This is a genomic window from Paenibacillus sp. P5_B5 (genome assembly GCF_056400365.1).
This window is the reverse complement of sequence record NZ_JBFULK010000015.1, coordinates 115343-164347: the sequence shown is the minus strand read 5'-3', so window position 1 is coordinate 164347 and position 49005 is coordinate 115343. Positions and strand designations below refer to the sequence as shown.

42 protein-coding genes and 2 pseudogenes (1 of these 44 running past the window's edge) are annotated in these 49005 nt (G+C 42.7%); 8 read left to right on the top strand and 36 right to left on the bottom strand.

Annotated elements, in window-relative coordinates:
- Positions 1 to 329: 329 nt before the first annotated feature.
- From AC1DOK_RS19155 to AC1DOK_RS19090, 14 genes are all read right to left on the bottom strand, one after another.
- Positions 330 to 701, bottom strand: coding sequence for a hypothetical protein (locus AC1DOK_RS19155; protein ID WP_477555919.1), 372 nt, complete (start codon positions 699 to 701; stop codon positions 330 to 332).
- A gap of 114 nt (positions 702 to 815) precedes the next feature.
- Positions 816 to 2036 (bottom strand): hypothetical protein, encoded by a 1221-nt coding sequence (locus AC1DOK_RS19150; RefSeq protein ID WP_477555918.1) that lies wholly within the window; start codon positions 2034 to 2036, stop codon positions 816 to 818.
- A 453-nt stretch (positions 2037 to 2489) separates the two neighbouring features.
- Complete coding sequence (locus AC1DOK_RS19145) at positions 2490 to 2933, bottom strand: SMI1/KNR4 family protein (protein WP_477555917.1); 444 nt, start codon at positions 2931 to 2933, stop codon at positions 2490 to 2492.
- Between the two features lie 196 nt (positions 2934 to 3129).
- The gene (locus AC1DOK_RS19140; RefSeq protein WP_477555916.1) at positions 3130 to 3681 is read right to left on the bottom strand and encodes an imm68 putative immunity domain-containing protein; all 552 of its coding nucleotides are present in this window, start codon (positions 3679 to 3681) and stop codon (positions 3130 to 3132) included.
- Between the two features lie 390 nt (positions 3682 to 4071).
- Complete coding sequence (locus AC1DOK_RS19135; RefSeq protein WP_477555915.1) at positions 4072 to 4422, bottom strand: VOC family protein; 351 nt, start codon at positions 4420 to 4422, stop codon at positions 4072 to 4074.
- Between the two features lie 262 nt (positions 4423 to 4684).
- Positions 4685 to 5314 (bottom strand): class I SAM-dependent methyltransferase, encoded by a 630-nt coding sequence (locus tag AC1DOK_RS19130; protein ID WP_477555914.1) that lies wholly within the window; start codon positions 5312 to 5314, stop codon positions 4685 to 4687.
- Between the two features lie 1117 nt (positions 5315 to 6431).
- A complete protein-coding gene (locus AC1DOK_RS19125; RefSeq protein WP_477555913.1) occupies positions 6432 to 7859 on the bottom strand; it encodes a PQQ-dependent sugar dehydrogenase in 1428 nt (475 codons plus the stop codon).
- Between the two features lie 301 nt (positions 7860 to 8160).
- Positions 8161 to 9369 (bottom strand): SGNH/GDSL hydrolase family protein, encoded by a 1209-nt coding sequence (locus AC1DOK_RS19120; protein ID WP_477555912.1) that lies wholly within the window; start codon positions 9367 to 9369, stop codon positions 8161 to 8163.
- Positions 9366 to 11603: an FAD-dependent oxidoreductase gene (locus tag AC1DOK_RS19115; protein ID WP_477555911.1), complete on the bottom strand. Its 2238-nt coding sequence runs from the start codon at positions 11601 to 11603 to the stop codon at positions 9366 to 9368. The genes AC1DOK_RS19120 and AC1DOK_RS19115 overlap by 4 nt, the downstream gene beginning before the upstream one ends.
- A 100-nt stretch (positions 11604 to 11703) precedes the next feature.
- Entirely contained in the window at positions 11704 to 13326 is a 1623-nt protein-coding gene (locus AC1DOK_RS19110) for a response regulator transcription factor (RefSeq protein ID WP_477555910.1), read from the bottom strand.
- Entirely contained in the window at positions 13326 to 14993 is a 1668-nt protein-coding gene (locus AC1DOK_RS19105; RefSeq protein WP_477555909.1) for a sensor histidine kinase, read from the bottom strand. Before AC1DOK_RS19105 ends, AC1DOK_RS19110 begins: the two co-directional genes overlap by 1 nt.
- Before the next feature lie 160 nt (positions 14994 to 15153).
- Positions 15154 to 16740, bottom strand: coding sequence for an extracellular solute-binding protein (locus tag AC1DOK_RS19100; RefSeq protein ID WP_477555908.1), 1587 nt, complete (start codon positions 16738 to 16740; stop codon positions 15154 to 15156).
- Positions 16741 to 16812: 72 nt separating this feature from the next.
- A complete protein-coding gene (locus AC1DOK_RS19095; RefSeq protein WP_477555907.1) occupies positions 16813 to 17682 on the bottom strand; it encodes a carbohydrate ABC transporter permease in 870 nt (289 codons plus the stop codon).
- A 13-nt stretch (positions 17683 to 17695) separates the two neighbouring features.
- Positions 17696 to 18643 (bottom strand): ABC transporter permease, encoded by a 948-nt coding sequence (locus AC1DOK_RS19090; RefSeq protein WP_477555906.1) that lies wholly within the window; start codon positions 18641 to 18643, stop codon positions 17696 to 17698.
- A 427-nt stretch (positions 18644 to 19070) separates the two neighbouring features.
- Between AC1DOK_RS19090 and cdr the strand changes: the two genes are divergently transcribed.
- Positions 19071 to 21548: a CoA-disulfide reductase gene (gene cdr / locus AC1DOK_RS19085; RefSeq protein ID WP_477555905.1), complete on the top strand. Its 2478-nt coding sequence runs from the start codon at positions 19071 to 19073 to the stop codon at positions 21546 to 21548.
- 255 nt (positions 21549 to 21803) lie between these two features.
- On the opposite strand, the gene AC1DOK_RS19080 is transcribed toward cdr, so the two are convergent.
- The 3 genes from AC1DOK_RS19080 to AC1DOK_RS19070 all read right to left on the bottom strand — a co-directional run bounded on the left by AC1DOK_RS19080 (position 21804) and on the right by AC1DOK_RS19070 (position 23944).
- Positions 21804 to 22688, bottom strand: coding sequence for a hypothetical protein (locus AC1DOK_RS19080; protein ID WP_477555904.1), 885 nt, complete (start codon positions 22686 to 22688; stop codon positions 21804 to 21806).
- Between the two features lie 108 nt (positions 22689 to 22796).
- Entirely contained in the window at positions 22797 to 22979 is a 183-nt protein-coding gene (locus AC1DOK_RS19075) for a hypothetical protein (protein ID WP_477555923.1), read from the bottom strand.
- Positions 22980 to 23062: 83 nt separating this feature from the next.
- Positions 23063 to 23944: a YwqG family protein gene (locus AC1DOK_RS19070; protein WP_477555903.1), complete on the bottom strand. Its 882-nt coding sequence runs from the start codon at positions 23942 to 23944 to the stop codon at positions 23063 to 23065.
- Between the two features lie 205 nt (positions 23945 to 24149).
- Here AC1DOK_RS19070 and AC1DOK_RS19065 point away from each other — a divergent pair, with 205 nt between their 5' ends.
- Positions 24150 to 24596, top strand: coding sequence for a hypothetical protein (locus AC1DOK_RS19065; RefSeq protein WP_477555902.1), 447 nt, complete (start codon positions 24150 to 24152; stop codon positions 24594 to 24596).
- A gap of 183 nt (positions 24597 to 24779) precedes the next feature.
- On the opposite strand, the gene AC1DOK_RS19060 is transcribed toward AC1DOK_RS19065, so the two are convergent.
- The 3 genes from AC1DOK_RS19060 to AC1DOK_RS19050 form a co-directional block, all read right to left on the bottom strand.
- On the bottom strand, positions 24780 to 26438 hold the full coding sequence (locus tag AC1DOK_RS19060; protein WP_477555901.1) for a DUF6138 family protein: 1659 nt from the start codon (positions 26436 to 26438) through the stop codon (positions 24780 to 24782).
- A 231-nt stretch (positions 26439 to 26669) separates the two neighbouring features.
- On the bottom strand, positions 26670 to 27800 hold the full coding sequence (locus AC1DOK_RS19055; protein WP_477555900.1) for an MFS transporter: 1131 nt from the start codon (positions 27798 to 27800) through the stop codon (positions 26670 to 26672).
- Positions 27801 to 27917: 117 nt separating this feature from the next.
- A complete protein-coding gene (locus AC1DOK_RS19050) occupies positions 27918 to 28544 on the bottom strand; it encodes an FMN-dependent NADH-azoreductase (protein WP_477555899.1) in 627 nt (208 codons plus the stop codon).
- A gap of 150 nt (positions 28545 to 28694) precedes the next feature.
- Here AC1DOK_RS19050 and AC1DOK_RS19045 point away from each other — a divergent pair, with 150 nt between their 5' ends.
- Positions 28695 to 29168 carry a MarR family winged helix-turn-helix transcriptional regulator gene (locus AC1DOK_RS19045; RefSeq protein WP_477555898.1) on the top strand — a complete coding sequence of 158 codons (474 nt, stop codon included), beginning with the start codon at positions 28695 to 28697 and terminating at the stop codon, positions 29166 to 29168.
- A 161-nt stretch (positions 29169 to 29329) separates the two neighbouring features.
- On the opposite strand, the gene thpR is transcribed toward AC1DOK_RS19045, so the two are convergent.
- The 7 genes from thpR to AC1DOK_RS19010 all read right to left on the bottom strand — a co-directional run bounded on the left by thpR (position 29330) and on the right by AC1DOK_RS19010 (position 35386).
- Complete coding sequence (gene thpR / locus AC1DOK_RS19040; RefSeq protein WP_477555897.1) at positions 29330 to 29908, bottom strand: RNA 2',3'-cyclic phosphodiesterase; 579 nt, start codon at positions 29906 to 29908, stop codon at positions 29330 to 29332.
- Between the two features lie 263 nt (positions 29909 to 30171).
- The gene (locus AC1DOK_RS19035) at positions 30172 to 32427 is read right to left on the bottom strand and encodes an ATP-binding cassette domain-containing protein (RefSeq protein WP_477555896.1); all 2256 of its coding nucleotides are present in this window, start codon (positions 32425 to 32427) and stop codon (positions 30172 to 30174) included.
- 314 nt (positions 32428 to 32741) lie between these two features.
- Positions 32742 to 33161, bottom strand: a complete 420-nt coding sequence (locus tag AC1DOK_RS19030; protein ID WP_477555895.1) for an SRPBCC family protein — start codon at positions 33159 to 33161, stop codon at positions 32742 to 32744.
- Entirely contained in the window at positions 33158 to 33487 is a 330-nt protein-coding gene (locus tag AC1DOK_RS19025) for an ArsR/SmtB family transcription factor (RefSeq protein WP_477555894.1), read from the bottom strand. The genes AC1DOK_RS19030 and AC1DOK_RS19025 overlap by 4 nt, the downstream gene beginning before the upstream one ends.
- Positions 33488 to 33911: 424 nt before the next feature.
- Positions 33912 to 34061 carry a ChbG/HpnK family deacetylase gene (locus AC1DOK_RS19020; protein WP_477555893.1) on the bottom strand — a complete coding sequence of 50 codons (150 nt, stop codon included), beginning with the start codon at positions 34059 to 34061 and terminating at the stop codon, positions 33912 to 33914.
- A gap of 250 nt (positions 34062 to 34311) precedes the next feature.
- Complete coding sequence (locus tag AC1DOK_RS19015) at positions 34312 to 35139, bottom strand: DUF817 domain-containing protein (protein ID WP_477555892.1); 828 nt, start codon at positions 35137 to 35139, stop codon at positions 34312 to 34314.
- Positions 35140 to 35164: 25 nt separating this feature from the next.
- Positions 35165 to 35386, bottom strand: coding sequence for a DUF3955 domain-containing protein (locus tag AC1DOK_RS19010; protein WP_477555891.1), 222 nt, complete (start codon positions 35384 to 35386; stop codon positions 35165 to 35167).
- A gap of 98 nt (positions 35387 to 35484) precedes the next feature.
- On the opposite strand from AC1DOK_RS19010, the pseudogene AC1DOK_RS19005 reads away from it, so the two are divergent.
- Positions 35485 to 35675 (top strand): annotated as a pseudogene (locus tag AC1DOK_RS19005) (transposase); the annotation flags it as partial.
- 108 nt (positions 35676 to 35783) lie between these two features.
- On the opposite strand, the gene AC1DOK_RS19000 reads toward AC1DOK_RS19005, so the two are convergent.
- Positions 35784 to 36662 carry a LysR family transcriptional regulator gene (locus AC1DOK_RS19000; protein ID WP_477555890.1) on the bottom strand — a complete coding sequence of 293 codons (879 nt, stop codon included), beginning with the start codon at positions 36660 to 36662 and terminating at the stop codon, positions 35784 to 35786.
- A 133-nt stretch (positions 36663 to 36795) separates the two neighbouring features.
- Here AC1DOK_RS19000 and AC1DOK_RS18995 point away from each other — a divergent pair, with 133 nt between their 5' ends.
- The 4 genes from AC1DOK_RS18995 (at position 36796) to AC1DOK_RS18980 (ending at position 39559) form a co-directional block, all read left to right on the top strand.
- A complete protein-coding gene (locus AC1DOK_RS18995) occupies positions 36796 to 38016 on the top strand; it encodes an MFS transporter (protein ID WP_477555889.1) in 1221 nt (406 codons plus the stop codon).
- 678 nt (positions 38017 to 38694) lie between these two features.
- A complete protein-coding gene (locus tag AC1DOK_RS18990; RefSeq protein ID WP_477555888.1) occupies positions 38695 to 39111 on the top strand; it encodes a DUF2178 domain-containing protein in 417 nt (138 codons plus the stop codon).
- Between the two features lie 14 nt (positions 39112 to 39125).
- Positions 39126 to 39329 (top strand): helix-turn-helix transcriptional regulator, encoded by a 204-nt coding sequence (locus AC1DOK_RS18985; protein WP_477555887.1) that lies wholly within the window; start codon positions 39126 to 39128, stop codon positions 39327 to 39329.
- 17 nt (positions 39330 to 39346) lie between these two features.
- Entirely contained in the window at positions 39347 to 39559 is a 213-nt protein-coding gene (locus AC1DOK_RS18980; protein WP_477555886.1) for a hypothetical protein, read from the top strand.
- Between the two features lie 56 nt (positions 39560 to 39615).
- Here the strand turns inward: AC1DOK_RS18980 and AC1DOK_RS18975 are convergent.
- The 8 genes and pseudogenes from AC1DOK_RS18975 to AC1DOK_RS18940 form a co-directional block, all read right to left on the bottom strand.
- Positions 39616 to 39798: pseudogene (locus AC1DOK_RS18975) on the bottom strand (aspartate-semialdehyde dehydrogenase); the annotation flags it as partial.
- Positions 39785 to 39934, bottom strand: a complete 150-nt coding sequence (locus tag AC1DOK_RS18970) for a hypothetical protein (RefSeq protein WP_477555885.1) — start codon at positions 39932 to 39934, stop codon at positions 39785 to 39787. The gene AC1DOK_RS18970 and the pseudogene AC1DOK_RS18975, both read right to left, overlap by 14 nt.
- 127 nt (positions 39935 to 40061) lie before the next feature.
- Positions 40062 to 42197 (bottom strand): DUF5054 domain-containing protein, encoded by a 2136-nt coding sequence (locus AC1DOK_RS18965; RefSeq protein ID WP_477555884.1) that lies wholly within the window; start codon positions 42195 to 42197, stop codon positions 40062 to 40064.
- 392 nt (positions 42198 to 42589) lie between these two features.
- Complete coding sequence (locus tag AC1DOK_RS18960; RefSeq protein ID WP_477555883.1) at positions 42590 to 42961, bottom strand: hypothetical protein; 372 nt, start codon at positions 42959 to 42961, stop codon at positions 42590 to 42592.
- A gap of 42 nt (positions 42962 to 43003) precedes the next feature.
- Entirely contained in the window at positions 43004 to 43924 is a 921-nt protein-coding gene (locus AC1DOK_RS18955) for an alpha/beta hydrolase (RefSeq protein ID WP_477555882.1), read from the bottom strand.
- 280 nt (positions 43925 to 44204) lie between these two features.
- Positions 44205 to 45593, bottom strand: a complete 1389-nt coding sequence (locus AC1DOK_RS18950; protein WP_477555881.1) for an MFS transporter — start codon at positions 45591 to 45593, stop codon at positions 44205 to 44207.
- 326 nt (positions 45594 to 45919) lie between these two features.
- Positions 45920 to 48382 (bottom strand): GH39 family glycosyl hydrolase, encoded by a 2463-nt coding sequence (locus AC1DOK_RS18945; protein ID WP_477555880.1) that lies wholly within the window; start codon positions 48380 to 48382, stop codon positions 45920 to 45922.
- 356 nt (positions 48383 to 48738) lie between these two features.
- On the bottom strand, positions 48739 to 49005 hold the 3' end of the coding sequence (locus tag AC1DOK_RS18940; RefSeq protein WP_477555879.1) for a LysR family transcriptional regulator. 621 nt of this gene lie beyond the right edge of the window; the window shows 267 of its 888 coding nt (coding positions 622–888); its start codon lies off the right edge, out of view; the stop codon is at positions 48739 to 48741.

The window sequence follows — 49005 nt, the reverse complement described above, 5'->3', positions numbered from 1 at the left end:
TTTGACCGCCTTCAGTTTGAATTCTTCTGTATATGTTTGAAATGATTGTCCTTTTTTAGCCATAAAAATATCCCCTCCAAGAGTCACTCCCAACCCTCATGATAACATGACGGTTTTTTTTGAGTGTCTACTTAAAGGGGATAATACCATTTATGCGGCTCTTAATGAGATTTTGTTCTTGTCACCCGGCATATATGGTGTCATACATTATATAGGTATTACTTTTCTATATAGAAAAATAAGTTGTTTACTTTCCCCCCCCCATAACAACAAATAACGAAGCACATTTGTGAGCTGCTTCGTTATTTGTTGTGTGTGTGATAAATCTTTTATTCTGAAGAAAATTTAATTAATCTATTTCCAACCAGTTTATTGCGCATCGCTTGGATGATGTCATACAGATCAGGAGTGTTTGCTCGTCCTGTAAGAGTTATGCTTAGAACTGTTGCGACATCTCCGACTTGTCCTTGATGATCTTCAGGGTTCCTCTTATAGAGTTTCATGTCACTGGCGAAACCATGCTTCTCCGAAATATCCTTTACTTTTCCAAACCATTGTTCTCGGTCATCATCTGAATCATAAACTTCTATGTAATCATTAATGAGCTGTTTTGCGATGTCGATAGGAACTGTTGTGGGGAGATTTTCTGTGCTATTTGGAGAATCGAACAATTCATCAAAAAAGTATGCGAAATTGCTCAAGTTATACCCAATAAAGATCAATCTGAAAGGCTAGTTCGCCTCACGTTAGAATTAATAAAGCGAAAATACGGAGACCTAAAGATCAGCTAGTACCCGTTCATTTTCTCACTTCAATCAGTAATCGCGCGCTGCATCGAACCAGCCTTGAGCCATCTCCTCTGTTATAGGCTGGCCGATCAGGTGGTCAGACTGGCTTAGTTGCCATACCGCTTCACCAAGGTCTTCTCGTTCAGTGGTTTCGATGCCTTTGAGGGTATTGAAGCGCACGGTGAAGTCAGTAATGGCTGCCTCGGCATCGGCAAAGCTGCGGGCCTGGGCCAAGGTTGCCTGTGCGACGTTGTAAGCTTCGTTAGCCAGTTTGGCCAGACGTTTAGGCCAGGACGAGAACGGGCGGCCGAACTCGGTCGTCCACCACTCAGGCTTTCGCAATTGGCTCACTGAAGCATGGCTGGTCCACGGGCGGGTGTTAGCGCGTGTTTTCATTTGCTGCTTTAGGCGTTTGCCCGCGATCTCTTCCACGTTGTAGGCGATAAATCTATCAAGCAACGGCCACGAGTTCAAGGGCGGCAAGTCACCCAGATCAGGCATGAAGCGCAGCTCCAGATTCGTTAACCGTGCATGACGAGCCAACAAGTCCACGTCGCAGAAGTTCCCCGACAAACTCAGTGAGTCAAGGTTTGGGAAGCGGTTCAGACACTCCAGCGAGATGGGCTGTCCCAGCGGCGCGTTTCGGAGCGTCAGGCTCGTCACCTGGTGCAACTCACCCAGGTCGGGTAGCAAGAAAGGAGCATCATTCTTGCGTCGGCTGGTGCGTGGCGCAAGTGTCAGAGAATATGGCATATCGCCAGTGGCCGAGAAGCGTGATAGATCGCCGGCCACACTCAGGCGGAAATATTCAAAGATCTGCCGCTTCGGAAGCTTCAGGTGCAACCGCCCCCCGGACTGGTCCAGCTCTATATGCAAGCCATGCAAATTGGACTGTCTGGCATCCGCCACCGTGTCTGCAGACAGGATTGGAGCCCACGTCATCTCTTCAATGGGACGTTTCTGCGCCCAGTCGAAGAAGCCTGCGTCACTGCCTGTGTAGTACAGAAATCGCGGCCAGGGCGAGCCCGCCGGCGTGGCAAAGGCGTCAAATACGGTCCAATCGATGTGCGCATCAGGCGCGACGTGAAGGTCTCTCTTCTTCCCCAATTGCGACGGTCCAATGGATAGGCTGCCCACACCGGGCTGAATGACAAGAGTGTGACTGCGAGGACCTGTCAGATCGATGGGATAACGACCAGCTTCTCTAATAGAATCAGCAGGAGGACGAGCTTGGCTATCATTTGGCATTTCTATCATCCTTTCTTCTAAAACATATCAAGTCATTTCGGCAAGTGCAGAAATTGGCCCATGCCATGCGTGGCCTCTTTGACGGCAGGGCTCCCAAATCCTTTAAATCACACTCCCACCGACACTACCCGCCCATGTCAACAACAGAATTTTTCGCCGTCACTTATGGTACGGTTCAACTTAACGGGTCTATCAGCGAAAAATCTGCCATAGCGCTTTACCGCCAGCCTTCTTGACTTATTACCGGAAACTCCGTGTGCAGATGGTATATTCCCCAAGACGAACAGAATACGATGTAAAGCCAAGAAAATCCATACAAATTGTCCGGTGCTTTGAAAGTTCGATGTTCATAAAACACTACGAGGTTCTTTATGAGGCCACCAAGGTAACGGGGTTGCCGCAATGCGGCTAGGTTCACAGGGTTGTCCACCTGAAAATACCAAATTGGACTACTCACCATTCATAAAAATTTTCCTCGATCAGCGCCTCGAATGAATCCGCTAATAACTTGAACTCCCCAGTATCGTGATAACAGATGAAAACCTTTCCTGCCTGATTGATTATAATCGGATCGCCAGACCCATCCATAGAAATGACATAACCGGTTCGTAAAACCTCTGCAAAGGGAAGCTCCTTGAATTGCTCTCGGAACCCCAGCGTCAAATCGACAACCGTTTCTTTTCCGAGACTAGAGCCATTAGAAAATGCATATACCGCAAGACCTGCATACGCTCCACCAAACGTCCGGATAAAATGCATGTAGCCCTCATGAAAGCTTACATTCAGCCGCTGCTGTGCCTCGGCAATTTCCTCTTGGCTCGCCGGAATGCCTATTAGTGTGCGATTATCCTCCCGATGAAGGAAAATCTTTAATCTCTCCATTAACGCATCTTTCATAGGTTAATCGCCCTCCCTGCCAATGCATTCAAATCGGCTGGTTCTCCTGACTCCAACCTGCCGCGATCCAAATATTGTAACGCTTTATGCAGTTCAATTTGCGCTTGGTTTATGAGCAGCACTTCATGGTCTTATTTCCGTATTAATGTCGCCCGCTCGATTTCTTCTAATGATATTTACAATTCTTGGCAAGGTGTCATCCAAATTCGGCACTTTCCATCATCCCATCTGAAAGTAACAGCTCATCTGCGATCATTTTTGCCTTTTCCGCAAGCTCCCTCATATCATCTGCCGGAACAAGCTCGGCTAAATCGTAAGCCAGCGGATTACGGGAAAACTTGTACAATTCATGCCGAAGCAGGTTTCTTTTTTCTTCGGAGGCATCAATATAAAGTTTGCACGGCTGCCTAGCCTCATCCAAATCATGCAAATCGATATAGCCTGATTTAAGAGACTCCAACACAATGGCTGAAAGATCGATTAGAGCACCGCAGGCAATATCAAGTTCTACCCGAAACATGCCGTTAGCACTTTTCATATCAAATCCAATACTTCCGCCGTTTTTCAAGTCTCCCTCGAAAAGCAGAACATCGAAACCCAAGTCCTTTAAAATCTGATTGAGCGTCACATCCGTTGAGTTCAATTGTTCAAAATAGTCTATTAATGCTAGCGAATCATCGGAACCGCCAATTAAATCTCCCCACCATTTGCTTATGTACAAGTTCTTCTCCCACTTTCTTTTAGGCATTGTAATTTTCTGAATATGATAGTTTCATTATACAAGAGGTTATAGGCTTTAACTACGCTTAATCCCCCAAAAGCATATTTATCAATGCCGTGTTCTTGTCACCCGACAGATGTGTTGTCGGATGACAACAATGTGTACTCATTGCCGTTATATTGTCTATACTTTCATTGATTCATCTTTCGTGGTGTCATTTGGTATCATCACTATATAGCCTTTATTTTTCGGTGATATAATAATAAGTTACTCTCATGACTGCCAGTTAACTGAGCAAAGGCTGCCGGAACGATCTGCCAGCAGCCTTTGCTTATCGTTTATTAAGCAATCATGTCCCGTTAGTGCAATACCTTGTAATATGTTTCACCACGTTATTTATAACAAAGTTAACGACTCTCAATCGGACGATTCAGCGATTTCATGCACGTTACCAAACGGATCAACGAAAGCAGCATATCGCCCTTGAGTAGGTTTATCATGCAAAAATTGAATACCCTTTTCCTTCATTTCCTTATAAGTTTGCTCAACAGATACGACCTCAAACACCAAAACTGTTCTAGCCTCGTTTGAATAATCTCCAATTTCTTTGGTCTTTTCACACTTAAAAGCTATAAGCTGACAGCCGTCAAGGGCAAATACAAGCTTATTTTCTTGCTCTATTAGTGTTTGCAAACCCAGCAATTCAGAATAAAACCATCTCGCCTTTGTCATGTCATTGACGAAAATCATTATATGTCCTAGTTTCACAAGGTTATGCCGCCCCTTCACTTTTTTTAGGATACCATTTTTTATGGTTCATCCAGAATCTTTGCAAATAAGGAGTTTCATGACGGTATTAGTCCATCCCGAATAATTTTCCTCTTATTGCTATATTAACATAGAAAAACCATGGGAATGCAATTGATTTCTATTGCGGTAACCTGCCCGTTAGGAGAGCAAAGGCTGCCGTTCATGCCGGCAGCCTTGTCCTGGATGTTTATTCAGCTATAGTTACCCGATATGATTATCTTTATAGTTTTTTCTTACATTTTACAATTATAAAGTTTATTGGAGGTGCATTTTTCATGTTCTTACTTGGCTCGTCAATCTCTGAAAACTCTACCAGTCCATATTTTTCAAATTCTTGTTTTATGGAGTCAGAATCATAAAAAAACATTTTTACGCCTTCCATTATCTCGAAATAGTCTTTATCCAATTGTTTGCCCTTTCCAAACATTGGGGCTTTTTTTGAAACAGTTGTAAAAATCATATATCCATTTGGCTTTAACTGATTATAGCAATCTTTAATAAACTTATCTCTCTCACGATTATTCAATAAGTGAATAAGTGCATAGCAAAATATACCGTCATAGAATTTGTTATCAAAAGGCATGTCAGCTACTGAACCATGAAAAATACTATTATCAAGCCCGTTTTGCCTCGCCAAATCAATCGCTGTTTTTGAAATCTCAATCCCTGTTACATTTATTCCATTGTCAATAAAAACTTTTGCATTTCTGCCATATCCAATACCTGGTACCAGTATGTCCTTAACATTCCTTTCAAGGAAAAAGTCCTTTGTCACGATTGCAGAGTCTGTAGGTTCAAATCCCCACATCGTTTGTTTTTCTATAAAACTTGATTCCCAGAATTCCGTCATATCACTATCTCCGTTATGTCTTATTTTAACTGCCTTCGCTTTTATTTGGATTCATGCGGGACCTGTTTCCGGCAACGATGGACTTCTTATTCTTTTTACGCAACACAAAAACACCTCATTCATTTGTTTAGGTAAATGAAAAAGGCGTACTACAAATAGACCCGATCCCGCTTTCAAAAAAACGGATGTGTCAACCTGTACCGCACCTCTATTTACCGTAAACGCATGTAAAATGGGTGATCAAATAAAGCACCTCCTAAAAACTATTGCCATTATAACAAATACGCCAACGAATTCAAAGGCTGCTGCTGGGCAGCCCTTCATAGAAAATAGAGCAGTCTACCGCCTGAACTGCTCCTCGCTTCGTCGAACTATCTTGTCCCGTTAGGTTAGTGAGGCTGCCGACAAAAGTTCTAAAGGCCTCAATCCTTCCCTTCATTCAAGAAAAATTTGAAGAAAAAAGGCGCTTTTTTCAGTGTCCCTTTAGCCTATAATTTTTAAAATGTCGCTTGGCATTCTGCCTGTGCGTTGAATGGTACGAATCTGAGAAGTTGTTAACCGGAATCCAACCAGAATAAACGACGAGGTTACATTGTTAAAGTTAAAAGCCCGTAAGTCTGAAATGTTCTGGCTACCACGGAAAATTCGAAAATTCCCTGTAAAGTTGCGGCCTGAAAACAGTACTAACGTAACTTGACTAGGAATTACAACATTTCTTAGCCGAAAACTGGAGATGATATTGTTAAAACCGAATAATCCCAGATTTGAAACTGCCACGCCTCGTCTAAACGTTAGACTTCTTCCAGTAAAGTTAAAACCCGAGAAAAAAGTAACTCTAACATTTCGATTAAATATTAATCCCATCCCATTCACTCTCCTAAACATAAGATAGTTACAGTGTATGAATAGGTTAATATATTGGCTTGGACTCATGCTATTAATCTGGAACTCTCCCGGATATCGTATCCTGCCCAATCGCAATCGGCTTCCAGTCCATGTCTGCCCTTAAGCATAGCAAAAGCGATGGATCCGCTCCATCGCTCGAATACTTTCCCAAGTTGTGCGCTAGCAGGATACATCCCGAATTCGTATATTGGAATCTAGACCCCGGAATGAATTATGGAACAATTTCAAAAATGGTACCTTGGTTAAAATCAGCCACTTTCATAGAGCCATAAACCCCTAAATAGAGTCTGGATTGATTCAGATTCGTTCCCAAACTAACATAATAAGCTGATTGAGACCCAAAATTATAATCGGTTTCAATAACACTAAAATCATTTAGATTACAATCCGTTCTTACCCTGGTATAAGCTAAAACCCCTCTAACCGGAGGCCCAGATCCTTCATTCCGGGCTAGATCAGTAAACACAACGTTCCCCCTTAAATCGGGGATTTCATTTCCCATATATGGCTGGACTCCTGTAAGTGCAGTTGCTCCAAACTTACCGGGTCTTTGATCTTGATGAAAATAACTCGTCAAAGGCTGAAGACGCCTTACTGAAGTTTTAACTGCTTCATCGTAATAAGCAATTGTTTTTTCATCCAAGGCCAGATTTGCAGAGCAGCCCCTCATAAACATAGTAGGAAAAGCGCCTTCCCACCCTCTCCAGCCAAAGTTAATAAATCCTTCTTGGTCAGCTTCAGAATTCGTCAAAGAAGCTTGAATAAGCTGAGTAACCAGTATTGGTTTATATTGAATAAATGAAAAAATCGACTCTACCAAATCCTGTCCGACATTTCCTACGTATTTGATATATTGATTATAAAACCTTTGAAATGAAATGCCTGGTATATTGCGAACTCCTTTGGCAATAACCGTAAGCGTTTCCTGAATAGGTACAGGCAGCTCATTAAAACGTGTAACTACAGGCGGATTATCGATAAATGTATTCTTAACGACATCAATTTCAATTATTTTACCTGCAATTTCCATATCATCTTGGCTTAAATTAAAGGGATCATAGCCTGATCCGCCATCTCCGGTTGTCAAAACAAGTTTTCCTGTTTCAGGTGAAAAGTTTAAGCTATTGACACCATTATGATTTAAAAATGGTCTTCTTATATTAAGCAATGTTCGTCGTTTTTGGGGTTGACCATTCGATTGTAAAATCCATTCTTCAACTGTATCAATATGATTATATTGCGTTTCTCTATTTATCCACCTTAGGTTTAAGGTTCCGGGATCGCACGGGTTAGGCTTAAAAGATTCACCAGGTGCGCTTGGAAGTGCACCTGAACCCTGGGTTCCAGCTACTGAATAATGGAGATAAAACAGACCATTATAATAAAATTCGGGATGAAACGCTAGCCCTAGCAATCCCCGTTCATCATATCCACCACTAGAGATGCCTAGTTTTATGATTCGTGGGCGAATATCCAAAAAAGTTCTTAAAACCCCGTTCCAAATATAATAGATCTCTCCTACCTGGGTTGCAATAAATAATCTTTCAATTGAGTCACCCGGAAGTATAGTTGTTTTCAAAACAGTGGGTAAGTTTATCTTACCTACAATGGGCCGTAAACTAACCTTAACTTTTATCAAATAACTGTACACTCCTTCTAATCATTTTCTTTTATAAGAATATGATTAGAACTGTTTTATTAGTATCAAATTAGTGCCTGGTTCCCATTCGCTGCATCGGCTTTTGAAGTAAAAACGGGCGTCTGCTCGGCCACGTATGTCAGTAGGCTTAAAATAAGCCGAATGGATCGTTCTCATCCACTCAGCTCTTAGGGTTATTTTACAATAATTTGTATAACATCACTTACCGTTGTTCCACTTTCATTCATAAACTCGCCGCGATATTGATAAATGACAGGAGCTTTAAAGTCGATTTTATCCATTATAATGGTGGCTGCACCAACAACAACTTCCCAAGCTGGATCACCGTTTGATCGTACCAATCCGGATGCTGCCGAACATGCTCCATACTTCGTTCATTGCCACTTACCTCAAACACTGCCGCTTTGTCTGTCATCTCGGCATCAATTTCGAAGCGAACGGTATGCTTCCCATTCGGAAGCTCCGGCAAGAAAACATATTGATTCCGATTATGATCATTGTACAGTGTAAATCGATCGACGAGGAAAGGTTCTCCGCCATCCACTGTCACCTTCAGTCTGCCGGAATCGGGTCCCCCGATATCGAACAGCCCTATGTGAGTGCCTGTAAACTGCACCGTGATAGCCTCCCCCGGATCAACAGCTCGCCATAGGCCGGGAAACAACCAATTGTACTCGCGGACCAAAGCTAAATCATCGGGGGTCATATAGGACCATCCTGCCGAAAAATCGGCATGGCCTTCCAGCGGCAGCATAGCGGCATACTCCCAAGGATTGGTCGGGACCAAAGGGTCCTGAGGCAAGTTATGTTCGACCCTTCCCACGCGACCTCGAAGTTCGCTAATTTTCTCAAACGACCGGGTGATTGTATCCGTGTAAATCTGATGTCCTTCGGGAATTATCGGATGGATCGAATCATGCGTAAAAACAACGGCTCCGGGAATGGACACGTCTGCCCTTGAGGTAAAAACGAGTTTTCCCTCCGACACCAAGTGACTGACCGCTACGCCAAGATGAATCGAAGGAATGCCGTAATAGTCGGCCACATCCTCCTGCATAAGAGCTCCCTTCTGATATTCCCCGGACTGAAATAAGGCCACATCCCGCTCCTTCAGCGTATAAACAAACAGGATATCAATAAACCGACTCCACTTGCGGATCTGACGGACTATTCCTTCGATCCTCGATTTAGACTCGGGCACTCCGCCGTCGTTACCAACAAATTCGACAAACACCAGATCCGGCTGATGCCTCAGCACATCTGTCTCTAAGCGGGCGCAGCCCAAATCCGATCCTGTTCCATCAATGCCTGCATTCACACAGCGGATATCCGCTTTGGGATATTGCCCACGAAGCCATTCCGCCGTCATTACCCGGTATCCTTTAGAACGTGTATTACTACCGCCAAAATAGACTATGGTCACCGTTTCCCCATTTTCCAATTTATGAATTACATTGGGCAGGCCTTCCCTAGTAAATAATTCCTTCATCGCGACTTCACCTGACCTAACTTATCGTTTTTAGGAGCAAACAATTTTACAGCAAACACTTCAAAATAAGGCGAACCATAAGTTGCGCAGAAATCAAACCGTATTCGGGTTACGCCTTTCGCATCCACCTTATGTTTATTCAACGTGAGGTAATTCCCACGGATTTTGATTTCCCTCTCGGTTCCGTCTTCTAAGGTTAAGGTCACGTCATAATCTTGGATAAGGAGCTCGATCGGAGCGTCAAAATGCTCCAAATCCAGCTGCGAATTGAAAACAAGATGGATTTCGTCCAGATGTTTGGGAGCTGCAAACAAGAATTCCAACCATTCCTGTCCTTCCGTACGTTCGGAAATCCAGCCGTTCGGCAGGCCATAAGGTCTGGAGTAGCCATTGATGACATTCTCAGGATCATACATATTCTGTGATGGCAGCAGGTCCTTAAAACAAATGCTCTTATTGAATTTCTTCAACTTGGATGGCACTTCTGGCCTATAATAGAAGCTAACTGCTCCTGTAATTTTCTCTTCATTGCCGTATACGGCAAGGCTAGCGGTACCTTCCAGTACAATGTAAATTTTATCGTCTGCTGGCTTCTTGCAGCCCAAGTCCAACGTAATCCAGTCGTCATGACCGGTTGCAATATCCATGTTGTAGGCTCTCAGCTCGCAGTCGGGAATGTAGTTTTCCTTCCGTTTTCCACCAAACAGCTTCACATGCAGAGTTTCCGAATGTTCGGAAGCATTTTTAATTTTGATCCGTACACTTTCCGCAGAGGCCGTATGAATCGGCAAGACCAAACACAACCCTTTCTCCAAAGGAATAGCTTCGGTTGGTTGATCATTGACATAGCTGCGCTGAGACGAGGCACGAATACTTAATCCGTCAGCGAAGTAAGGATCCAATTTCTCTTGAAGCCCTACAATCGTTTGCCCGTCTTGAAGCAATAGCGCTTGCAGCTCTCCCATATGAGCTTCGACTATCGCTGCGGGGTCTACCTCATATTTCATGCATAACGAAGCAGCCGTTCCAACCGCCTGCCCCATACAACCGCAGGTCGCCATTACCCTTGTAGATCCGAAAGCAACATGGGTAGCACTTATATTGCGACCAGCGAACATAAGATTGGGAATATTTTTGGAATATAAACTGCGGAAAGGAATATTGTACAATCCAGGCACGAAATTCCATGCTGTAGCCGGTCCCTCATCATAGATGCCCTTAGCAGCATGTAAATCCATATACCATCCCCCGACGGATACGGCATCTTCGAAATGCGGCTTTGCTGTGAGATCGTTCTGAGACAACATGTGATCCCCAATAAACCGCCTCGACTCCCGTTTTCCCGGAATTGGACATACATAATCCAAGATGAGATTGTCCACATCATCAAATTCGCCGCTATTTTTGATATAATCCCAAATCCCGTAAACCAATTTCCGCAGCTCCAATGCGATGTCTTCATTGTTTTTGATAACATCCATATGCCCGCCGTACTCCAGCCACCACAATCCGCCAAGCCCGTTGATTTTTCTAGGAAAAGCCCGATGGTTCAAGCCTTTTCTGATACTATCGAAAAAGCTCAACTTTGTAATATCATATGCAAAGCCAGGCCTCTTGTACGGAACGGGATATCCTACATCACGGGCTTGAAAAAGGATCGTGTCTCCCATGGTGTAATGGTCCGCCACTTCAGGAGCCAAGTCTTCCTTGTATTCATGCTTCGCTTCTCTCCCCCATCTGAAGAGAGCACCTGCCTGATATCCAACAACCCCGTCTCCGGAGCAATCGATGTAGGTAGGGCTTTCAAAACGGAATTTTCTTTCGGAAGCCAATTGAAGACCCTCCACCCATTTGATTCTGCCGTTCTCCATTCCCGTTTCATACACGCATGTATTCAGAAATAGAGAAATGTTAGGCTCATCATAGACCATATCCAACAAGACCGTATCCGAAAGTGAAAGCATAAGCTTCTTGTTATATAACGGATTATAGTGGAAAATCTTCATCTTGAGTTCTTCCACCAACCCGCCCTCACGCGCATAATAGGATGGACTGTTTCCGAGATAGGCCGACCCGTTGATATGAACCCTGACTTCGCTGCTGGCGTTCCCACCAAGAACCGGGCGATCATTAATAAGTGAAACTTGTAGCCCTTGCCGTGCAGCAGCAAGGGCAGCGCATATCCCAGCAATACCTCCGCCTACGACAGTTACATCCGCTTTAATAAGCTCCATTTTGATAACCTCCATGATTAGATATATTTATCATGGTAGTCCTTTTGAATCCCGTTTTTTTACATGATTTCGAGAAAAACTCATACAATTTTTTGCAACCTTATTTGGATTCATACCGTGTCATTTTTATCCGATATTGCTTGGGTGTATCACCCGTATATTCTTTGAATAATTTACAAAAATACCCTTCGTTAACAATCCCTACTTCCTCACACAATTCCAATAAAGAATAATCCTGAACATTTAGCAGCTCGAGAGCCAATTGAATTTTTTTGCGGTTGATATAGCTGATAACGCCTTCGTTCATTGTTTTTTTAAATAAGCTGCTAAAATACGAAGGAGCTAAATTCACATCCTCGGCAATAGCCTCCAACGTTAAACGCTGTTTCAGATTTTTCTCTATAAACCGCATAGCTCTCATGATTTCTGCACGATGTAATAGTTGGCCAGCGTGTACATATTCGAATGTGAAGTCGCCAATATACGCTAGCTGCTCCCGAAATGCCATAAATTCTATGGGAAACTCTGCTACATCCGTGGTTGGCGTGTTCCCCGATTTAAATTTCGCAGTAATGTCTCTGTACAAGTCTCGAAGCATAGGTGCCATGATGGACTTATGGATTTTATGATCCGTAACAAATTGGTTTAAATCAGCAAATTCTTTCTCCAGCTCTTCCTTGGAAACCTTTCTTTGCACCCATGTAAGAAAATCAGCCAGTTTCAGCTGAAAGTCCTCCTTTCTGTCATTACGGTAATGAAACCGATGCGCGGGTGTTTTGACTACTTTCTCTGCATGATAATAGAAATCCTCACTCACATTTTTAGCTTCCGTGTAAGCTTGTTTGATGGATTCCCAGCCTCGATGCGGACCGCCAAAGGCTACGGATACCCTTTGATTCAAATATTGATGTAAATGGGAGACGATCTGACTACCCAATGTCTGGCAAGCATATTCCGTATCCATATCACTACGATTATTTTCCCAGGAAAGAAAGCCAATAAAACGATTATCGGATAGATACGTAGCTACACCCCTGCCACAATTCATCACAGTTTCTTCGATTACATTAGTAATCGCATATATCAAAATGTTTTGGTCAACCGCTGAATATTCATTTCGGAAACTTTCATACAGATTCATTTCAACAATAAAGCAGCAATAGTTGGCTTGAAAGAAATGGAACTGCATACGATTGGCGAAATCCGATGCCCGATGAGAAGGTATTTCGCCTCTGATCAGCTCGTTAAAAAATTGCTTGCGGACTCTATATTTATTTTCAAGAACAGATACGTTTAAAGATTGAAATTCCTCTTCTTTTTTCTTAACCTCATCCAAAATTCCGGCTGCCTTATCCAAAGCTCGATCCAAATCCGCTTCCCTGAGCGGAACCTTAACAATGTATTCCAATACGTTGGCTTGGATAGCTCTCTGTGCATATTCAAAAGAAGAATAGGCGGTCAAAAGAATGTATTGGGTATGCGGCAGCTTCGGCTTTAACTGCTCGATCATAGAAATTCCATCCATTTGCGGCATGACGATATCGGATATAACGATATCCGGTTTAAGCCTTAAGCTCTCCTCTATTCCCTTTATTCCATTATTTGCTTTTCCCACTAAATGAAATCGTTGATCCTTATTGGAGAGCTCGCTAAAAAACAGTTCCAATCTTTGAATGATTAGATCTTCATCGTCAACGATGAAGCAGGTGTAGTCTCTCACCATTATGCATCTCCTTTAAACAAACCTGCCGGGAATACGGCGCGGACACGGGTTATTTCCTTAGGTATGCTTATGATTTGTAGCCCGAACTGTTCCCCGTAATGAAGTCTTATTCGACCATGAATATTATTTAACCCGATTCTTTTCCTTTTTACTTCCAAATCACTCGGTTCTGAAATTAAAATATGCTTTATTTTATCCGTTGGAATTCCCTCGCCTTGATCAACTACTTCTATCATGACGATGCCGGCCTCCCTGTACGCATGAATAGTAATAGGGCCTTCGATCCCCCCTCCGTTATAACCATGGAAGATACTATTCTCCACAATGGGCTGCAGCAGCATTCGAAAAACCGGAAAATCCATTAACCCTGCTTCGATATTCTCAATCAAGTGGAAGTTCCTGTTATAACGGATGTTCTGGATCGCGATATAGTCCGATACATTTCGCAATTCCTGACGTAGTGAAACCTTCTCCGAAGCGTCGGCTATCCCGTATTCCAATAATGAAATGAGAGACCCGATCACCACATCTACTTTCTCTATTTGTCCGAGGCGTATGACATTGCTGATAGAACCAAGCGTGTTATACAGAAAATGAGGGTTTATTTGAGACTGCAGCACTTGGATTTCCAATTTCCGCTCAAGTTCATTATGAAGCTCCGCTCGCCGAATCAGTTCCACAATTTGTTGCAGCATACGGTCAAATGCCCGGGAAAGATCGCCGAATTCATCGTTACGGTCAATGGTGATTGTAGTTGTCATATCGCCTTGCTCGACCCTTTTCATTTTTGTTTTGAGGTAATAGAGTGGATTTCTTATATATTTGGCAATAAAAAAGGAAATGAAAAGACTTAATAGAAAACCCGCAACTAGAAGCCCGAAATAATAGGTTTCCAATCTGGACAACGCAGCTTCCATTCGAGATTCATCGTTAATCGAGATGATGGACCAATTGAATTTCTCAGTAGGCTTCTTCAAAATGGAAACCGGTGCTCCTTCTTTGGTTTGCAGTTGAAGGCTTGTTCCACTCGTATTAAGAATCTGTTCCGCCGAGGTTTCCCCAATTGAAAAAGTATGGTCCTGCACATCTAGAGGTCCTCTATTTTCCGAAAACCCGGTAATAATTTTACCGGAAGCGGTAATAAGCGCCAGATTCAAATGCTCTTGTTTATTAATCTTGAACAAGGTATCCTCAATCGCTTTAAGGTCCAAATCTACAGCAACAACCATCGGATCCGGTGAACCGTTCAGATATCGAACCATCGTAACTGTCCAGCCGGAATACTTAGATTGATAAGGCTCACTCACAATCGTAGTTAATTTATTCATGCTTGCCTCAGAAAACATAGGCAATCTATCGGGCAAAGGCTCATCAAAAATTCGCGTAGGCGTACTGCCGCCAATTATAGATAAATCATCCTTTATCAGGTAAATGTTACTCACATAATTGCTATTGAGCTCATATAGTTGCAATAATTGCTTTTTTATCACTTCTGGATTGTTCATGTTTGCTTTCACCGAGGTTTCGAACGAGAACAAGATCGTCTGAAAAGACGAAAAGTTAACCGTCAAATACTGGTCGACTTTGTCCAGTATTTGGTTCGTGAAATAGATGTCGTTCGTCCTTATTTCCTTATGGACATATTGATAGGACAATTGGCTGATCAAGATAATGCAGCTTAATACAAACGCAAAACATATAAGAAATAATTTCAAAGGCAAGCTGATTCTTCTTCGCACCCGACATCTTCCTTTTAACTATGTATTGAACTAAGAATAGCATAGACCAACAAAGAGAGGGGCAACTAATTGCCACTCTCTTTGTTATTTACTTGATTATGCCAGCTTCTTTAAACTGCTTGGTTGCTGTGTCCTTAAATTTCTGCATGTCAAACTTGGTATCCAACGTATTGAGGAAATTATCCCAGTTGGAAAGAGGGTCTTTACCAGTCATAAATTTGACCAGGCTTTCATTAATGAAACGTTGGCGGTCAACTGCCAATGTATCGCTCGGGTCTGCAGTCAATAAATTTCCGGGCAGAGTAGGCCCCACATATTTCTGGTTATTCGTGAAAGCTTCTGCCGTCTTTGGATTCTTGAAGCTGAAGTACTCGGCGTCGTCGCCACGGCGCGGCATTCTATAATGATCGACCCATAGGTACTTTTCTTTCATTTCTTTCGTTAACTCAGAGGTTTTATTTTTGACCTTGCCGTCCACCAGATCCCAATGAATCCCTTTAATTCCATATGCGAAATTCGGGTATGCTTCTTTGTCCGTAAAGAGATATTCCAGCATAGACAGGATCCGAATGATTTTGTCCTTGTCCGCTTTCTTGGAAATGGCCCATGAATTGCCTTGGAACGATTTTCTCTCCACGATTTGATCGCCATAAGGCCCTTTCATCGGAGGAATGACGATCCATTCCGGCACCTCTCCTCCGATTTCTTTCATTTTCTGCTGATAATCCGGTTCCAACCTTCGGGCATCCCTAATCATGAAGCCGATTTTACCCTTATATAACTTTTGGTCCAGCAAATCGGGTGTATTCATCGTCACCCAGTCTGGATCCACAACCTTGGCTTCCATCATTTTATGGATGTAAGCGAGTGCCTCTTTCATTTTGGGATCGATAAAGAGGAACACCGGTTTATTGTCTTTCACTTCAACGGCTGATGGAGGATTGACGCCAAACATCCACATCAAACTATCGAAGCCGTAGGTTAGCAGACTGCCTTCTTTATTCATACCCCCAATGAAACCGTACGTATCGTTTTTGCCGTTCCCGTCCGGGTCATTATTTGTAAAGGCTTTCATAACTTCAAACAGCTCGTCAGGGGTTGTTGGCACTTTCATATTCAACTTTTTCAGCCAATCGTTGCGGATGAAGAGGCTTCGACTGATGCCGTTTACATTATCATAACCTGGAACTGCAATGGTTTTCCCCTGATAGGACATCGCATCCCATGAGTCTTGACCAAAACGTTTCTGCAATTCGGGAAATTGATCCAAATATGGAGTCAAATCTGCAAGAACGCCTTGGTCATAATATTGCGCGAGATCAGCCCGGCTCTTCAAGAAGAGCAAATCTGGAATATCTCCGCCGGCAATGAGCGTATTCAATTTGGTCGTTGCTTGCCCAGATTGAGGAATCATCATATCCAATTCGATATTAACTGCTTTTTCCAACATTTGGCGTTGAATATCTTCTTCACGGGGAGGAATAGGAGCAGCAGCGTTGAAAGTGCCTTGGTTAAACATCGAGATTTTCATTTTGTTCGCAAACTTGTTAGCCTCGGATTGAGTGCTGCTCGAAGCTGTCGGCTTAACTTCTTCTTTTTCCCCACATCCTGACAATAGCGTTCCCAGCCCTACTATAGCAGCCAGAACAGTAAATAAAATCTTTTTACGTTGCATATTGACCTCTCCTTTTGCTTGTATATTATCACGGTTTCCCGTAACAACCTAGGTAGAAATTCCCTTTTCCTTTTAACCTTTAATCGATCCCATGAGCATACCTTTGGTAAAATGCTTTTGCATAAATGGGTAAACGATCAAAATCGGAATCGTAGTCACGACTACAGCAGCCATTTGCACAGCGAACGTACTAACAGTCCCAGAATTGGCGAGCGAATCAGCGTTTTGTGATGCGACGTTAAGCAGGATGTTGCGCAAGATAACTTGAAGTGGCATTAAGTTCGAATCATTAATATAAACAACAGCATCGAAATAACTGTTCCAATGCCCGACTGCGTAAAATAAGGAAATCGTGGCAATGACGGGCATGGACAGGGGTAAAATGATCTTCCATAACGACTGAAGTTCACTTGCGCCGTCTACCCTTGCCGATTCCTCGATTTCAGCAGGCAATTGCTCGAAAAAGCCTTTAATGATCACCAGATTAAATGCACTAATGAGATGCGGAACAATCAATACCCACGGACTATCTAGCAATCCCAGAGAGCGGATTAACAAGTAAGTCGGAATTAATCCTCCCCCAAACATCATGGTAAACACAATGAATAGTAAAAATGAGCTGCGACCCGGCAAATATTTTTTGGATAATGGATAAGCCGCTATTATCGTAAAAAACACATTAAGCGCAGTGCCTACAATCGTTCGAAACAACGTAATTTTATATGCCTGCACGATACCATGAGAAAGAAATACTTCTTTATACGCTATAAAGGTAAAGGATTCCGGTATAATAACAATTCCTCTTCTTAACACTTCCGATTCTGGCGTCACAGAAACAGCAAGTACATATAAAAAGGGAAACAAACAGAGTACGGCTAGCACAATTAGAATGAAATAAACGGTTGCTTGCCATACTTTTTCCCCGAATGTCAGATTGATCATATCGATAACCACCTCACCAAATTTGCCCATCGAATTTTTTGGCGAGCTTGTTCGCAGCCAAAACTAAAGCAAATCCGATGACAGCTTTAAACAATCCTACAGCAGTAGCAAGCCCAACCTTCAGACGTTCCAACCCTTCACGGTATACCCATGTGTCGATAATGTCGATCTTCTCCTGGTTAAAGGTGTTGGCAAACATGAATATTTGGTCAAAGCCTGCGTCCAGAATATGGCTTAATTTAAGGATCAGCATCAGAATAATGACTCCTCGAATGCCGGGTAATGTTACATGCCATAGCTGTCTCCACTTGGAGGCGCCATCAATCCGAGCCGCTTCATATAAGCTTGGATCGATTCCTGCTAATGCTGCAAGGTACAATATCGCTCCCCATCCAATATCCTTCCATAATTCTGATAAGATGATCAGCAGTCTGCCCCAGGCAGGTTCCGTTAGAAAGGAGATAGGTTGAAATCCATTTTCCTTCATAATCATGTTAAAAAGGCCATCTCCTGGGGCTAATAATGCCACCATCAGTCCATAAACAATGACCCATGACAGAAAATGGGGCAAATAAGTGATCGTTTGTACGATTTTCTTAAACCATTGGGTAGAAACTTCATTGAGAAGCAAAGCAAGTAAGATGGGAGCGGAGAAGCCGAACAATAACTTGTACAGCGAGATGATAATCGTATTTCTCATGATGTCCCAGAAATAAACGCCGTTAATAAAATCTGCAAAATTTTTCAATCCCACCCACGGGCTATCCCATAGTCCCAAAGCCAGGTTGTAGTTTTTAAAAGCAATAATGATTCCCGCCATAGGAATGTATTTGAATACGGCAAAGTAAACTAATGCCGGGAATAAAAGAGCATACATCACTTTATGCCTTTGTATCGTTCTTATCCATGAATTCCGCTTTTGGGGGAGGGGAATGGCGTCCGATGCCAATTTCGCTTGCATATCATCACCTCGTCTTTATTTATATTTGTATAATAACATCCACCTATCGGATAAATTTCTGTAATTTCAAGAATTTCTTATAAGATATTAAGTAAGTGGGCCTTGGATAATTCCAATACAATAAGCATGAAAAAAACGGACAGAGTGACTGTCACCATTTCTAGGTGCTTTCACCTTGTCCGTAAATTTTTTTCGTATTTACTGGAATCCATAATATAAAAGCCTATAAGATTATCATTCAGCCGCTCATTGATATTTCAATTCATTTGTTACCTCTATTTAGCTTAAATTTGAAGGTTTGACAAAGTACAATAATTCTTTTACTATACCCATATGGGTATATAACCACGCCTTTTTACATACCCTACTGGGTATAATGTGATTTTATTAACATATTTTCAGTCTACTATCGGATGGAGGAAATCAAATGAGTAAAAAGATTGTTATTGTAGGTGGCGTCGCTGGGGGTGCTACGGCAGCAGCGCGGTTAAGACGTTTGGATGAAGAATCTCACATTATATTGTTTGAACGTGGGGAGCATATTTCTTTTGCCAACTGTGGCTTGCCGTATTATATTGGCGATGTTATTCAAAATCGTGATGCTTTGCTTGTTCAAACTGTAGAAGGCATGTCGAAGAAATTTAATCTTGATATTCGAAATCGAAGTGAAGTCACCTCAATTGATCGCGATCGTAAGGTGATTCTTGTGAATAATCTCAATACCAATGAGACTTATGAAGAAAGTTATGATGTTTTGATTTTATCCCCTGGCGCGAAGCCTATGAAACCGCCTATTCCAGGTATTGAACAAGCAGAAGCTTTGTTTACATTACGAAATATTCCCGATACTGATCGGATCAAAAACTATGTTGATCACCATCAACCTAAGACGGCTGTTGTAATTGGCGGTGGATTTATTGGTGTTGAAATGGCTGAGAATCTGCATGAACGTGGAATCCATGTGTCGCTCATCGAATTAGGCAAGCAAATCATGACTCCCGTGGACTATGAAATGGCTGCAATCATTCAACAACATATGGTAGATAAAGGGATGGAGCTTATTTTAGAAGATGGTGTCCACCATTTCGAAGCACAAGGTAAAAAAGTCGTATTAAACAGCGGAAAAGCGATTGATACTGATATGGTGATTCTAGCGATCGGTGTTATACCAGAGAACAGCTTAGCAAAGGACGCAGGATTAGAACTTGGTGTACGCGGTACGATCAAAGTAAACGAGACGCTGCAGACGGCAGATCCAAGCATTTACGCAATTGGTGATGCCATTGAAGTAACCGACTTCATCAATGGGCAGCCCACAATGATTCCGCTTGCATGGCCGGCAAACCGCCAAGGACGTATCGTCGCAGATCATATCTATGGTCGTAAAGTGCGTTATCCTGGTACGCTTGGAACATCTATTGCGAAAATTTTTGATCTAACGGTTGCAGCAACAGGAAACAATGAGAAAACATGTAAGCTCCAAGGCATCGATTACGAAGCAATTCATATACATCCGAATTCCCATGCGGGGTACTATCCAGGAGCAACGCCAATCTCTCTGAAACTGATCTTCGATCCTAATTCAGGTAAGATTTTCGGAGCACAAGCGGTAGGACGTGATGGTGTAGATAAACGAATAGATGTGATCGCTACCGCCATTAAAGGTGGATTAACCGTCATGGATCTGCCAGACCTAGAGTTAAGCTATGCTCCTCCCTACTCTTCAGCGAAAGATCCGGTTAATATGGCAGGATATGTTGCATCAAATATCGTGGAAGGCGATACGGAGATCGTCCAATGGCACGAAATAGATGAAATCGTCGCTCAGGGCGGTCTATTAGTTGATGTTCGTGAACCCATCGAACGTGAAATGGGCAGTATTCCTGGATCGATCAACATTCCGCTAGGAGAACTCCGAGACCGACTAAATGAATTACCGAGAGACACGGCGGTGTACGTATCCTGTCAGGTAGGCTTGCGTGGCTATTTGGCAACACGGATCTTACAACTGCATGGCATTCGCGCGATCAATGTCGATGGAGGATATAAAACGTATTCAAGTGTAAAATGGCAAGTGACGAAGACAGATGATACACCAATCACTGATAATGGACTTCCCGAAGTTCCTGTAAACCAAGTCGTAAAAACAAACTCCATTCCTGATTCGATTAGCATTCAAGTCGATGTATGTGGTCTACAATGTCCTGGTCCAATAATGAAAGTGGCTGAGAATATGAATCGAATGCAGGTTGGAGATGTTCTTGAAATCAAAGCCACTGATCCTGGATTTAGCAAGGATATTCAAGCATGGTGCAAAAAGACGGGCAATATGCTGCTATCCACTACCTATGAAAATAACGCGGCTGTTGTACGTATTCAAAAGGGTTCTACAGAGGTCGTAAAAGGCGAATGTTCGCTCTCATCCCCTGCCACTAAAGACGGAGCTACCTTTGTCGTCTTCAGTGGGGAGCTTGATAAAGCAATGGCTTCATTCATTATTGCTTGTGGTGCAGCAGCGATGGGGAAAGAAGTAACCATGTTCTTCACCTTCTGGGGATTAAATATTCTTCGAAAAGAACAAGCGCCGTCTGTCGAAAAAGAACCAATGGAAAAAATGTTTGGGATGATGATGCCCAAAGGTGCATATGCATTGCCTTTATCCAACATGAATATGATGGGCATCGGTACAAAAATGATGAAGAATGTAATGAAACAGAAGAACGTCGATGACATTCACACGTTAATCAACAATGCCCAAGCAGCAGGTGTTCACTTTGTAGCTTGCGCAATGAGCATGGATGTGATGGGCATCAAGCCTGAGGAATTAATTGATGGGGTTGAGGTTGCTGGTGTAGCTACCTATTTAGGTAAAACAGACGATTCAAATCTGAATCTTTTCATTTAATCCACAAGTTGTTGCAAAGAAAAAGCTTGATGTAGACTATATATCAAGCTTTATCCTTTTGCTCTTTCACCATCTTAGACTTACCTTAGTGGTTACTCTAAAAAAGCGATACAAAAGTGTCCCTACCATTCTTTGGATTCAATTTTGTAGTTGAGAAACTTTTTTAGACCACAAACAAAAAGTTTGAAAAGCAAAAAAACGTTTCTCTAACAGGCTGCCGATTGTGCCGGTAGCCTGTTCTCAATATGCTAACATTCAATCTTCTTTCAGAACGTACTCCTCTCCAAAGAGCTCCATGGTCACGTCCCGGTTGATTTTAAGCTCTCCATTCCAGGCCGCCCATGGCATCTCCATATCCGAACGGCCTTTTGTATTTGGAAGCTTTTCTTCGTGACTCGTCATATATTCAAATTCCGTCCACGTACTGAAATGAGTCTGGACAAACAAATTTGGAATGACTCCTGTTACAGCGAGCGAATTCAAAATCCCCCGCCGCACATATTTGTTTTTCGGCATGATTTTTTCCGCCGTCAGCCGCTTTTCGAATTCACCCGGAGTTTCGTCCGGCCCCGAACGCGCCAAGCTGGCCAATAAATTCCGAAAAACGTCGATATCCTCCTTCGTCGGTTTAATTGGACGCTGCTCTGCCAACTCCTTAAGGTCCAGGAGCGCACCCCAAGGGCTTGAGCCATACATGCCTCCTAAATAAAGGGCATAATGAAGGTATGAAGTGTTTTCCCAAAAGCCGTCTTTCTTATTTTTCGAAAAGGAACATATTTTGCAAGCCGCATAACGATCTGCCGCCAGATACTCATGTTCCGGGATGTTCTGCATGGTATAATAACTGACCAACGGGGATAGCCCTCGGGGATAACTTCCGCCAATTCCCGCGATAAAGCCATCTGTGAAGCGTTCACGATTTAAGCGTTTGTCCTGTCTTAGCTGTATTAACTCCTTGACGCATGAGTCATGGGAAAGCCATTCCAACTGGTTGACAGGCCAATTCATTTCTTTCAGCAGTTCTTTTTCCTGATCCGTTAATGAGTCTACTTTGTACAACCTCACTCCCCGTTCAAGATCGTATTCTGAATTGGTTGAATGATATAGTTTCTTGAGCATGCTCATCTTCTTTTTATCCATACCGGTTATGCCTCCATACTTTAGAGATATTTTTTATACGTTTCTATGGAATGGAATATAAATATTCTCAATAAATTATTGACCACCAAGATTATACACCATGTCACCTTATGATGAAGCAGGTATTCCCAGCTGCTGCACGTAATATCGATGTGCAATTTCCGCAATGAGATCCTGGTCTTCCCAGAATCTCTTATCAAGCTTATCCAGTCGTTCTGCCTCTTCCTCGGTAAGAAACTTTGGAATATCCCAGAGCTGAGTGAGGCGGTTGTCTTCCGATAAATGCTTGATGCAGGCATATCCGGACTGGACGATTTCGAGCGCATGGACCGCCCCGATGGCTTGTAGTGCTCATAGCTGGATATATTTGACGTCTAACTAGAATACAGGGAACAATAGGTGTGTGCAAAGTTCCCCGCCAGCAGATCTTCCTTCCGAATATAAAATTGCAGTTCTCCGGCATCCCACCAGCAAAACCCGACCTCCTGATCCGAATCTAGCGCTAGCAGCAAAAGCGTATCGCGGACTTCCTGCTCTGCCTTGTCAGAATCGCCGTTCAAATGCGTCGTTATCCGCTCCATGGCCGCCTTCACGGAATAGTTGTATTCCTCACCTGTCAACAGCCGAAGCGCTGCTATGTATTCGCAATCTCCATGCTGAGTTGCCGGATAACCGAACAAGACCGCAAGGTCGCTTGAGTTCCCTCCGGTCAACTCGAAGCATAACTCTTCATATAACTCGTAATCATGCTCACCATCCTCCACCTGCTCGTAATCCACATAGCCGTAATTTGGCGGCTCAATCGTGGCTCTGACATTCACCCGGTAACCGGCAAATTCCTCTTCGAGCGCAGTCACTTCGGGTGAAGGGCGACGCTGGGCTTCTTGCAGCTTCTCCTCTTGTATATACAGCACCTTGTGTTCAATATGATAAGAAGGTTCATCCACCCCAACGAAAAAATAAAGCATGCCTCCCGCTGGAAGCAGGGAAGACTCATCAGACGCCAGTTCACGCAGATGCAACTGGGCCAGGAACGTCATGGGGGTCCCGTTAGAATCCAGCGGCCATTCCACGTTAGGCGGCAGATCCGGATCGCCCCCTATGCGGGAAGGACATATATCCTTGTAATTCTCCATCTCTTTCTTGGACAAGCGAATGCCTTGGCGCACAGACTCCTTCAAATAATCCATCGCGTGTTCGAACTGATGTTCACGAACAATTAGCTGGAGCTTTTTCTTATTCTTCTCGCTTAACATTGCCTTCACCTTCCTTGCTACTTGAGTATTCTTTTAGTATTAATCCAGTATGATTCATTCCCCAAGATCGTTTATTCATGTACACAGCCATTTACTGATGTTACAATTTGTAAAGGTAGAAGTTACCCGTAATGAGCTCTAATCGGGTGATGTTGAAATCCTATTATCCAAAATACTGGAGGAGCGTATGTTATTTATTCTTTTGATGGCGGGAGCCATCGTGAATGGCGTTTTATGTGCCTTTGTAGGTTGCGCGGTTTTTATAGGCTTTGTATTCTTCCTAATTGGATTACCTACTTCCAAGTCCTCGACAAAGTGGTCATCACCGGACCTGATCAAATTTACACTCACGGTTTTTTTGACTTTGCTAGCTTTGATTATGTATATGATAATGACAGCTTGGAACGCACGAACCGGAGGAACATTGGCCTTTTCCCATCCAGTTTCAACTGATGCCTACATGGATCAGGCCAAGAATCTGGTACTTTGGGGAACCGTACAAGGTGCCTTCTCGCTCCTTGCTTTTAAATGGCTGTTGCCTAGTTTAATTGGGAAACTTGTAATAATAGATAAAAAGCATAGATGGGGAATTTCAGCCGGAGCAATATTGACGATCGCAGGCGGCAGCGCCGCGTGGCTGGCGTCCATGTAGCCCTTAGCTACCGGGAATGGGGAACCGGTCCGGCGGATGTATAGGGCAACTGTTCTACCGGTTCATGGCCGCATCCAGCTTCAACCTCACCTCGTCCACTCCTGACTCGCAACTGGTCTCCTCGGCGGAAACAGCAGAAATCTGCAGGATGGAGTCCTCAGGTCATTTCCAAAGGGTTAACATTTAAAGCGCCAACAGCTGCTCCAATCCTTCTTTTAGTGGCGGTTGTGCCTTTTGGGCTGCTCCTACAAGTTTCTTCATGCTCCCGAAAATCCGGCACACTACCAGTTCTCGTTCATAATTCTCTTTGTCTTTCAGCGCCTCGAAGAGCGCCTCGGCAAGCTCAGGACGATCGATGGTTAGATTCTTGACCAGTCTGCCTTCCTCATTCCCTCCCAGCAAAATAGATACGATCACCAGCATATGCTCTGCCTTTACGCCATGCGCCTCAATAAATGCCTCTGCATAGCCATCCTGCACCATTTGATGCTCCGTATCTACCAGTTCCATATAGCGGCAGACCAGTGGAAAATAAGCTTCGCTGTACAAGCCGAGGCCCATTACGGCATAAGTGCCCGGCATCACCGATTTCTCGCCCGGTTCCACATCCCGGTACCACGCGAACTCTTCCATAGCTGTATCCGCATATTCTGCTAGCTTGGGAAAAAGGTTAGGGTAGCTGAGCGCATTGGCAAAAAACTGATGCAGCTTGGACTTCGCCAGTTTTTTCACAGGAAGGAAGTACTTCTGGCTGCTCTTCAGCTTTAGCTGGTAACCTTTGGGAAATTCTTGTTTCAAAAGGTCGATCATATAATCCAACGCTTCTCCATAAGCAAGTTCCTCTTCGGAGAGAATACGGATTTCTATCGTTTGTGTTATATCGTTGTTCCTGCCTTCCACCCGCTCTCCTCGATATGTACTTGCAAATTTTCCGCTGCCTATTTTCAAATAATCTGCTGCCTGCTTGGAACCCAATTGGACCGCAAGTTCCAGGTACTTCTGCCGGGTATCCGGCTCGGTGAAGCCGATCTGTAGGGCCGCATAAAGAAAGAAATCCAATTCTCCGACATCTACGGAAGGATGAACCGGCTCCTCCTTCAAAATCCACTCGATTCCATAATCACCGGATCGGGTAAAATGCTGCTGTAAAAAGTGGTCTTTCGCCCAACTGTTAAAGGCCAAAGTATACTTTCTGATCCAATTATTTTTGCGCTCTTGGTTCTTATTTAGCTTGCCTGTGAGGCGACGGATCAACGGATCAATCTCTTCCGTATCCTGTTTCATCAGTTCAGGATTGACCAAATGTTGGGCGAAAAAGAACATATCATTCTCTCCTGGCAACACGGGCAGATCAGGAAGAATCTTCGTCTGAATAAAATGATCCAGCGTCTTTTGGAGTTGGATCAACTTGGGCTCATTTAACAGCTGCTTGTTGAGCGTTAATTTCGACTTCTCCCACTCAAACTCAAATACAACTTCAAACTTATAGTCAAAGAAACGAGTCCCCAGTTCCACCGAGCGGAACAGGCCATCCACAAGTCCGCACAAGGCAGGAAAGAACTCCTCAGTCAGAAGTTCATCGGTCAACTCCGTGATGTAAGTATCCGCTTTGAACTTATATGAGCTGTCACTCCAGGAGAATGGCTCGTAGACATCGATATGAACTTTCCCTTCTGCCCAGGTAAACTTGCCTTTTCTCCACGCCACTCGAAGGTAGCTTTTGACTCCAGCTTGCAACCTGCTTTGATCCTTAAACTCATTGATCCTTTTGCTTTCTTTTGCGTAAATCGTAGTGATTTCCTTCCATACCTCATTCAGAAAAGCATCCACAGCCTGATTCAACGTCTCTCCTCCTAATATCGTACATAAAAAATAGACATTTCCGTCAATTAAAAACGGATGTCCATATATCATGTGTAACACTATATGAAATTACAGTAGATTCATAGGTTCGTCAATGAAACTTACAATTTTTTTGCATCAGCTCGGTGAGAATGTCATGTAGGAGTTGAACGCCATTCTTTTTATTCATTTCTATAAAAAAAGAATGGCGCTTTTTCGTAAATTAAAAAGTTATTTTAATGTCTTTTTTACAAACAAAATAAAAATTAACAGACCAATAAAACCAGATACAGCACAAAGAAGAAATAGCATTTGATATCCCATGAGCTGTGAAACAAATCCTAGTAAAATAGCACCTAAACCAATCCCTAAATCAAAAGCAGTAAGGAATGTAGCGTTCGCTACCCCTCTTTTCTCTGGTGGAGCTAATCGTATAGTTGCTACTTGAAGAGCGGGTTGTGCTGATCCGAATCCAATTCCGTACAAGATGGCTGTAATAACTAGTCCAACAAGCCCTTCTGTCATTGTTAGGACTAATAGTGCGACTATCAGTGTCAAAAGTGCAGGGACAATAAGGAATCCTTCTCCATGTTTATCAGATATCTTCCCTGCAAACGGTCTAATTACTGTAAGTGTGATAGCATAAACTAAGAAAAAAGCACCAGCATTAACTTGGATTTTTGCTGCAAACAGTGGTAAAAATGTTGTAATGCCACCAAAAGTAAAGGATAGGAAAAATGTAACAATAGCTATTGGTAAGACTGTTTTTTCAAAAAAAGATATTGGTTTTTTCGATGTATTTTGAACCGTTGGTATTTTTGTACCAAGTGCAAATATTAATGCAATAATTGCTAATGCTGTGCATAGAAGAAATAGATAATGAAATGAAAATGATTTTACTACCCAAAGACCTAATATTGGTCCTAAAGCCATACCTAAAGTCATTGCAAGTCCATACCATCCCATTCCTTCTCCACGACGAGATTGTGGAATAACATCAGTCACAGCCGTTCCTGTCGAAGTTGTAGCAACTGCCCAGCTGATTCCATGAAGGATACGTAATATCACTAAAAATATAACTCCTGTTACCCAATCATAAAAATACATTGTAATTGCAAAAAACAGTAGTCCGCTAATTATAAATACCCGTCGACCATACCGATCCATTAATCCTCCAATAATAGGACGGAAAATTACTGCCGATATTGTAAACACTCCAATAATAAATCCAACCTGAGATTCACTTCCACCTAATTCTTTAATAAACATAGGCAGTGTTGGCATTAGTAAATAAAATCCACTAAATAGTAATAACGATGTAATCGTCAGCATGATATAGTTTTTGGTCCATAGACGTTCCATTGTAAGGTAATCCTTCTTTCTATTGATTTAATAAGTAGCGAGATAAGCGAATAAAAAGCAGTACCACCGCTATATAAGTGTTGGTACTGCTATGTTGAGTGGCAAGTGTTCTGTTAATTAGAACGTACTTGCAACTTTAACCGCTTTTTCAAGCCCTGAGGCAATAATTTCTTCTGCTTTATCTGGGAATTGGTTGTGACCTTCAATTACTATTTTTTCTATATCTTTTGCACCGAAGAAGCCTATCATACTTGCTACATATTTAACAGCCATTTCCATTTCAGCTGCTGGTCCTTTGGAATATACACCGCCAGTTGCGTTTAATAATGCAATTTTTTTATTTCCAATAAGACCTACTGGACCCTCCGGCGTATATTTAAATGTTTTACCCGAGCGATTTAAGTAATCAATATATGTGTGTAGTACAGCTGGGACCGTTAAATTCCATAACGGGAAACCAAATACAACTTTATCAGCTGCAAGAAATTGATCTAAATATTTATCAGCAACAGCTACTGCTTTTGCTTCCTTTTCTGTTAAATCAAGTCCTCTACTAGCTTTAAAACTGCCATCAATCATATCTACTCCTACATATGGCAATTCTTCCTTGTATAAATCAAGCTCTACCACTGTATCATTTGGATGTGATTCTTTATAACTCGCTAAGAAAGCCTCATACAATTTCACACTAACCGCCTGATCTGCTGGACGATTGTTTGCTTTTACAAATAAAACTGTTGTCATTTTCTTTTCCTCCTGTTAATCATTAAAAAGAACATTCTATTTCTTTTATAACAAAAATAATATAGTCAACTTGATTGACTACATTACGCATAGTACAATGGAATTTAAATAAAGTCAAGTTGATTGACTATATTCAAGGAGGTTTTATACATGAATCATCAAGTATTTAATGAATTAGATCTTACAGCGCTTTTGTCATTATCCTTTAGTGCATCAATTAATGAACTACATGACAGATTGAGTGAAATGGGATTTGAAGATATTAGACCTGCACATGGTTTTATGTTTAAATGTATTACTCCTAATGGAGCAACAGGTATAGAACTAGCTGAATACTTAGGAGTTACAAAACAAGCTGTGAGTCAAATGGTGGATTATCTTGAGAAAAGTGGTTATGTAATGCGCCAGACTCATCCCACTGATAAGAGAGGAAAAACTATTGTCTTAACCGAACGTGGCTGGTTAGTAATGAAAGCAAAAGAGGAGATAATAGCTGAGATAGAACAGCGCTGGATTGAAAACATAGGTGCTGAACGAATGCAAATGCTCAAAGAAGATTTAACAAAATTAGTTTATGAAGCAAATGAAGGTAAATTATCATCGAGGTTAAGACCTGTCCTGTAAATATAGAATTAACCATACGCCCATTATTTAAGAAACAGCGGCGGACTAGGACTCAAAAATAAGTCTTAGACTGTCGCTGCTATTATTGTGCTACCACTAATCGTACTCGGGGCTGGAAACACGATCTCGACAATGCCTCTCTCACCTTGCATTTGATTCACTCAACCTTTTTTACCAAATATATAAGTGGCTATAGCTTCGTACATTGGCTTTTTCTGCAAATGACTTTGATAAAGCTTAATCTCGTTAACCGACCAGTTTATGATCAAATCTGTGGTGTCAGGATAGTATTTCTCCAATGAAGTTGATAATGGAACTTTCCCATTATAGCGGCGCGCTATTGTTAAATGAGGGCTAAAATTTCGCGTTTCTTTTGGAAAAAGTTCCTCCAAGCTATCATCTATTTTAATGTGCAAATTTAATAGTGAATTCAGATCGCCTCCCACACCAGCCCACAAAATACTTGGTGCGGCTTGATTACCAAATATCCCCCACCCTTTTCCAGTTAATTCAAATGGACAAGTATTTTCAGAAACGTCAACGAGTATCTTTTCAATCTGATGCAATTGACTCACTGATGTATCACCTAAAAATTTCAACGTAACATGATAATCTTCAGGGTGTGTCCATTTTTGAAAAGGCAGGGTTGATTGCAGCGCAATGGATTGTTCAGTCAATTGTTCTCTCCATCTTTCTTCGATAGGAATTGCGATGAATAAGCGTAGTGATTCGGTACTCATTTTTTGCCCCCTCATAATTAATTTTCAATTCTAGTTTTCCCTAGGATTGAAGGAATTAATTGTAATCAAGGGCTGTCACAATATAGGCCCCATCAATAAAAGAAACCTTGAAAGGCATGAAGCCAATCAAGGTTACATAAGCGAAAGGCTGCCGATTCTGCTGGCAGCCCTGGTTTAGCATATATAAGTCTAACCTTAAATATGTTCTCCTTGTCATGCTAAGAAATTACGAATCCCATACATTACTAAAGTGGAATTGATGATTACATCAAGTATCTTCCCGTGATCGACTGTTCCGAATGAATGATCTGCGTAGGTATACCCTCGAAGACCACCTGGCCGCCCTTGCTGCCTCCGTCCGGTCCCATATCGATGATCCAATCCGCTTGACTGATCACATCGAGGTTGTGCTCGATGACGATCACCGTATTGCCGGCATCCACGAGGCGGTTCATGATCTCCACAAGATGACCGATATCCGACATATGTAGGCCAGTCGTCGGCTCGTCCATCACGTACATGCTACCCTTCTTATGCAGTTCACTTGCAAGCTTAATGCGCTGGCATTCCCCGCCCGAGAGCGTGCTGAGCGGCTGACCTAGTGTAATATAGTTCAGCCCTACATCACTCATTGCCTGGAGCTTGCGTACAACCTCTTTAAGTTGGAAAAAATCCAATGCTTGCTCCACCGTCATCTCCAGCACTTCTGCAATTGACTTGCCGTTCAGCTTGTACGCAAGCACCTCTTCCTTGAACCGTCTACCTCCGCATACTTCGCATGGCAGCTTCACGCTCTCGAGGAATGCAAGGTCTGTATACACAACACCTAGCCCTTGGCAGTTCTCGCAAGCCCCCTTGGAGTTGAAGCTGAACAAGCCTTGATTGACCTTGTTCGCGGAAGCAAACGCCTTGCGCACATCATCCATAATGCCCGTGTAGGTCGCGGGATTCGAACGTATTGATGCTCCTACCGCCGATTGGTCGATGACGATCGCATCTGGATGCTGGCTAAGGAATACTTCGTTAATCAGTGTACTCTTGCCCGACCCGGCGACACCTGTAACGACTGTCAGCACTCCGGTTGGAATATCTACACTCACGTTTCGCAGGTTGTGGAGTGTGGCATCCTTGATAGAAAGCTTGCCAGATGGCTGTCTGCATTCGTGCTTCAGCTGAAGCGGCCGCTTCATATGGGTGCCTGTCAGTGTACCTGCCTCCAGCAAGCCTTGGAAGCTTCCTTCATACACGATGTTACCGCCGCGGCTGCCCGCGTGAGGCCCGACGTCGACGATATGATCCGCCAACTTGATCACATCGGGATCATGCTCGACGACAATCACAGTATTGCCCTTGTCACGTAGTTTCTGAAGCAATTCATTTAATCGATGTACATCACGGGGGTGCAAGCCAACGCTGGGCTCATCGAAGATGTAAGTGACATCCACCAGACTGCCGCTCAGGTGCTTCACCATCTTGACGCGCTGCGATTCGCCGCCGGACAATGTATCTGTCTCACGGTCCAGCGTCAAGTAGTCAAGTCCGATATCCACCAAATGCTGCAGCCTCTCCGTCAGCGACTTGACGATCGGCGCGGCGACAGGAGCGTCAATCTCCCGAATGACGTGAATGAGCTGTCCGACCTCCATGGAGGACAGCTCCGCAATGTTGAGTCCATTGATCCTACAGCTGAGCGCGGCCTGACTGAGTCTTGCGCCGTGGCAGCTGGAACAGGGACCCTCGGATATGTACGGCATAACAGCTTTTTGTGTACGCTCGGACTTTGTCTTCACATCCTGCTTGATGTATTTGTTGGTAAACTTCTCAATGACGCCTTCCACTGTAATATTCGTTGCCATACCGGCGAAATCCATCTTCACTTTCCTTGCCTTGCCGTACAGCAGTTGCTCCAGGTCCTCATCCGAATAATCGCTCAGCTTCTTGTCGAGATCGTAGGACCCCGACTGCACGAGCATGTTCCATTCCCAGTCGTTCACCGAATAACCCGGCAGCATAATTGCCCCTTCATTGAGCGATATTGACATGTCCACCGCCTTGCTCATGTCGACGCCCAGCCTGCGACCGATCCCGTTGCACTCGGGACACATGCCTTGCGGATCGTTAAACGAGAACATGTGCGCTTGTCCGACATAGGGTTGACCCACTCGGGAGAATAGAAGACGGAGAATCGGCGAGATATCGGTAATCGTGCCCATCGTAGAATGGGATCCGCCGCCTAGCCGCTTCTGATCCACAATAACAGCCATGCTCAGGTTCTTGATCGCGTCCGTATCGGGCTGTGGAACACGGGGCAGAAAAGTGCGCACGAACATGCTGAAGTTTTCATTCAGCAATCGAGTGGATTCTGCGGCGATCGTATCGAAGACGATCGATGACTTGCCGGATCCGGATACCCCGGTGAAGATCGTGATCTTCCGCTTGGGAATGCGCAAGGATACGTTCTTGAGATTGTTTTCCCTCGCTCCTGAGATTACGATATACTCCTGATTAGATTCGCTCATGCTTAACATCCTTCCGATCGTGTTAATTTCTACTTATATTCACTTTGTTCCATTCATCGTGCATAGAAAAGTCGGGCAGCCCGAACTTGCACCTTAGAAGATATAAACCGACTGCAAACTACATGCAGCCGGTTTATGTGACTCAGGTCGAGCAGAGTTCAACCATCTTACCCAATAATTTAGCATTGGAAAAGGAGATATTTGAGTACCGAATGCGGTTATTATTTGTGATATAGAATTTATAACATTCGTATTATAAATTCTAAGTATCACCTTAAGAAACGCCCCGTCTTTTAAGACGGCGAAGCCGTTTCTTATTGCAACACCGTTTCAAGCTCGCCGCACCATTTAGTCCAGCCATACCTAGCGCCTTCGAGTCCTTGAGCATTGGCGAATCCGGTTTGTTCGAGATGAAGGTTAACCTTTCCGTCCCCTAAATCCTGCAGCGTCCAGTTGACCGTGTGCTTCTCCCCTCCGCTAGCCCAAGTATAGGACACCCGGTTTGGTGCGTCCACGATAAGCACTTCTCCGTCAATAATGCCATCCCAATATTCGGACGGCTGAGTGCGAAACTGAAAACGGTGTCCAACGACGGGCTTAAAATCATTATCCATCGCTTGACCATTGTGAATATTGACCACCCACTTGGCAAGCTTGCTTGAATCGGTTAATGCCGACCAAAGCTTCTCGATCGATGTCGTATACTGAAAATCCAAAGATAATGTTAAACTCATTCTTCTTCCTCCTCTAATAGTTGGCTCAAGCGCAACATATTCGTGCTCCAGAACTTGCTGTAGAATGCCACCCAATCATTAATTTCTCTGAGTGGAGCGGCGTTTAGTCTAAATCGCGTTTCTCTGCCGACTTTTCGATCAAGTACCAGTCCGGCCTCTTTAAGGATTGTTAAATGCTTGGATACCGCTGTCCGGCCCATTTGAAACTGTGCCGTTAACTCATAAAGCGGTATCTCCTCTGCCTCTGCCAACAGACGAATCAGCTCACGCCTAGTTGGATCTGCAATCGCGTCATACACATCCCGCAACTGTTTGTTCTCGCTCACTCAACACCCTCTCCTAAATATTATTACCAAGGGATAGACGTTAATTTCACAATCTCCTGTAAGTATGCGACTCTTCGGACGTAGCGCCCTCGATGCGAAAATTCCTAATTGGACACCATTTGGTGTCTCTTTAATTATAGGTCACCATTTGGTGTCGTGTCAACAACATTTTTAAACTCCACATTAAAACTGTCAGTCAGCTATCAACTATTGATATTATGCCCTATTTGGCTCCTTGACTACGTGTTAAAAAGCCTCAGCGCGATAATGCTGAAGCTTTAGATCATGACTCAGTTTTGTTGGGTGTCAGGAATGCTTAGTTAATGTCATTCGGTTCTTTAGTTGAAGGAATTTCTTACTTAAATTTATTTGTACAAAAGCAACATAATTATGAGGTGTTGAATATGTCAAAACTAAGTAATGGTTATGCTGCGTGGCTATCTAAATGAGTTGGCTGTATCCCTAATGAGATAGCAGTTTGAATTTGGGCTTCGACTTCGGTTTTCACTTCATATTTTTGTGACTGGTCAATGTTATATGTATTCCGACATTCATCGACATTGTCTTTGTGCATTTCAACGCTGCTTCGTACGCAGAATCAGCCGGGACAGTAATTGACGTGGATATAATGGCATTACTTTGGAACATTTGCACTAAAACCTAATACTTGAATCATATTTTACTACCTCCTTATTTGTCACCGAACAGACCTCTGTGGAAATAAATAAGGGAGCACAACACGGTGTTGAGCCCCCTCTTAAACTAAGGAAAGTATTGAATTATTGGTATTATACACCAAAACTTTGGAAAGTACATAGTCACTCCTATGTCTTGCTTTTACCCGCTTTCACATATTTCAACTGCGCTACGATAATAACGCTGATGATGACGAGCAGAAACCATGAACTGATCTTTCCGAAGCTAACGAACTGCCATATTTCTTGTTGGTTGGGATATTTCCAAGCGCCGAAAAATGTTGCGATGTTTTCTGCCAACCATATGAAAAAGCCGACGAGCAAGAAGGCGATCGTTAGTGGCATCTGGAAAGTTTTTTCACGAACGGTGTAAAATATCCGCGTTTTCCAAAAAACTATGGCCACAAGCGCCATGAGCCACAAGCGAAAATCAGGGATAAAGTGATGGGTGAAAAAGTTCAAGTATATCGCCGAACCTAGCGCTGAGGCAGGTACTATTCCCGGCCAGCGAGTCATATCCATCTTGAGCCGCCTCCATACTTGGCACATGTAACTCGCCACGCTTGCATACATAAAACCGCTGTATAATGGGACGCCAAACAATTTGCTATAACCCTGTTCGGGGTATGACCAGGAACCCATTTGTACTTTATAAAGCTCAAGCGCAAGACCGATGATGTGAAAGACACAAATGACCTTGATCTCGTCAAGCGTCTCCAATCGGCTGCGGTACATCAAGTACTGAACAGCAATCAGCACCAGCAAAATTAGATCGTACCTGTAGATAAACGGGATGTTTATCCATTTGGAGATAGCTAACGTACCGAATATCGCTACTGGGAATATACAGCTCATCGCCTGATGGTAACCGAAATGAAGCAATTGAAGAAATGCTTCGCCATAATGGATTTGGCGCTGCTTCCTTGTTCCAATGCCATTTAGTTGTTCTCTTTGCATTTATGTCTCCTAAGTAAGCTTATAGTTATATGTCAGACCTTTTAACGTTACGAGAATGGGACACAATACCGACTGCGAGCCCAATAATTATACCAAAAGCCACGAGTAAGTAACCTATTGGGATGAGAAAAAATGGTTCTATAAGAATACCGTCTGGACCGATTTTAACACCGATAAGCCAATAGGTAATTAGACAACCTATTCCTACAATAAATAACGTTAAAGCTGGAAGATATTTTAATTTCATAACTAGCCCCTCACAATTGATTATTGGTAACAGAATATCATAAAATTTATTGTTAATCAATAAATAATTATTATTTATTAAAATATATATATCGTTAAATAGAGGTCATTCAAATCGATATCGTCGTTCCAAAAGATAATATGCTTCGTCAAATTAACGAACTTGTGGATTTTACATAGATAACGGGCGTAATGCAATTTCCCCAATTCGTATGTTCAAATTTTTACTGTTAAAAGCCATTTTCGATGTATCAGATGTGGATGTTGTAGAACGTTCAAAATATGATATTTGAATATAATAAGGATGCCGGAATGTTTGTATGTAAGGCTGGGCTTATAGCTGTACGCAAATCGATTGTAACCTTTTGCTTTCTACTGATGAGAGACATTGGGGTTAGCTAAAATAGTTCGATAAATTTACGTGCTGGTTTGGAAAGATATCGTTGTTGAAGCCAAACTAACGCTATCTCTGATTGAAGAGAGGAATCTAGGATATCCAACACTCTAATTTCAATATTACGAAAGGCAGATACTGCAGATTTAGGAAGTATACTTGCTCCAATTCCAGCTTCAACTAAAGAAAGAAGTATATTAATATCTGGGCATTCGCACAAAATATTTGGCTGGAATTCGAATCGTTCACATTCTTCTATAATTCTTTCATACAATCCCTCTCCCTTCGTTCTGTGGACTAGCAATAAAGGTACGTCTTCAATCTCTTTCATTTGAATAGCTTCTTTTGAATGGAAATTTTTCCAATCTTTCGGTACCACAAAAACAAATGATTCCGTTTCTAAAGGAATCATAGAAAGACCTTTCATTTCTAAAGGAAGACGAACAATGGCAAGTTCGATATTGCGGTTTTCCAACTGTTTACTCAATTCAACTGGATCTCCTCCCCGCAGTTTAAATGAAATCATTGGATAGTTTTCATGGAAATATTGAATTCTTTTAGGTAGATAAGAAACACATGAGACAACTATACCAATGGATAGAAAACCTCTGATTCCTTCACCAGCTTCCTTTACTTCTAATATCGACTCCTCAAATAAATTTAAAATATTCTGGGCTTTTTTATATAGAATTTTTCCTGCCTCAGTGAGTTCCATGGTCTTACCATTTCTTTTTCGTTCTAATAGTACGGCACCAATTTCTTCTTCCATAAGTCGAAGTTGCTGACTTAATGGGGGTTGTGCCATGTGAAGTTTTTTGGCAGCACGAGAAATTTGCCCTTCTTCAGCAATCATAAGAAAATAGCGTAATTGTCTTATGTCCATCGTTTACCTCCAATATATATGATTTCGATATATATAAGTAACATTATAGATATTTTCCATATAAATATACAGATGATAATATAAGTAAGCAAATAAAATAGAATTAAAATAACTCATATGGGAGGTGGAAATATTGAATAAACCCCAACTATGGACAAAGGATTTTATCAGTATTGCCATTACTAATCTTCTTGTGTTTACAACATTTTATTATTTGTTGGTTACACTGCCGATATATGCTTTACAAGAATTGCACGGTGCCGTATCTGACGCAGGACTTATTACTACAGTTTTTTTGATTGCATCAATTCTATCACGCCCATTTGCAGGAAAATGGATCGAAAAGTCAGGAAAGTATATCGTTTTTATAAGTTCCCTCCTTCTTCTTTCCACAGCTTCAATTTTCTACTTTATTCCACAATCTATTAGTGGTTTGCTAATTCTTCGCTTTTTTCACGGAATTGGCTTTGGAATGGTAACAACGGCCACTGGAGCAATTGTTGCTGATCTCATCCCGGAATCTCGTAAAGGAGAAGGGATGGGGTACTATGGATTAACGCTAAATCTTGGTATGGCTATTGGTCCCCTTTTAGGTTTGACTGTTATGCAACAAGCAGGGACAAATTTAATGTTTATCATAAATGCATTATGTGCTCTCTTTGCACTCGTTGCAGGATTATTCGTTAAATTACCTAAGAAAACTATTATGTCAGAACGGACAATTGAACGAAAATCAGGTATGAAAATTGGTGGATATTTGGAGAATTCCGCCATTCCTGTATCGCTGGTTTCAGCTTTCTTTGCACTGATTTATTCGGGAATTGTTTCCTTCGTATCCATATATGCTAAAGAGCATAGTTTAGTGGAAGCTTCTGGTTATTTCTTTGTTGTGTACGCAGTGGTCCTTTTAATTTCTCGGCCTTTTAGTGGAAAATGGTTCGATTTATTCGGGGCAAATATTATAATTTATCCCGCTATTTTATGCTTTGCAGTCGGCACGTTTTTATTGAGTGTATCAAATACATCCTTGTTATTTCTTTCATCAGCAGCCCTTATTGGATTGGGTTGGGGAACCATGTTTTCGAGTCTTCAAACCATTGCCATTCAAGTAGCACCTCCTGAAAAGAGGGCATTGGCTACAGCTACATTCCTTTCTATATTTGATTTTGGGTTCGGCTTTGGATCATGTATCTTTGGTATTGCAGCAGCTAAAATTGATTATGGCTCATTATATTTTTATTGTTCATTCCTTATATTAATCGGAATTGGAGTTTACTATTTATTGCATGGTAGAATATCTTCACGTTCTATTGTGAAAAAGGTAAAGAAAGAGATTGATTTTTTAGGGTATTAAAACGCTGACATAGAGAGAGCCGGAATTCCTTGTGAAATGGAAGCAATTTTCCTATTCAATCAAAATGAAGGAAAAAAATGACCAAATTATTAATAGGAGTGGTCGCATCAACTGTAATGCTTGTAGGATTCTACTCCAAAATTAATCATTTATCTAGATTCCTAATCTCCACTAATTCTTGTGGTATAATTTGGTTCCATTGCAACACAAACCCCTAAATTGCAAGCAACAGCTTGTTTTCATAGATAAAATGGTTGGGCAGAAGATGATTCTGACCCAACCCTTTTGTGTCACCCGCAATCCTGTAGAGGACACTGGTGCCGCTATTAAAATATTTTCATTAAGTTAGTATTTTAAAAATCTGTTGTCTCAACGAAAAAGGCCAACCCAATAATGAGGATTGACCTATTAGATCTTGCGAAACAATTACCCTTCCAACACATCCGCGCCCAACTCACTTTTCGATGGTTAGTCGCTAATAAAAAACTTTATACCACTCTATAATAGTTGTAATCAAATTCATCCAAAGACCCTCCCATTCGATTCTGTTTCATTCCACATTGTAAAATACCTTTTTTCCAGAAAAATGATTATGGACACCCTTTTTAAAATAGGGTAGTATGAAGTTAACTTCATGTGAAGCAAACTTCACATAGTGCTATACTGGGGGTGATTTGTTTGAAAAATAGATTTGTAGAGCTTTATTTAATTTCATTTGCAATTCTTACAATGGGGGCTTTTGAAATAATTTTCAATTACTCTAAAGCTTATACTACTGAGGGACTTTACTTAGGTGTTATAAAGTTATTCGCAGGAGCATTGTTGTTAGTTTTCGCAATAACTTCCCACATTAAATATCATACCAAACGTAAACAGTTAGATCGAGAGCTGTCCAAACAGTATGATGAAAGAGATGATTTAATAGATGGCAAAGCTTCACACTTTACCCTCAAAATTTTAATGATTGCGATTTTCCTTATGATGTTTCTTTCGGAGTGGATTCAAATTCCAACAAACACTGCTTTATTTATGATTATAATATTTGCCTCAATTACCAGCGTATTAGCTAAAAAATATTATAATTACGTTCTATAATTAGGAGAACTCCTATGAAAAACAAAATTAAAGAGTTACGTTTAGAACATGGCATCACACAACAGGACTTAGCAGATATAGTAAGTGTTTCTTCAAGAACAATCATCTCTTTAGAAAAACAACAATATAATCCATCTATTTTGCTAGCATATCGAATATCTTCAGTTTTTAACTTATCAATTGAAGAAGTCTTTATATTTGAACCAGATGACAAATAACTAACGGAGGTAAATATATGGCTTTAAAATTATTGCTTATACTTTTTGGAGTAGTCTTGGTTTTATGGGGGAGATACAGAATGAAAACGGATGATGCATACGTAGGAAAGACCCAAACTAGAAAAAATATTTTCAATTTATTATTGAATGGGCAAGCTTCTGGACTAGGACAATTCTTAAGTGGAATCCTGTGTATAATTATAGGGATCATAGCCTTTTTCATTCAATAATTTACAAATCAAAGGAGCTAAGCTGCATGCAGAGTTTAGCTCCTTTTATGATATCGTTACTTTGCCTGAATGTACCCTTCTGCCTTAAGCAGTTCGGCGATCAGAACAGCACCGCCTGCTGCTCCACGTAATGTATTATGGGATAGACCTACAAATTTATAATCGTATATGGAATTCTCACGCAATCTGCCAACCGAAACTCCCATACAGCGCTCAATGTCACGATCAAGTTTCGTCTGCATCTGCAGTTACCATTATATCTGCCACTTTGTCAAAGGTAAGATCCTGCAGCAGAAGCTTAGGTGAGTACCCGCCGTCATTCAATGGAAGTGAGGTCACTTGTTTGGACGATCCATTTTCAATGACAAGCAGCAATTCCTTATTGTATATATCACTTACAAAGGAGTTTCATTTAACATCCTCGAATGACTTCCAACTAACTTCAAAACATCATAATACACACTAAAATAATCCATTATTGTTGATCCATGATCGTGGCAACTCACTTGTTACGTTCAGATTGCGTACTAGTTAATGTCAACGTAAATCTAAACACAGCGTCATCCTCATACCACATCGGGAAATTCGTACCCCATATATTATTATGAAGTAAGAAATGAAAACCTCCATCCAGTGAAGGAACCGTATTGTCGAATTGCAGTAATCTGCCTTCACCTGGTGATACAATTGGGGCATCCAAGGTTTCGATTGTTGCAATTCCATCAGCGCTGTTATAATGCAACCCTGTATTAACGGCGTGAAGATTTCGATTCCCATTCTTTACTACATCATGCGGTGAAATCCTCTCACCCATTTTATCCATTAACCAACGATTCGGATTGTCTGTGTTTAGAGCGAAACTGAACCAGCCAGCCTCTGGCAAACGATTCGCTTGTTTATCAAACCACTTCAAGGTTACTTCGATCTTCTCAAGATGCTTGGGAAACAGCCACTCTATCTCCAACTCAGCTGGAGCTCCTGCTTCCTTTACTGCATGAGATGGCATTTGCAACCGTATCCTAACGATATCTGAAGCTTGATTTCGCTCGACAGTCATCCCCACATTCTGTGGAGAATATATTGCATGAGTAGGCTTTGGCCTATTCAACTCTATTCCCGGTTTGCCAAAGTCACCATCTGACCAAATATAAGTTTTATCACTATTTGATACATATTGCTCAAACCAAGTTTGGTAGTTTTCAGATCCAAATGATTCATAGCGGTATACACCGAGACGATGCTGCTCATTTGCCCATACTTTCCCATTCCGGTCTATTAGTTTTGTGATCGAACCATCAGAATCAAACGCCACTTCAAAGCAACCTAATTGGTTCATTGTCCCAGGGATGATCGCATCTTGAGTTGACAGTTCTGTACTTCGTACTGGTTCTAAGGCATGAAAAGCTTGTCTAACATCCTCTTTCTTATCCTCGCTTAATGCTTCTATCGCTTGATATACAAAATCCCTTTGCTCCTTCCAAGAGCTTTCAAAGTATCGATAAGATTTTTGACGATTTGTAAGAGCTGATAATTGCTCTAATGAAAAGTTGTCTAAATCGAAATCAAATAAACCGATATATAGATACTTCGCTGGGACGCTAGCAAACGTAACAACATCGGCCTCACGAGCAGCTGCAAACAAATCTTTCGAATAATTCTGATAATCAGCTAAGTATAGTTTCTCGTCCATGCCCCAAGTATGCTCAGCAATCAATAATAATTTGTCTGATAAATTATAGTATTCATTCGTATCCTTATGGAGGCGTCCCTGAGAGAGCCACATTGTTCTGAGCCGAAGCAGCTCCCGATACTGTGCCACTTTCTTTGGATCAGAAGCAGCACCATGAATCCATGAATCTCCAATCTCCTCTTCGATGACAGGCAGCTGACTTTTAAAAGGCAACAGCTTCTTGGCGAACGCATCCATAGTTGAAGCCCGAATGACCGCACCTGGATATTGTTCCTGTAAATAGGCAAACTGCTGCTTGACTGCATCGATGGAAGGTGGTCCGTTGTTATCGCCCGTATGTGCGAACACCATTACATCCTTCAGGCCTTCTAGCTCGATCGTGCTCCCATATGTTGCATCATAGTTGACAATTAACTCTGATCCGTCCTTACCTCTCCATACAAATAACTCGGGGACATTCGGAACCTTGGAAGCACCGTTAACGCCAATATGCAAATACTCGATACCGTTTCGTGCCATATGTGGGATAATCGCTCGCGTATGTCCGGGAACATCTGTCATTTTGGCAGCGATTGTTTTCTTTCCATATTGTTGATCCAAGTGCTCAGAAATCGATAACCCATAGTTGAATAAGGAATCATCAAGCAGTTCGGTATGTGTCGTGAAAGGCAGGCCATGCCAGGTGATATAACCACGTGCAATTGCATTCTCCATGATTTTGCGATTTTCAGGCGTACCTTGTCTTAAGTAGCGATCAATTAACCAAGACCCTGTCGTCCAAATAAATTCGGCCGGTTCGTCTAGATCTGCTGCCAATTGCTCTGCTAATTCGATCGCTTTCGGTATAAATTGATCCATATATGTATGAATGACATTTTCGGCTAAATCCGTAAATCCTATATCGAGATGAGTTTTAAATACAACATGAACCGTTTCGATGTTTTTCATTATATTCATTCCTTTACTGATCTTAGTGTTAATGAAGTGAAGTTCCCCATCCTTCCGGTTTGATATTGCTTATCCGAGCTTACAATGGAAGTATAAGAGTAAGCGATATCATGTTGTGGTTGGAATAGTGGAAATATGAGACTCGATCAAGTATGCATAAGATACCGCAAAATGTTATTCTTTCAACCTCCTTTTTCCGAAGTTTTTAATTAAAAGCATGTACACTTTCACTTAGAGTTATCTTATTTTTACCATTGTTAATGTCTCAGGAAAAGTGAATTATATATACTTTTGTGAAAAATATGTATTTTTTATATTTTAAACTATAGGATGTTCAGAACAGAACTGGCATCCATGGAATTAGGATACCAGTTTGCCTAAACCATTTTTTATTAAGAAAGGTTAACTTCGTAGTTGATTGCATCCACTATCCCTTGGATCTGGTGAGGACTCATGGCGCCACCGCTGAACATAGCCAGTGCTCGGACCGGCAGTTCACCCATGATGCGCTGCATCAAGCGGCCCATTGTTTCGTCCCCATCTGTGTTCACCATCGCGCCCATTTGCTGCTGTATCTGCTCGATTATGGCCCTACCTGTATTGGTGGCAGCAATCTCACCAAGGGTAGAATTGAGCGTATATCGATCTCCAGGCTGATGTAAAGCAGGTGGCAACGGTTTACTGTATAAGCTCGCGAAATCTTCATCGGATACGATGAAATCACCGTTCGATAGTGTCGTGTACGCAGCATGCTGCGCCCCCATAGGAGAAACTCCTTCAAGCGTCTTAGCTTTTGGATGTTCTCATCACACACTCTCCATCATAAATTTTCCAATTTCGATCAAGCTGTCTTCCGCTTGTGGAGTCACACCTACCTGATCGGCAAACCCATGGGATAGCCCCTTATACCGCACCGTTTTTACTTTTACGCCCGACTCCTGCAGTTTTAAGGCATAAGCATCATTCTCTATACGCAAAAAGTCATATTCGCCGAACAATATGATGGCTGGCGGCATGCCCTTCAAATCTCCTCGCATCGGGCTCACATACGGGATTGTATCATCGGGTACTCCCAAATATTCGCCTAGTGTGACACTTCCGAGCCCACCGCTAAACATATCCAGTAGCGAACGGATCGTTTTATCCTGAGACGGGGATATTTCATAAACATCTCTGCGTTGCATATGTCCCACCATACCTGCTGCGTCTACACTTGGATATAGTAGTGCCTGTGCCTTCACCATCTGGGTTCCCTCATCCCGGTCCTTCATCGCGCACACCGTAGCTAGGTTGCCACCAGCAGAATCGCCGGAGATACAAATGCGATGCGGGTCACCGTTAAATTCTTCGGCATGGGCATATATCCACTTCAACACCGCATAGCAGTCGTCGAGCCCGGCAGGGTATGGGTTTTCCGGAGCTAGGCGGTAATCAACCTGAACCGATACACAGCCGGTATTCGCAACTACAAGCTTGCACATTTCCTCCACTACTTCGGGGCTTCCAGCCACGAAACCTCCACCGTGTATGTAATAGTACACTGGCTGCAAACCTTCCATCTTCTTCTGTGAGGTATAAATACGTACAGGTACCGCTACATCGCCGTTCTGTACGGTGACATGCTTCACATCAACGCCCTCAGTGATCGGAATGCTTTTCACGCCATTCATCATTCGGCGCGTTTGAGCAGCACTTTTCTGGATATTTTTCTTTTTACTCCCTTTCATCATCATCTTAATCACCATGCCCTTGAAACCTTTCAGCATTGGCGCCATACTCGCGTAGAAGCGTGGATCCAGCACGCCAGGCTCATCGGTCTCAGGGATGGGCTTAATCAGGATTTCCAGTCCGTTTTCATGAATCACATGCTGCTTTTCAGTAATAGCCTTAAGAAGTTGCTCAGAATATTTGCGTACCATGTTGATACTCCTTTCGAATGTCGAAACCATCCACCCTTTTCACTTACTCCGCTCGGACGAATGGCTGTAATTTTTGATTCTTGTTCGTCTATCCGCGCTCTTCCAAATCGCTCATTACCTTAGGATAGATTTTGTCCAGTTTGTAGAACGAATAGATAACTGGGATCAGTACCAAAAAAGGAATAGGCACAATCAGGTACAAAGTCTCGATAGCAGACAGAGCGCTTGAAATTTGCACTGCCTGAAGTCCGTCATATCCTGCTGCACCCAAGATAGCTAAGGCTACCGCACCACCTACTCCTGCTCCTACTTTCGCTCCAAAGGTTGTGGTGGCATACAGCATACCTTCCACTCTTACCTTCGTCTTCCAATGGCCGTATTCGATGGTGTCGGCTATCATCGCGAACAGTGTAGCAGTAAGTGCGGTCATACCAACCCCCTTGATGATGGAGCACAGCATTAGCCAACTGACTGAAGTTGGATCTATCAGCATCAACACCTGGCCCGCAAGACTAATAATGCTCCCGACTAGCGCTACATTGCGTTTGCCGAATTTACGGATCAGCGCAGGAGCCATGGGCATACATATCAGCACAGGCACAATAGTAAGTGCTATGAGATAGCCCGCCATGTTCTCATCGCCCAGCACATACTTAGCGTAATAAGTACCGACCGACATGCTGAGGCTCATACCCACTGCCATGGCGATCCAGACGCCCACGAGCATGAGCCAGTAGTTGTTTTTCATGCAGAGCTTGAGTGAGCGCCCAAAAGAAAGCTGTTCTTTGGTTTTTTCATTCGTGATCTGCACTCGTTCTTTGGTTTTGGCAAAACACAGAAGAAATAAAGCCGCTGCAATAATCCCGTAGATAATCGCTGCAATGATCCAGGTACTCTGATTTGAACTGCCGCCCAAGGCATTGATCATAGGCAGTGTGAATGCGTTGATGGCCAGAGCGCCAACCTGCGCCATGAACATCCGGAAAACATTGATTATCATCCGCTGGTCCTGATCGCGACTCATCAGTGAGGTGAGTGCACCATAGGGTATATTGATGGCGGTGTACAAGAATGTGGTGACCAAGTTATACGTGATGAACACATAAATATACTTACCCACGACACCAATATTTGGAACCATAAACGCCAGTACGGTCGCAATTGCTATGGGTATCGCCAGCCATAGCATCCAGGGACGTGCTTTGCCGTGCTTGGATCTGGTTTTATCTAGGACAAAACCCATCACCACGTCCGTGATACCGTCCAGTAAGCGCGATACCATCATAATCGTGCCGATAATAGCGGCGTTAAGGCCAAGAGCATCGGTGTAAAAGAAGGTGACAAATGTAGAGGTGAGTACCAAAATGAGATTGCTGGCCAAATCACCTCCACCATAAGCTAATTTTTCGCCAATCCCAATTTTCTCTGCATACTGTTTGTTCATCAAAGGTGCATTCAGTTTCGTCTCGATCGCCATATGTATTTCCTCCTTTTACATTCAAACGTTCATTTGTTTGTATGTCTTGGTGGAAGATGCAAAGAATGATCAGGAATCAATAGATGCGTTGCGAAGCGGCATATCATTCAAAGCTGATATGGCATATTGAATTGGATTTGCCATATCTCAATTATAGGATTGGAATCTTGGGAAAAATATCTAATTGTTTCTTTCGTTATACATTTGATTTATTGCTTTAAATGAAAGCGGTTCCATTTTTATGATCAAGAGCAAAAATACGATATAAAAAACAAAAATAACAAGGACGACACCTTGGTCATCCTCGTTATTAAGACATTTCTTGTTTATGGAGTTAGTCGAATCAATTGCACCTCATGCGGCTGGACAACAGCGTTTACCACATGCTTCGCTGTCACTTGCTGCGACCGCATTTGAAATAGCGGCAGGGATCGACCTTCAAGATAAGATAATTCTTCAGGACGCATTTCTTTAGGCGCACCCATATTCAGCCATGCGTCAAAGGTACTTCCCCCAGCAGGACCTACCGAATACCTCCGCTCCGTATAAACACCCGGCGTTAAGCCGTCCAGACGAATATGGTACTGATGTGTATTGCGTATATTAAACACGTTGTACCGTTCGGTTTGGGTCAAATGAGTGGTATGACGGTACCGGTACAGTGTATCGTAATGGCAATAATTATATATAAATATCTGTATTTCGCCTTTAGAGGAAGTAATGAAATACCCGTCACCCTCAGCTACCAGGCTGCTGCCCGTATACCGTAGCAGCTGTAAAGCGCGATAGCTGCTTTTGGGTAGTCCACCGCGAGTGAATAAGCCAAACCCGCCATGAAACAGATCCGCCGAGGGAACGATCTCCTCCATATGGTCGCTCAGCGTCCAGTATCCCAAAGCATCGAACTGGTCGTAGTTTTCCAGAATGTTTTTGAAAAGAAAAGCAGATTTGTAGGAGGTGTCGTTGCACAAATCACGCTGCCAGATGCTGTTGCTCCACTCGTCGAGGATCACGGGCAGATTACCAAAGCCGATTTGGCGCAGTAATTTTTTGACCTTGTGCAAAGAGTGTCCCAAAAACTGTTCATCACCGCTTGCCGCAAGAGGAAAAGCTTCATCCTCTGCCATGAGCTGTAGGCCTGCGTCTTCCTGATCGGGTAATATGCTGTGATAAGCACGCAGAGCCAGTGTGTCAGGCATGCAGTTATCCTTGCTGCAAGCCACAAGAAACTCGCTAATATAATCACTCGAATCTATGTTGCATCCTGGGCCAGCGATATGCAGCTGCGGATCGACAGAGCGGATCGCGCGGCTAGTCTCTCGGTAAATCACCCCGAATTCTTCCAATGTAAACAGGCCATAGCCCGCAAACTCTGGACTCATGAAGGGAGAGAACATCCATTCCCGCACTACTCCAATCCCATAACGGTCAATGAAATGCCGTATAAGTGAGGTCACGAGGGAGAGCCAGTCGTCCAAATTCGCGGGCATAGAAATAATGCTTGGCCGCTTGAAAGGAATTACGGCTTCCCTGACTAATGCAGAAGGCATAAAACTAAATTCCACAAAAGGCTTTAACTCCACAGAAAGCATGAAATCGATTACCTCATCTACATAAACAAAGTTATAATCTACTCTGCCAGGCGGTTTACTGACATACAGCATCATGTCATCGTCCAAAAGACCTTTGCAGCGCATATAGCGAAAACCAATGTCCTTTTGCATTTTTCGTATTTGCGCCTGCACCGCGCCATTCAGCAGGTCTTTGGCATATCCTGCATTTATCAACGTCCGCCAATTATGGCTGAACGTTCGAATCTTACGGCTAGTATCCACATGAAGATCATGCACCTCGTTGACCTCTGGCCGTACAACGGATTGCTCGGGTTGTCGCAAATGCCGCATTAGTGAAGAGAAATCGGTCGAGAACCCCTCCTCACTTGCTGTACCGTTCTCCTTGGGCTCAGCTGCATTATGCTCATTATCACGACGGTATTGCCCTGGTGTAATGTCATAGCGTCTCTTGAAGGCGTCGATCAACGCGTTGGCACTTGGAAATCCAGCTTCTGAGGCGATGTTTGTGATCGTACTTTCACTACGAAGCAGAGCCACTGCCTGACTCAACCTGACATTCGTAAGGTAGGCAGTGAAAGTAAGGCCAAGCTGCTTCTGAAATAAATGGGACAGATAAGAGCTGCTTAAATAGATAGCAGAGGCTAGTCCGCTCAGTGTAATATTCTCTCGATAATGTCGGTGGATATAATCGGTGGCTTTGCGTAACCTTTCCCTGCTTGAGGATCTGCTCGGATCCGTATGCTTGTGCTGCTCTGAAAAATTATGTACGAGGTTGTTCAGCAGTACCCCTACACGGCTGCGCAGCAATATAGGCAAACGAGATTCGTTTTTGTACTGAGCCTGGAATACACTGGCAAACTCGCTGCGGAGTACATTAAAGCGTTCCTGCTCCTCCTTCGGGTACAGAAAAGATTTGCACTCGATAACAATGCTATCGATCTCAGGACAAAAGGCCGCTAAAAATTCGGGCGAGATGAATAACGAAAGCGCCTTGCCCGAACCCTGCATCTCCAAGCTGTGCAGTTGATAGCTGTTCAATACAATAATGTCATCCTGCCGAACTTCATAGGCAAACTGATTTTCATCCAGCTGCAGTACCCCAGTTCCGTGCAAGATGTATACCATCTCTAGTTCCTGATGCCAGGAAGCGATGGCGTCGTCAGGGAGGTTCATCGAAAACCGAAATTCCGAGGCTGATAGTGGTTTTTTTTGCATGTCTACCCTCCTATGCATGTATCTTAATGGACAGATAACCAAGCGCGATAATGATGCTGATGATGACGAGCAGGAACTATGAGCTAATCTACCCCAGTGCACCAATTGTCAGGTGGCATGCTGATTCGGATATTTCCAAGCTCTAAGGAAGGTGGAGATATTCTCACTATTTTATTGGAGTATTCGGATTTTTGTGGTCGAAAAGAGCTTTAAAATTCCCCACTTTTCTAGTTTCTCAGTCAATGTGAAAATGTCGATTCCACGCAATAAAAATTCCTCAGGATCACTCGAATCCTTTTTATTGGTTACGCCTGTTTTGTTCCGCAAATAGAATCAGTATCAGTGGTGCAGCATGTTTAAATTGTCTGTTTGGATATAGCCCCAAAATATTCTAAAACTACCTCACGGAATTCCATAGCAGCCCGCGAAATGTACCGACTCCTGTGCCATAATAAAGCTATCTCCCGTACCAATTCGTGATCCTCTACTTTAAGATAATGGATATGCTCCTGTGAATACCTTGCCGTACTTGGTATGAAAGCAATGCCAATTTCTGCTTCCACAAGAGTGAATAGCCTTGCGGGTTCATCTCCCTCATACACATATTTAGGTACAAATCCAGC

Coding starts and splice junctions, on each gene's coding strand:
- AC1DOK_RS19150 (WP_477555918.1), bottom strand. CDS start 2,036: ATGCCAAATGATAGCCAAGCTCGTCCTCCTGCTGATTCTATTAGAGAA.
- AC1DOK_RS19145 (WP_477555917.1), bottom strand. CDS start 2,933: ATGAAAGATGCGTTAATGGAGAGATTAAAGATTTTCCTTCATCGGGAG.
- AC1DOK_RS19140 (WP_477555916.1), bottom strand. CDS start 3,681: ATGCCTAAAAGAAAGTGGGAGAAGAACTTGTACATAAGCAAATGGTGG.
- AC1DOK_RS19130 (WP_477555914.1), bottom strand. CDS start 5,314: ATGACGGAATTCTGGGAATCAAGTTTTATAGAAAAACAAACGATGTGG.
- AC1DOK_RS19120 (WP_477555912.1), bottom strand. CDS start 9,369: ATGAAGGAATTATTTACTAGGGAAGGCCTGCCCAATGTAATTCATAAA.
- AC1DOK_RS19115 (WP_477555911.1), bottom strand. CDS start 11,603: ATGGAGCTTATTAAAGCGGATGTAACTGTCGTAGGCGGAGGTATTGCT.
- AC1DOK_RS19110 (WP_477555910.1), bottom strand. CDS start 13,326: ATGGTGAGAGACTACACCTGCTTCATCGTTGACGATGAAGATCTAATC.
- AC1DOK_RS19100 (WP_477555908.1), bottom strand. CDS start 16,740: ATGCAACGTAAAAAGATTTTATTTACTGTTCTGGCTGCTATAGTAGGG.
- AC1DOK_RS19095 (WP_477555907.1), bottom strand. CDS start 17,682: ATGATCAATCTGACATTCGGGGAAAAAGTATGGCAAGCAACCGTTTAT.
- AC1DOK_RS19090 (WP_477555906.1), bottom strand. CDS start 18,643: ATGCAAGCGAAATTGGCATCGGACGCCATTCCCCTCCCCCAAAAGCGG.
- cdr (WP_477555905.1), top strand. CDS start 19,071: ATGAGTAAAAAGATTGTTATTGTAGGTGGCGTCGCTGGGGGTGCTACG.
- AC1DOK_RS19080 (WP_477555904.1), bottom strand. CDS start 22,688: ATGGATAAAAAGAAGATGAGCATGCTCAAGAAACTATATCATTCAACC.
- AC1DOK_RS19070 (WP_477555903.1), bottom strand. CDS start 23,944: ATGTTAAGCGAGAAGAATAAGAAAAAGCTCCAGCTAATTGTTCGTGAA.
- AC1DOK_RS19065 (WP_477555902.1), top strand. CDS start 24,150: ATGGCGGGAGCCATCGTGAATGGCGTTTTATGTGCCTTTGTAGGTTGC.
- AC1DOK_RS19055 (WP_477555900.1), bottom strand. CDS start 27,800: ATGGAACGTCTATGGACCAAAAACTATATCATGCTGACGATTACATCG.
- AC1DOK_RS19050 (WP_477555899.1), bottom strand. CDS start 28,544: ATGACAACAGTTTTATTTGTAAAAGCAAACAATCGTCCAGCAGATCAG.
- AC1DOK_RS19045 (WP_477555898.1), top strand. CDS start 28,695: ATGAATCATCAAGTATTTAATGAATTAGATCTTACAGCGCTTTTGTCA.
- thpR (WP_477555897.1), bottom strand. CDS start 29,908: ATGAGTACCGAATCACTACGCTTATTCATCGCAATTCCTATCGAAGAA.
- AC1DOK_RS19035 (WP_477555896.1), bottom strand. CDS start 32,427: ATGAGCGAATCTAATCAGGAGTATATCGTAATCTCAGGAGCGAGGGAA.
- AC1DOK_RS19030 (WP_477555895.1), bottom strand. CDS start 33,161: ATGAGTTTAACATTATCTTTGGATTTTCAGTATACGACATCGATCGAG.
- AC1DOK_RS19020 (WP_477555893.1), bottom strand. CDS start 34,061: ATGCACAAAGACAATGTCGATGAATGTCGGAATACATATAACATTGAC.
- AC1DOK_RS19015 (WP_477555892.1), bottom strand. CDS start 35,139: ATGCAAAGAGAACAACTAAATGGCATTGGAACAAGGAAGCAGCGCCAA.
- AC1DOK_RS19010 (WP_477555891.1), bottom strand. CDS start 35,386: ATGAAATTAAAATATCTTCCAGCTTTAACGTTATTTATTGTAGGAATA.
- AC1DOK_RS19000 (WP_477555890.1), bottom strand. CDS start 36,662: ATGGACATAAGACAATTACGCTATTTTCTTATGATTGCTGAAGAAGGG.
- AC1DOK_RS18985 (WP_477555887.1), top strand. CDS start 39,126: ATGAAAAACAAAATTAAAGAGTTACGTTTAGAACATGGCATCACACAA.
- AC1DOK_RS18980 (WP_477555886.1), top strand. CDS start 39,347: ATGGCTTTAAAATTATTGCTTATACTTTTTGGAGTAGTCTTGGTTTTA.
- AC1DOK_RS18965 (WP_477555884.1), bottom strand. CDS start 42,197: ATGAAAAACATCGAAACGGTTCATGTTGTATTTAAAACTCATCTCGAT.
- AC1DOK_RS18960 (WP_477555883.1), bottom strand. CDS start 42,961: ATGGGGGCGCAGCATGCTGCGTACACGACACTATCGAACGGTGATTTC.
- AC1DOK_RS18955 (WP_477555882.1), bottom strand. CDS start 43,924: ATGAAAGGGAGTAAAAAGAAAAATATCCAGAAAAGTGCTGCTCAAACG.
- AC1DOK_RS18950 (WP_477555881.1), bottom strand. CDS start 45,593: ATGGCGATCGAGACGAAACTGAATGCACCTTTGATGAACAAACAGTAT.
- AC1DOK_RS18945 (WP_477555880.1), bottom strand. CDS start 48,382: ATGCAAAAAAAACCACTATCAGCCTCGGAATTTCGGTTTTCGATGAAC.